This window comes from Burkholderia aenigmatica (assembly GCF_048627025.1).
Taxonomy (GTDB): Bacteria; Pseudomonadota; Gammaproteobacteria; order Burkholderiales; family Burkholderiaceae; genus Burkholderia; species Burkholderia aenigmatica.
Genome location: NZ_CP184469.1, coordinates 229965 through 286964, shown reverse-complemented (window position 1 = coordinate 286964; position 57000 = coordinate 229965). Strand labels below are relative to the sequence as shown.

At 66.8% G+C, this 57000-nt stretch carries 53 protein-coding genes and 1 pseudogene (2 of these 54 running past the window's edge); 25 read left to right on the top strand and 29 right to left on the bottom strand.

All coding sequences use genetic code 11. The features are described from left to right. The 4 genes from ACN8ZM_RS18285 to ACN8ZM_RS18270 form a co-directional block, all read right to left on the bottom strand. Positions 1–161: the start of an OmpW/AlkL family protein gene (locus ACN8ZM_RS18285; protein WP_043180517.1), read on the bottom strand. It extends 664 nt beyond the left edge of the window; the window shows 161 of its 825 coding nt (coding positions 1–161); it begins with the start codon at positions 159–161; its stop codon lies beyond the left edge, outside the window. 73 nt (positions 162–234) lie between these two features. Beyond that, positions 235–1488 (bottom strand): DUF2957 domain-containing protein, encoded by a 1254-nt coding sequence (locus ACN8ZM_RS18280; RefSeq protein ID WP_205822742.1) that lies wholly within the window; start codon positions 1486–1488, stop codon positions 235–237. A gap of 71 nt (positions 1489–1559) precedes the next feature. After that, positions 1560–3179, bottom strand: a complete 1620-nt coding sequence (locus ACN8ZM_RS18275) for a DUF2957 domain-containing protein (protein WP_301769263.1) — start codon at positions 3177–3179, stop codon at positions 1560–1562. A gap of 617 nt (positions 3180–3796) precedes the next feature. Beyond that, positions 3797–4093 carry a cupin domain-containing protein gene (locus ACN8ZM_RS18270; protein WP_420211965.1) on the bottom strand — a complete coding sequence of 99 codons (297 nt, stop codon included), beginning with the start codon at positions 4091–4093 and terminating at the stop codon, positions 3797–3799. 434 nt (positions 4094–4527) lie between these two features. Here ACN8ZM_RS18270 and ACN8ZM_RS18265 point away from each other — a divergent pair, with 434 nt between their 5' ends. The 4 genes from ACN8ZM_RS18265 (at position 4528) to ACN8ZM_RS18250 (ending at position 8717) form a co-directional block, all read left to right on the top strand. Beyond that, the gene (locus ACN8ZM_RS18265; RefSeq protein ID WP_043181413.1) at positions 4528–5475 is read left to right on the top strand and encodes an ABC transporter ATP-binding protein; all 948 of its coding nucleotides are present in this window, start codon (positions 4528–4530) and stop codon (positions 5473–5475) included. Positions 5476–5478: 3 nt separating this feature from the next. Continuing rightward, on the top strand, positions 5479–6240 hold the full coding sequence (locus ACN8ZM_RS18260) for an ABC transporter permease (protein ID WP_011354149.1): 762 nt from the start codon (positions 5479–5481) through the stop codon (positions 6238–6240). Positions 6241–6390: 150 nt separating this feature from the next. Then, complete coding sequence (locus ACN8ZM_RS18255; RefSeq protein ID WP_043180521.1) at positions 6391–7809, top strand: MFS transporter; 1419 nt, start codon at positions 6391–6393, stop codon at positions 7807–7809. Between the two features lie 206 nt (positions 7810–8015). After that, positions 8016–8717, top strand: coding sequence for an MBL fold metallo-hydrolase (locus ACN8ZM_RS18250; RefSeq protein WP_301769264.1), 702 nt, complete (start codon positions 8016–8018; stop codon positions 8715–8717). 124 nt (positions 8718–8841) lie between these two features. Here the strand turns inward: ACN8ZM_RS18250 and ACN8ZM_RS18245 are convergent, their stop codons facing one another. Together ACN8ZM_RS18245 and ACN8ZM_RS18240 are read right to left on the bottom strand one after the other, a co-directional pair. Further along, positions 8842–9072 carry a hypothetical protein gene (locus ACN8ZM_RS18245; protein ID WP_041493471.1) on the bottom strand — a complete coding sequence of 77 codons (231 nt, stop codon included), beginning with the start codon at positions 9070–9072 and terminating at the stop codon, positions 8842–8844. A 119-nt stretch (positions 9073–9191) separates the two neighbouring features. Then, positions 9192–10211 carry a GlxA family transcriptional regulator gene (locus ACN8ZM_RS18240; RefSeq protein WP_043180524.1) on the bottom strand — a complete coding sequence of 340 codons (1020 nt, stop codon included), beginning with the start codon at positions 10209–10211 and terminating at the stop codon, positions 9192–9194. Positions 10212–10517: 306 nt separating this feature from the next. On the opposite strand from ACN8ZM_RS18240, the gene ACN8ZM_RS18235 reads away from it, so the two are divergent. Both ACN8ZM_RS18235 and ACN8ZM_RS18230 read left to right on the top strand, forming a co-directional pair. Further along, the gene (locus ACN8ZM_RS18235; RefSeq protein WP_420211964.1) at positions 10518–11981 is read left to right on the top strand and encodes an aldehyde dehydrogenase family protein; all 1464 of its coding nucleotides are present in this window, start codon (positions 10518–10520) and stop codon (positions 11979–11981) included. Positions 11982–12005: 24 nt separating this feature from the next. Next, on the top strand, positions 12006–12755 hold the full coding sequence (locus ACN8ZM_RS18230) for a class II aldolase and adducin N-terminal domain-containing protein (RefSeq protein ID WP_420211963.1): 750 nt from the start codon (positions 12006–12008) through the stop codon (positions 12753–12755). 112 nt (positions 12756–12867) lie between these two features. Here the strand turns inward: ACN8ZM_RS18230 and ACN8ZM_RS18225 are convergent, their stop codons facing one another. The 5 genes from ACN8ZM_RS18225 to ACN8ZM_RS18205 all read right to left on the bottom strand — a co-directional run bounded on the left by ACN8ZM_RS18225 (position 12868) and on the right by ACN8ZM_RS18205 (position 18669). Continuing rightward, the gene (locus ACN8ZM_RS18225) at positions 12868–13641 is read right to left on the bottom strand and encodes an SDR family oxidoreductase (protein WP_420211962.1); all 774 of its coding nucleotides are present in this window, start codon (positions 13639–13641) and stop codon (positions 12868–12870) included. 107 nt (positions 13642–13748) lie between these two features. Next, positions 13749–14693, bottom strand: coding sequence for a choline ABC transporter substrate-binding protein (locus ACN8ZM_RS18220; RefSeq protein ID WP_089451973.1), 945 nt, complete (start codon positions 14691–14693; stop codon positions 13749–13751). A 30-nt stretch (positions 14694–14723) separates the two neighbouring features. Next, the gene (locus tag ACN8ZM_RS18215) at positions 14724–15707 is read right to left on the bottom strand and encodes a PDR/VanB family oxidoreductase (protein WP_420211961.1); all 984 of its coding nucleotides are present in this window, start codon (positions 15705–15707) and stop codon (positions 14724–14726) included. A gap of 5 nt (positions 15708–15712) precedes the next feature. Continuing rightward, entirely contained in the window at positions 15713–17398 is a 1686-nt protein-coding gene (locus ACN8ZM_RS18210) for a choline dehydrogenase (protein ID WP_420211960.1), read from the bottom strand. Positions 17399–17505: 107 nt separating this feature from the next. Then, entirely contained in the window at positions 17506–18669 is a 1164-nt protein-coding gene (locus ACN8ZM_RS18205; RefSeq protein ID WP_420211959.1) for an aromatic ring-hydroxylating oxygenase subunit alpha, read from the bottom strand. 286 nt (positions 18670–18955) lie between these two features. Between ACN8ZM_RS18205 and ACN8ZM_RS18200 the strand changes: the two genes are divergently transcribed. Continuing rightward, a complete protein-coding gene (locus tag ACN8ZM_RS18200; RefSeq protein ID WP_420212637.1) occupies positions 18956–19387 on the top strand; it encodes a YciI family protein in 432 nt (143 codons plus the stop codon). A gap of 68 nt (positions 19388–19455) precedes the next feature. On the opposite strand, the gene ACN8ZM_RS18195 is transcribed toward ACN8ZM_RS18200, so the two are convergent. After that, positions 19456–20052: a TetR/AcrR family transcriptional regulator gene (locus ACN8ZM_RS18195; RefSeq protein ID WP_420211958.1), complete on the bottom strand. Its 597-nt coding sequence runs from the start codon at positions 20050–20052 to the stop codon at positions 19456–19458. A gap of 180 nt (positions 20053–20232) precedes the next feature. On the opposite strand from ACN8ZM_RS18195, the gene ACN8ZM_RS18190 reads away from it, so the two are divergent. From ACN8ZM_RS18190 to ACN8ZM_RS18160, 7 genes are all read left to right on the top strand, one after another. Continuing rightward, positions 20233–21003 (top strand): alpha/beta hydrolase, encoded by a 771-nt coding sequence (locus ACN8ZM_RS18190; protein WP_420211957.1) that lies wholly within the window; start codon positions 20233–20235, stop codon positions 21001–21003. Positions 21004–21090: 87 nt separating this feature from the next. Next, on the top strand, positions 21091–21897 hold the full coding sequence (locus ACN8ZM_RS18185) for a DinB family protein (RefSeq protein WP_420211956.1): 807 nt from the start codon (positions 21091–21093) through the stop codon (positions 21895–21897). Continuing rightward, complete coding sequence (locus ACN8ZM_RS18180) at positions 21894–22634, top strand: alpha/beta fold hydrolase (protein ID WP_420211955.1); 741 nt, start codon at positions 21894–21896, stop codon at positions 22632–22634. Before ACN8ZM_RS18185 ends, ACN8ZM_RS18180 begins: the two co-directional genes overlap by 4 nt. A gap of 109 nt (positions 22635–22743) precedes the next feature. Further along, positions 22744–23616, top strand: a complete 873-nt coding sequence (locus ACN8ZM_RS18175; RefSeq protein WP_420211954.1) for an alpha/beta hydrolase — start codon at positions 22744–22746, stop codon at positions 23614–23616. Positions 23617–23698: 82 nt separating this feature from the next. Then, complete coding sequence (locus ACN8ZM_RS18170) at positions 23699–24592, top strand: LysR family transcriptional regulator (RefSeq protein ID WP_043180545.1); 894 nt, start codon at positions 23699–23701, stop codon at positions 24590–24592. A 132-nt stretch (positions 24593–24724) separates the two neighbouring features. After that, positions 24725–25051: a carboxymuconolactone decarboxylase family protein gene (locus tag ACN8ZM_RS18165; protein WP_420211953.1), complete on the top strand. Its 327-nt coding sequence runs from the start codon at positions 24725–24727 to the stop codon at positions 25049–25051. 55 nt (positions 25052–25106) lie between these two features. Then, positions 25107–26114, top strand: a complete 1008-nt coding sequence (locus ACN8ZM_RS18160) for an aldo/keto reductase (RefSeq protein ID WP_420211952.1) — start codon at positions 25107–25109, stop codon at positions 26112–26114. Between the two features lie 97 nt (positions 26115–26211). On the opposite strand, the gene ACN8ZM_RS18155 is transcribed toward ACN8ZM_RS18160, so the two are convergent. Beyond that, the gene (locus ACN8ZM_RS18155) at positions 26212–26445 is read right to left on the bottom strand and encodes a hypothetical protein (RefSeq protein ID WP_420211951.1); all 234 of its coding nucleotides are present in this window, start codon (positions 26443–26445) and stop codon (positions 26212–26214) included. Positions 26446–26652: 207 nt separating this feature from the next. Next, positions 26653–27552, bottom strand: coding sequence for a hypothetical protein (locus ACN8ZM_RS18150; protein WP_420211950.1), 900 nt, complete (start codon positions 27550–27552; stop codon positions 26653–26655). Between the two features lie 78 nt (positions 27553–27630). Here ACN8ZM_RS18150 and ACN8ZM_RS18145 point away from each other — a divergent pair, with 78 nt between their 5' ends. Further along, positions 27631–27969 (top strand): XRE family transcriptional regulator, encoded by a 339-nt coding sequence (locus tag ACN8ZM_RS18145; protein ID WP_420211949.1) that lies wholly within the window; start codon positions 27631–27633, stop codon positions 27967–27969. A gap of 235 nt (positions 27970–28204) precedes the next feature. Here the strand turns inward: ACN8ZM_RS18145 and ACN8ZM_RS18140 are convergent, their stop codons facing one another. Beyond that, positions 28205–29014 (bottom strand): hypothetical protein, encoded by an 810-nt coding sequence (locus ACN8ZM_RS18140; RefSeq protein WP_420211948.1) that lies wholly within the window; start codon positions 29012–29014, stop codon positions 28205–28207. 126 nt (positions 29015–29140) lie between these two features. Further along, on the bottom strand, positions 29141–29830 hold the full coding sequence (locus ACN8ZM_RS18135) for an alpha/beta fold hydrolase (RefSeq protein WP_420211947.1): 690 nt from the start codon (positions 29828–29830) through the stop codon (positions 29141–29143). 289 nt (positions 29831–30119) lie between these two features. On the opposite strand from ACN8ZM_RS18135, the gene ACN8ZM_RS18130 reads away from it, so the two are divergent. Then, complete coding sequence (locus tag ACN8ZM_RS18130) at positions 30120–31334, top strand: MFS transporter (RefSeq protein ID WP_420211946.1); 1215 nt, start codon at positions 30120–30122, stop codon at positions 31332–31334. A gap of 86 nt (positions 31335–31420) precedes the next feature. Beyond that, positions 31421–31501: pseudogene (locus tag ACN8ZM_RS18125) on the top strand (XRE family transcriptional regulator); the annotation flags it as partial. A gap of 62 nt (positions 31502–31563) precedes the next feature. On the opposite strand, the gene ACN8ZM_RS18120 reads toward ACN8ZM_RS18125, so the two are convergent. The 8 genes from ACN8ZM_RS18120 to ACN8ZM_RS18085 all read right to left on the bottom strand — a co-directional run bounded on the left by ACN8ZM_RS18120 (position 31564) and on the right by ACN8ZM_RS18085 (position 37750). Beyond that, on the bottom strand, positions 31564–31767 hold the full coding sequence (locus ACN8ZM_RS18120; protein ID WP_420211945.1) for an ExbD/TolR family protein: 204 nt from the start codon (positions 31765–31767) through the stop codon (positions 31564–31566). Beyond that, on the bottom strand, positions 31764–31955 hold the full coding sequence (locus ACN8ZM_RS18115) for a hypothetical protein (RefSeq protein WP_420211944.1): 192 nt from the start codon (positions 31953–31955) through the stop codon (positions 31764–31766). Before ACN8ZM_RS18115 ends, ACN8ZM_RS18120 begins: the two co-directional genes overlap by 4 nt. A 249-nt stretch (positions 31956–32204) precedes the next feature. Continuing rightward, the gene (pqqE, locus tag ACN8ZM_RS18110) at positions 32205–33341 is read right to left on the bottom strand and encodes a pyrroloquinoline quinone biosynthesis protein PqqE (protein WP_420211943.1); all 1137 of its coding nucleotides are present in this window, start codon (positions 33339–33341) and stop codon (positions 32205–32207) included. A 1-nt stretch (position 33342) separates the two neighbouring features. Next, complete coding sequence (pqqD, locus tag ACN8ZM_RS18105; RefSeq protein WP_420211942.1) at positions 33343–33624, bottom strand: pyrroloquinoline quinone biosynthesis peptide chaperone PqqD; 282 nt, start codon at positions 33622–33624, stop codon at positions 33343–33345. Further along, on the bottom strand, positions 33621–34340 hold the full coding sequence (gene pqqC, locus ACN8ZM_RS18100) for a pyrroloquinoline-quinone synthase PqqC (RefSeq protein WP_420211941.1): 720 nt from the start codon (positions 34338–34340) through the stop codon (positions 33621–33623). Before pqqC ends, pqqD begins: the two co-directional genes overlap by 4 nt. 2 nt (positions 34341–34342) lie before the next feature. Beyond that, positions 34343–35266, bottom strand: coding sequence for a pyrroloquinoline quinone biosynthesis protein PqqB (gene pqqB, locus ACN8ZM_RS18095; protein WP_420211940.1), 924 nt, complete (start codon positions 35264–35266; stop codon positions 34343–34345). 60 nt (positions 35267–35326) lie between these two features. Next, positions 35327–35401, bottom strand: coding sequence for a pyrroloquinoline quinone precursor peptide PqqA (gene pqqA, locus ACN8ZM_RS18090; protein ID WP_175021319.1), 75 nt, complete (start codon positions 35399–35401; stop codon positions 35327–35329). Positions 35402–35722: 321 nt separating this feature from the next. Then, on the bottom strand, positions 35723–37750 hold the full coding sequence (locus ACN8ZM_RS18085; protein ID WP_420211939.1) for a sigma-54-dependent Fis family transcriptional regulator: 2028 nt from the start codon (positions 37748–37750) through the stop codon (positions 35723–35725). A gap of 314 nt (positions 37751–38064) precedes the next feature. Here ACN8ZM_RS18085 and ACN8ZM_RS18080 point away from each other — a divergent pair, with 314 nt between their 5' ends. Beyond that, on the top strand, positions 38065–39081 hold the full coding sequence (locus ACN8ZM_RS18080; protein ID WP_420211938.1) for an alpha/beta fold hydrolase: 1017 nt from the start codon (positions 38065–38067) through the stop codon (positions 39079–39081). 70 nt (positions 39082–39151) lie between these two features. Here the strand turns inward: ACN8ZM_RS18080 and ACN8ZM_RS18075 are convergent, their stop codons facing one another. Continuing rightward, the gene (locus ACN8ZM_RS18075; RefSeq protein WP_420211937.1) at positions 39152–41497 is read right to left on the bottom strand and encodes a TonB-dependent receptor; all 2346 of its coding nucleotides are present in this window, start codon (positions 41495–41497) and stop codon (positions 39152–39154) included. Between the two features lie 414 nt (positions 41498–41911). On the opposite strand from ACN8ZM_RS18075, the gene ACN8ZM_RS18070 reads away from it, so the two are divergent. From ACN8ZM_RS18070 to ACN8ZM_RS18040, 7 genes are all read left to right on the top strand, one after another. Then, positions 41912–43633 carry a methanol/ethanol family PQQ-dependent dehydrogenase gene (locus ACN8ZM_RS18070; RefSeq protein ID WP_175021162.1) on the top strand — a complete coding sequence of 574 codons (1722 nt, stop codon included), beginning with the start codon at positions 41912–41914 and terminating at the stop codon, positions 43631–43633. Between the two features lie 80 nt (positions 43634–43713). Beyond that, a complete protein-coding gene (locus ACN8ZM_RS18065) occupies positions 43714–44922 on the top strand; it encodes a c-type cytochrome (RefSeq protein ID WP_420211936.1) in 1209 nt (402 codons plus the stop codon). A gap of 97 nt (positions 44923–45019) precedes the next feature. Beyond that, positions 45020–45334, top strand: a complete 315-nt coding sequence (locus tag ACN8ZM_RS18060; protein ID WP_301809892.1) for a high-potential iron-sulfur protein — start codon at positions 45020–45022, stop codon at positions 45332–45334. Next, positions 45318–47225 (top strand): sigma-70 family RNA polymerase sigma factor, encoded by a 1908-nt coding sequence (locus tag ACN8ZM_RS18055; protein WP_420211935.1) that lies wholly within the window; start codon positions 45318–45320, stop codon positions 47223–47225. Before ACN8ZM_RS18060 ends, ACN8ZM_RS18055 begins: the two co-directional genes overlap by 17 nt. A gap of 247 nt (positions 47226–47472) precedes the next feature. Then, entirely contained in the window at positions 47473–49455 is a 1983-nt protein-coding gene (gene acs, locus ACN8ZM_RS18050; protein ID WP_420211934.1) for an acetate--CoA ligase, read from the top strand. A 183-nt stretch (positions 49456–49638) separates the two neighbouring features. After that, positions 49639–50709 carry a porin gene (locus ACN8ZM_RS18045; protein ID WP_420211933.1) on the top strand — a complete coding sequence of 357 codons (1071 nt, stop codon included), beginning with the start codon at positions 49639–49641 and terminating at the stop codon, positions 50707–50709. Positions 50710–50917: 208 nt separating this feature from the next. After that, on the top strand, positions 50918–52324 hold the full coding sequence (locus tag ACN8ZM_RS18040) for a methyl-accepting chemotaxis protein (RefSeq protein ID WP_420211932.1): 1407 nt from the start codon (positions 50918–50920) through the stop codon (positions 52322–52324). A gap of 329 nt (positions 52325–52653) precedes the next feature. Here the strand turns inward: ACN8ZM_RS18040 and ACN8ZM_RS18035 are convergent, their stop codons facing one another. From ACN8ZM_RS18035 to ACN8ZM_RS18020, 4 genes are all read right to left on the bottom strand, one after another. Further along, the gene (locus ACN8ZM_RS18035; RefSeq protein ID WP_420211931.1) at positions 52654–53103 is read right to left on the bottom strand and encodes a hypothetical protein; all 450 of its coding nucleotides are present in this window, start codon (positions 53101–53103) and stop codon (positions 52654–52656) included. Between the two features lie 184 nt (positions 53104–53287). Continuing rightward, the gene (locus tag ACN8ZM_RS18030) at positions 53288–53644 is read right to left on the bottom strand and encodes a DUF6881 domain-containing protein (protein ID WP_420211930.1); all 357 of its coding nucleotides are present in this window, start codon (positions 53642–53644) and stop codon (positions 53288–53290) included. 77 nt (positions 53645–53721) lie between these two features. Next, entirely contained in the window at positions 53722–56136 is a 2415-nt protein-coding gene (gene pbpC, locus ACN8ZM_RS18025) for a penicillin-binding protein 1C (protein WP_420211929.1), read from the bottom strand. 54 nt (positions 56137–56190) lie between these two features. Further along, positions 56191–57000: the 3' portion of an MG2 domain-containing protein gene (locus tag ACN8ZM_RS18020; RefSeq protein ID WP_420211928.1), read on the bottom strand. 5187 nt of this gene lie beyond the right edge of the window; only the last 810 of its 5997 coding nucleotides appear in the window; the start codon falls outside the window, past its right edge — the gene reads right to left on this strand; it ends in the stop codon at positions 56191–56193.

The window sequence follows — 57000 nt, the reverse complement described above, 5'->3', positions numbered from 1 at the left end:
CCGTTGATCGGCATGCTCGCGAGATTCGTCGTCAGCCCGTTGGTCGAATCCTGCGGCATGATGTGCAGCCAGCCCAGCGTCGCGACGTTGTCGCCCGCCTGCTGGGCCGATGCGAGCGTCGACACGCCTGCGACGACACCCGCGACAATCAGCTTCTTCATGAAGTCTCCCCCTCATTCTGTCGGGGCGCCGCGCATCCACGCGCGGCGCCGCCGTGTCTCCATCCACATGCGGTCACTGCACGAACGCGCCGACCGTGAAGTACGGGTTGCTCGTATCGACCATGTCGAGGAACCCGAACACGCCGCCGGTGAACACGAACTTGCCGGTTGCCGGCCCCGACGCCGCGTCCGCATGCACGGTCGTCACGACGCCCGGCACCTTCTGCGTGTAGTCGAGGTTCAGCGCGCGTGTCAGCGCGGCCTGCGACGCGTTGAACGGATCGAGCAGCGTGGCCTGCGCACCGATGAGCGCGGTCGCACGGTAGTTGAACGCGCTGTCGACGCCCGTGTACTCGCCGTCCTGCGAGCCCTGCGTGATCGCCGTCTGCGGGCTCAGGAACGAGATGCCCGATTCGTCGTCCGCGCTCGGCGGGCCTTGCGTGAGGTCCGCGTTGGCGGCGCCGGTGCGGATGAAGATCGGCACGAGCTGGTTGCGCAGCTTGCCGACGATCAGGATCCCTTTGCCGGCCTTCGCCGGATCGAGCGCGGCGAGCGTCGGCGGAATCTGCGGCTGGTAGTTGAGCGACTGGAACGCCGGCGCATCCGGGCGCAGCGTGAACGGCTGGTTCACGGTTGCGCTCGACGCAAGCGGCTGCCCGCCGTTCTTCTTGCCGAAGTTGTCGGTTTCCGTATAGCTGCCGTCCGCGTTGATCGTCACCTTCTGGTCGAGCGCCACCGGCTGGAAGTTCTGCGACGGCACCTGGTGATAGCCGAGCTGGTTGTACGTGCCGGCGATCTTCGTCAGGTCGGTTTCCAGCGACGAGAAGCTGATGAACGGGTAGTACGGGAATGTCGTCTTCGGGATCTTGCCGACGCCGATCACGCCGTCGAACTGGATCGTCGCGCCGGGGATCGCGCCGCCCAGCACGCCTTCGCCGAGGAACAGCCGCGCCGGCCGGCTCGGGTCGAGACTCGCGTTCTGCATCCGGAACGTGCACTGGTTCAGCTTCACCGTCGGCAGCCCCGTTTCGTCGGCCAGCGTGCCGTCAACCACGTTGGCGGGGGCCGTATCGCGGGTCGGCTGCACGGTGCCCGCGGCGGTCGGCACCGGCGATGCGAGGTAGGTCATCCGGTACGTCATCTTCGTCGTGTCGAGCTGCACCTTCACGAGCTCACCCGACCCCGACCCACCGATGAACACCGTGTTGTAGTCGATCGTCTGCGGGCACAGCCGGACCACCGGCGCAGGCGGCGGGTCGCCGTCTCCGCCGCACGCGGCCAGCACGGGCGCGAGCGACGCCGCGGCCATCCATTGCTTCAAATTCATAGGAATCCTCTTGAAATTCGATTCGCCGGCGGCGACGCATGCGCCGCCGGTGTGACGTGTTCAATGCAGGGTCACTGGACGAACGCGCCGACCGTGAAGAACGGATTGACCTTGTTGTTGTTGACGACCATCGCGTAGACGTTGCCGGCCGTCACGAGCCAGCCGGTGTCGCCCTTGCTGAAGATCGCCACGTTGCCGTTCGCGCCCTTCGCGTTGAAGTCCTGCGTGGCCGTGACCTTGATCTTGCCGGGCGTGGCCTGCGTATAGTCGAGCGCGAACTGCGAGGTGACCGACGACGTCTGCGGGTCGATGAACGCCGCGGTATTGCCCTGGAACAGCGTGGACGTATAGTTCGCGGCCATCGTCGACACGGCAGTGCCGTCGTTACAGGTTCCTGCTTCCGTCAGGAAGGTGCCATTGACGAACTTGCCAGGCAGATCCGGGTGCGGCACGTTCGGATTGAAGCTCGGGCCTGGCGACGGGATGAAGCTCGCCGTGCCGGGAGACGTCACGAGGCCGCATGCGGATGCGCTGGTCGCGCCGATGTAACCGCCCTTCAGCGAATTGGCGGCAATCGCGGTGGCTGACGACAGCATCGAGATCCCGACTTCGGCATCGGCGACCGACGCGAGCGGATTGGCCGGATCGACATACGTATAGCCGACACGAATCACGACCGGTATCCGCACGCCGTTCAGCTTGCCGACGATCATGATGCCTTTGGCCTGGCTCGACACAAGGAGGATGATCGTCCCCCCCTGCCCCTGCCCCGCGATCGGATACGAAACCACGCCAAACGCATTCGGCAGCCCGTTGCTCACGAACACGTTGTCGGCCGACCCGTCCGCATTCTTGCGCAGCGCCCAGGGGGTCCCGGTCGTCTGGCACGAGTAGTCGCTGCCTTGCGTGATCGTGCATGAACCGTCCGCATTGAGCGTCTGGTTCCAGTTGACGACGTCCGGCTCCCAGCCGATTGGCCCCGGCGCGCTCTGCCCGCCCCCGCCGATCGGCGACAGATGGATGCCGACCTCGTTGTAATTGCCCGCGACCTTCGAAAAGTCGGTTTCCGTTTCGATGAAGCCGATGAACGGATAGAAATCGAACGTCCGCGACGGCACGTAGCCGATGGGCGTGGGGCCCCCGAGGTCGATCCCCTTGTACGCAATCGTCGCCCCCGGAATCCCGCCACCCACCACACCATTGCCGACGAACAGCATCGGCGGATCCGCACGGTTGATCGTCACCGCATACGCGCCGTCGCTCGTCGCGCCGCTGTCGAGCACGAACGCGCAGCGGTTCTGCTCGGCGGTCGGGAGGGTGGTCGGATGATGGAATGCGCCGCTGATCGTCAGACCCGCACGCGTATTGTTGACCTGCCCTGCCGACGTCGGCACCGACGATTCGAGGAACTGCATCTGATAGGTGAGCTTCGTCGTGTCGAATTTCACCTTCACGTACTCGCCGCTACCCGCGCCGCCCGTGTAGGTCGTCGTGTAATCGAGCGCGTCCGGACACAGCTTCGTCACGACAGGCGGCGTCGTTTCAGCGCCGCTCGGCCCGCATGCGCTCCCCGAGCACTGCGGCACGGTGATCGGCCCCGGATCGTCGCCGCCGCCGCAACCGGCGACGAACGGCAAAACGACGACCGCGCATGACAGGATCGCTTTCCGCCATTCAGGAATGCAAATCATCAACCCCTCCTTTTCAGGTACGACAAGTCTCGTCCGGACAGGCTGCATGGCCCGCCGGTTGGTATCGCGCCGCCGCACGAACGCGCAGCGCATGACGGTGTGCGCAAGGCGGCCGCGATGCCGGTCAGGCAAATGCGGCACACGCCGCGGCGGCAGACAAGCGCGCTCCCGCAGCGCCGTCATGCGGCACGGCGCCGTCGGAACGATCGAAACGGGAAGTGGTTCGCCGCTACACGGCGAAATGACAACGCAGGAACGCGACCTGCATCGCGCCTGCATTCAGCGAAAAAACGGGAAACGGCAGTCCGACTGGCCCCGCGGATAGGCGTCTCATGAATTGGTCTCCGTACGTACGCTTGATTCGTTATCGTGATGCGTCGTTTGTGGAAACTATGATCGGACGATACCCACAAGTAAATGGATGCAGAGTTCCAAACGACCGAAACCGCGCAATCCTAGTGCGTGCAGGGGATTTGACAGTTTTTCAAACAGCCTTCGATTTATTTGCTCAGACAAATACCGGCCCCATCCAGCGCGCGTTTGAACAACGCCGCCCAACCCGCGCCCGGCCTTGCTGGCCGGCCCGCGACGGGCCGTATCGATGCTGCGGCGCAACCTTACACGTCGATGATCGCGAGCGTGCCGTGGCTGCCCGGCAGCACCGCGTGAAGCGTGCCGGCGAGCGCGAGGTACATCTGCCCGGCCTCGACGACGACCGTCTCGCCCGCGACCTCGAGCATCATCCGGCCGTCCAGCACCAGCAGCCCCTCGTTGTAGTCGTGCACTTCCGCTTCGTAAGCCTGCGCATCCATGCGCAGCACCTTGATCCTGGCCGGCCCGACCTCACCGACGATCGTGGATGTCCACGCGACGGCCTGCGCAGCCGCCACGGATTTGAAATCGATCAAAGACATGCGCCCCGCTCCATGAACGATGAAAGGAACGCATTATCGCGAGCGCCGCGCATGCCGTCCCGGTACGGCGCGACGGCGTTCGGGCGGCACAGTCGGCCTGCCAGCCGTGCCGCCGCCGCGCCGGAATGCAATCGCCGCCCGCTTCGCCGAAAACGGCACAAATTGTTCACCTATCGCAAATAAAGCAGTGTTTTATTAAGCAATGTCGCGGCAATTCGCGCAAATCAGACACCGGCAACGCGCGCCCTTTCCACGAGAATGCATTTCCATCTATCGATTGCTAATATGGCGATCCCGCGATCCCGCACCACAACGCCGTTCGACATGACGCCCGTTCGCCATGCCGTCCCCGGTCCCGGCCGCTTCGCAGCGGCGGCGGCACCGGGCACGCGCGGCGCATGCCGTCACGCCGGCCGGCCGTGCCATCCGTGAGCATGCAACCGATCCTTTCCGTCTCCGACCTCTCCAAGACTTACGCGTCCGGCTTCCAGGCGCTGAAGCACGTGACCCTCGACATCCGCCCCGGCGAGATCTTCGCGTTGCTCGGGCCGAACGGCGCCGGCAAGACGACGCTGATCGGCTCGATCTGCGGCATCGTCACGCCGACCGAAGGCCGCGTGACGGTCGGCGGCCACGACATCCGCGATCAATACCGTGCGGCCCGCGAAATGATCGGCCTCGTGCCGCAGGAACTGACGACCGACGCGTTCGAGACCGTCTGGGCGACCGTGTCGTTCAGCCGCGGCCTGTTCGGCAAGGCGCCCGATCCCGCCCATATCGAGAAGACGCTGAAGGCGCTGTCGCTGTGGGACAAGCGCGACAACAAGCTGATGACGCTGTCGGGCGGCATGAAGCGCCGCGTGATGATCGCGAAGGCGCTATCGCACGAGCCGCGCATCCTGTTCCTCGACGAACCGACGGCCGGCGTCGACGTCGAGCTGCGCCGCGACATGTGGAAGCTCGTCGATTCGCTGCGCGAGAGCGGCGTGACGATCCTGCTGACCACGCACTACATCGAGGAAGCCGAGGAAATGGCCGACCGGATCGGCATCATCCTCGGCGGCGAGCTCGTGCTCGTCGAGGAGAAGCGCGAGCTGATGCGCAAGCTCGGCAAGAAGCAGCTCACCGTGCAGCTCGAGCAGCCGCTGGCGGACGTGCCGCCCGCGCTCGCGCCGTTCGGGCTCGAACGCGCGGACGACGGCGCCGCGCTCGTCTACACGTACGACTCGCAGCGCGACGACGCGAGCATCGCGACGCTGATCAACGCGCTCGGCTCGGCCGGCATCGGCTTCCGCGACCTGCATACGACGCAGAGCTCGCTCGAGGACATTTTCGTCAGCCTGATCGACAACCGCCGCAACGGCGTGCAGCAAGGAGCCTGACCCATGAATCTGCATGGAATCCGCGCGATCTACCGCGCAGAAATGGCCCGCACGCGCCGCACGCTGATGCAGAGCATCATCGCGCCGGTGATCTCGACGTCGCTGTACTTCGTGGTGTTCGGCTCCGCGATCGGCTCGCGCATCAGCGACGTGAACGGCATCGGCTACGGCTCGTTCATCGTGCCGGGGCTCGTGATGCTGTCGCTGCTGTCGCAGAGCATCTCGAACGCATCGTTCGGCATCTACTTCCCGCGCTTCACGGGCACGATCTACGAGATCCTGTCCGCGCCCGTGTCGTACTGGGAGATCGTGATCGCGTATGTGGGCGCGGCCGCGTCGAAGTCGATCCTGCTCGGCGTGATCATCCTCGCGACGGCCGGCCTGTTCGTGCCGCTGCACATCCTGCACCCGTTCTGGATGGTGCTGTTCCTCGTGCTGACGGCGATCACGTTCAGCCTGTTCGGCTTCGTGATCGGTATCTGGGCCGACAGCTTCGAGAAGCTGCAGCTCGTGCCGCTGCTGATCATCACGCCGCTCACGTTCCTCGGCGGCAGCTTCTATTCGGTCGACATGCTGCCGCCCGCATGGCGCGTCGTCACGCTGTTCAACCCGATCGTCTACCTGGTCAGCGGCTTCCGCTGGTCGTTCTACGGGATCGCCGACGTGCACGTGGGCGTCAGCCTCGGCGCGACGTCGCTGTTCCTCGTGATCCTGCTGGCGATCGTCGCGTGGATGTTCCGCACCGGCTACAAGCTGAAGAATTGAAGCCGCACGCGCCGCCGCCGATGACGCATTTGGGCAAGCAGGCGGCGCTTTTCCTCTGATGCGGCAGTTTGTGGTCGCGTCTACTGAATACCGAAGCATCGGGGCCTTGGAGCATGCGCTGCGAGGCCCCTTTTCATTTCAGAGGACGCCATGCCCGCCGCCACCGCTCCCGCCTCCGCCGCCGCCCGGCTCGAACGCCTGCCGTTCTCCGGCTATCACAAGCGGATCTTCTTCATCATCGCGATCGCGTTCTTCTTCGACTCGGTCGACCTCGGCACGATGACCTTCGTGCTCGGCTCGATCCGCAAGGAGTTCGGGCTGTCGACCGCGGCCGCCGGCCTCGTCGCGAGCGCGAGCTTCTTCGGGATGGTGCTCGGCGCGGCCGTCGCCGGCCTGCTCGCCGACCGCTTCGGCCGCCGGCCCGTGTTCCAGTGGAGCATGGTGCTGTGGGGCGCCGCGTCCTACCTGTGCTCGACCGCGCAGAGCGTCGACGCGCTGATCGTCTACCGCGTGCTGCTCGGGATCGGGATGGGCATGGAATTCCCGGTCGCGCAAACCTTGCTGTCCGAATTCGTGCCGACCGAGAAGCGCGGCCGCCTGATCGCGCTGATGGACGGCTTCTGGCCGCTCGGCTTCATCACGGCCGGCATCGTCGCGTATTTCGTGCTGCCGCAGTTCGGCTGGCGCACGGTGTTCGCGCTGCTCGCGATTCCCGCCGTGTTCGTGCTCGTCGTGCGCCGCATCGTGCCGGAATCGCCGCGCTGGCTCGAGCATGCGGGCCGGCACACGGAAGCCGACACGGTGATGCACACGATCGAGGCGAAGGTGATGCGCTCGGCCGGCGTCACGACGCTGCCGCCGCCGTCGCGGCTCGCCGAGCCGGTCGCCGCCCGCGGGCGCGGCGCGCTGCGCGAGATCTGGAGCGGCGCGTACCGCCGCCGCACGGTGATGGTGTGGCTGCTGTGGTTCTTCGCGCTGCTCGGCTTCTACGGCCTCACGTCGTGGCTCGGCGCGCTGCTGCAGCAGGCCGGCTTCGAAGTCACGAAATCGGTGTTCTACACGGTGCTGATCTCGCTCGGCGGCGTGCCGGGCTTCCTGTGCGCCGCGTGGCTGGTCGAAAGCTGGGGGCGCAAGCCGACCTGCATCGCGTCGCTGCTCGGCGGCGGCGTGATGGCCTACGCATACGGCCAAAGTGCGCTGTACGGCGGCAGCACGACGCTGCTGATCGTCACGGGCCTCGCGATGCAGTTCTTCCTGTTCGGGATGTGGGCCGCGCTGTACACGTATACGCCCGAACTGTACGGCACCGGCGCGCGCGCGACGGGCTCGGGCTTCGCGTCGGCGATCGGGCGCGTCGGCTCGTTGATCGGGCCTTACGTGGTCGGTGTCGTACTGCCGGTGTTCGGCCAGGGCGGCGTGTTCACGCTCGGCGCGCTGTCGTTCGTCGCGGCCGCGTTCGCCGTGTGGACGCTCGGGATCGAGACGAAGGGCCTCGCGCTGGAACAGCTCGCGGCGGGCGACGAAACGGGCGGCAGCGGCCAGTACGCGGCGGCGGACAAGATCTCCTGAGCGCCGCATCAGCCTGGGTGTTCATGACGGCCGGGACGGCGTTCAGCGCTGCTCCCGGCCGGCTGCTGCGTGAACTGACAGGATTCGCGGCCGGACCGACACTGCTAGACTGAGTCGAGGCACTGGGTCGCGCGCCTGCCCGGCGCATCGCGGCGATCGCGCGATGGTGGTGTCCGGCCCCCACTGCCCGCGCAAGGATCGCATCGATGGACAACGCCCGTATCGAAGAAATCCGCAGCGGCCTGTTTCGCGCAACGACCTATATCGACAAGCTGAAGCTCGGCTTCAGCCAGTTCTTCGTCCGCTCGCCGAACGGCGACGTCGTCTGCATCGAAACGGGCACGCGTTCCAATTTTCCGCAACTGACCGCGAGCCTCGCGACCGTCGGCATCACGCCGTCGAGGGTGAGCAGCGTGATCGTTCCGCATTTCGAAGTCGACGAGATGGGCGCCCTGCCCGACTTCCTCGCGGCCAATCCGGCGCTCGTCGCGTATGCGCATCCGATCTGCACGCATGGGCTGGCCGATATCTTCGGGGTGCGCGCGAAGCCGCTGAAGGACGGCGAGCCGACGACGATTTCCGGTGTCGACGTCGTGCCGATCTTCACGAAGCATGTCCATCAGTGGGATGCACTGGTCGTGTATCTGCCGGCGTATAAGGCGCTGCTGTCGTCGGACATCCTGATGCGCTTCGGCGACGAAGCGACGGACGACCCGCTGCCGGCGATTCTCGATTCGATCCGGCGTTCGGACTACCTGCCGTCGCTCGCCCACCTGGCGAGTGCGCTGCGCCGGATCGAGGCGCTCGATCTCGACGTGATCCTGCCGATGCACGGCCCGGCCATCACGCACGACATTCCGCGCGTGCTCGCCGGCGCGATCGCGCATTGCGAGGCGGCGGCCGCGTAGCGGGAAAAAGCCGGCAAAAACCACCGCGCGCGGGCCGGTTCGCCCGCGCGGCATCCAATCGATATCGACAGGAAAAGCCGTTTGCGCGCCCGCCACGCGGCCGCGCAAACGACGATGGCGCGGCCTAGGCGCCGGTGACGACGAACTCTTCCGCCGCCTTGCGCTGGATCGCGGCCATCTTCGCGAGTTCGCGCTTGCTGCGCGGCTCGCTGGACGCGACGCCCGTCGCCTGCTTCGCCTTCGCACCCAGCGGGTAGAAAGCGAACGACGCGCCGGCCGGGGCATCCGGCTCGGCGCGCAGGCGTTTGTTCAGGATCTTCAAGTACTTTTTCTTCGAGACTTCCTTGGCTGCCATGGCACCCTCCCGCGTGAACGTGGTGCGGTCAGGATACCAGCTTTGGCCGTGGACCCGGAACGGCGTTTGCGCCCCAATCCCGCGCGCCGCCGGAACGGGCCCGCCCGGCAGCACGCGCGTCAGGCCGCCGGCGCCCGGTGACGCATCACCGGCGCCGCCCACGATTGCGACCGGTCGCGGCTCGGCGGGCATCCGAACCGCGACTTGTACACGCGCGAAAAATGCTCGATCGATTCGAAGCCCGTCGCCGCGGCCACCTGCGATACGCTCAGCTCCGTCTGCTGAAGCAACTGATGCGCGGTCGCCACCCTCAGGCTCAGGTAGTACTGCAAGGGTGCGGTCGCCATATGCCGCTTGAAGTGACGCTCGAGCTGCCGCTTCGACAGCCCGACCGCCTGCGCAAGCGATTCGCACGACATCGGCTCCGCCATCGACTCGCGCATCAGCCTGACGGCCTTCGCCACCGTCGTGCTCGTCGAGGCCGGCGCGGCCTCGCCCTCCGCGAGCTGCAGCGCGTCCGCGCCGCGCAGCTTCGCATGCAGCAGGTGACGGGCGATCTCCCCGGCGAGCTCGGCGCCCTCCGACCGGCCGATCCATTCGAGCATCATGTCGATGATCGCCGTGCCGCCCGCGCAGGTGATGACGCGCGGCTCGATCGTGTAGAGCCGTGTGGTGGCGCCGACCTTCGGATAAGCCTCCTGGAAGCCTTCGACGTTGTCCCAGTGCACGGCCGACGGACGGCCCTGCAGCAAGCCGGCCGCCGCAAGCAGTTCGGTGCCCGTCTCGATGCCGCCGATCTGCGTGCCGAAGGCCATCTGGTTCTGCAGCCAGGTCTTCACGCCGCGATGCTTCGCGTGACGTTGCGCGTCGAAACTCGCGATCACGAAGATCGTCGTGAACCCGCCGCGCGCATCGCCGATCGGCCGCGTCGGCGTCCACATGCCGTTCGTGGCATCCACGGGTTCGCCGTCGACCGACAGGACGGTCCACTCGTAACGCACGCGCTGGGCCAGCCAGTTCGCGAGCGACATGGCCTCGATCACGAGCGCGAGCCCGAGGTGGGAGAACTGAGGCATCACCAGCAGCCCCACCCGATGCGGCGCGGGTACCGCCGCCGCTTGCATGTTCCGTGAAGTCATCGCGATACCGATCAGGGCCGGGCCGGCCGATTGAGCGAGGGTGCGCGGGCGCGGCCCTCGCGAACCATTACTCTGCCGCGCGCGACGGGCCAGAACTTGATGAAAAGCGACATCGTCATGTCGCTTTGTGCCGGCTTTCCGTCGCCCCGTTCCGTCCCGGCCGGATCGGCCCGTCATGGCCGTGCACGCGCGTCGCACGCCGTCGCATTCGATCAAGTGAGCGGCTCGCGCCGACCTTATATTCAGCTCGCGTTCCGCTCCGCACGGGCGGGGCACGCCGATCTTCCGACTCCGTGGAACCAGCACATGCACATCAAACAGCTCTACATCGACGGCGCCTGGCAACCCGCCGCCGCAGGCGGGCAGCGCGCCATCGTCGATCCTGCCACCGGCGAAACGATCGCACGGGCCGCCTACGGCTCGGCCGCCGACGCCGGGCACGCGATTCGCGCGGCGCGCACTGCCTTCGACGCGGGCGAGTGGCCGCACCTGCCCGCCGAAGCACGGGCGGCCTGTCTGCGCCGCCTCGCGAACGCGCTGCGTGACGAAGCGCCCGCACTCGCCCGCATCGAAACCGCGAACACCGGCAAGACGCTCGCCGAATCGTCGTCCGACGTGCACGACGCCGCGGCGGCATTCGACTACTTCGCGAGCCTCGCCGTTACCGAGACGGGCAGCATGAATGCGGCGAAGCCGCACGTGCTCAGCGTCACGCTGCGCGAGCCGGTCGGTGTCTGCGGTCTCATCACGCCGTGGAACTACCCGCTGCTGCAGGCGGCATGGAAGCTCGCCCCGGCCCTGGTGGCCGGCAATACGGTCGTCGTCAAGCCGGCGTCGCTGACGCCGCTGTCGACGCATCGGCTGGTGGAACTCGCGCATGACGCGGGCCTGCCTCGTGGCGTCCTCAATCTCGTGACGGGCGGCGCCGACGTGGGCGACGCGCTCGCGGCGAGCCCGCAGGTCGACCTGATTTCCCTGACCGGCAGCAACGCCGCCGGCGCCAGCGTGATGCGCGCGGCCGCGGGCAATTTCAAGCGCGTGTCGCTGGAACTCGGCGGCAAGAATCCGAACCTCGTGTTCGCCGACGCCGATTTCGACACGGCGCTCGATTACGCGCTGAACGCGGCCTTCTTCAACGCCGGCCAGATGTGCTCGGCTGGCTCGCGGCTACTGGTCGAACGCACGCTGCACGATGCGTTCGTCGATGCGCTTGCCGCGCGCATCGCGGCCATCCGCGTCGGTCGCGGTGACGACGATGCCACCCGGATGGGCCCGGTGATTTCCGCGCAGCAACGCGACCGCGTGCTCTCGCTGATCGGCGAGGCCGCCCGCGACGGCGCGCGCATCGTGTGCGGCGGCCGCGTACCGGCAGGCGACGCGTTCGCAACCGGCTTCTGGGTCGAACCGACGCTGATCGCGAACGTCCGGACGACGATGACGATCGCGCGCGAGGAAGTGTTCGGCCCGGTGCTGACCGTCGAGGCGTTCGACGGCGAAGACGAGGCCGTGGCCCTGGCCAACGACACGCCGTTCGGGCTCGCGGGCGCGGTCTGGACCCGCGACTTCGCGCGGGCGAACCGGGTCATGCGCCGGCTGCGGGCGGCGACGGTCTGGATCAACGACTACAACGTCACGCTGCCGGGCGCGCCGTGGGGCGGCTACAAGGCCAGCGGCATCGGCCGCGAACTGTCGCGCAGCGGCCTCGACGAATACACGGAACTCAAGCACGCGTACCTCAACTTCGAAGCCAGCCCGCAACGCTGGTTCTGATCCCTCTCGCAACGGGAGCCCGACATGCTCACAGCCACGCAACCCGATCAGGCGCATCGCGCGGCCCGCGCGGACCTCGCCTGCGCGTTCCGCTGGACCGCGCGCCTCGGCATGCACGAATCGATCGCCAACCATTTCAGCGCCGCCGTCTCCGACGACAACCGGCAATTTCTGATCAATCCGCGTGGGCGCCATTTCTCGCGGATCCGTGCGAGCGAACTGCTGCTCGTGAATGCCGACGACCCGGAGACGGTCCGGCGCGACAACGCGCCCGACATCACCGCGTGGGCGCTTCACTCGGAAATCCACAAGCGCCACCGGCACGCGCGCTGCGTGCTGCACGTGCATTCGACGTACGCGACCGTGCTGTCGTGCCTCGCGCAGCCCGCGCTCCCGCCGCTCGACCAGAACTGCATGCGCTTCTTCGAGCGGGTCGCGATCGACACCGGCTTCGACGGCATGGGGCTCGGCGACGAGGCGTGCCGCGTCGCCGACGCGCTCGGCGACAAGCCCGTGCTGCTGATGGGCCAGCACGGCGTGATCGTCGTCGCGTCGTCGGTCGCACAGGCGTTCGACGATCTGTACTACTTCGAGCGGGCGTGCGCGACGTATGTGACCGCGCTGCAAACCGGCCAGCCGCTGCGGTTCGCGACCGACGCCGTCGCGCGTAAAACCATGCTGCAGTGGCGCGACGACTATGCGGGGTTCGCGGAGCAGCATCTGGCGGAGCTCCGCGCCATTCTCGACGACGAAGCGCCGTCGTACGCGTGGTAGCCGGACGGCGCGGCCCGGCAGGGCTGCGCCGCGCCGGGCGAACGCGTGCATCGCCGGCATGCCGGGCGGCCGCGCAGCGCGACTCGCGACGCCGCGCTCGTCGCCACGCGCGCTACCGCGCAGTCAAGCCGCCATCCACGAGGATCGACGTGCCGGTGACAAAACTGCTTTCGTCCGAGGCCAGGAACAGCGCGACATCGGCGACCTGCTCCGGGGTCCCCATTCCGAGCGGCTGAACCTCGTCGAGCAGCGCGTCCATCGCGCCGCGCCCGCCGAGCGCGTCGATGAACGGCGTATTCATCGGGGTATCGATCCAGCCCGGACAGACGGCATTGGCGCGGATGCGATCCTTCGCGTGCTCGATCGCCGCGCAGCGGGTCAGCATCAGCACCCCGCCCTTCGATGCGCAATAGGCCGCATGAAGCGGTTCGCCGACGAAGCTGCTCGTGGAGCCGATATTGACGATCGACCCGCCGCCGGCGCGGATCAGCGCCGGAATCGCGTACTTGCAGCCGAGGAACACGCCCTTGAGGTTGACGTCCATGACGGCATCCCAGTCCGCTTCGGTGGTGTCGACGAGCGGGGCCTCGCGAATGACGCCCGCGTTGTTGCACATGACGTCGAGCCGGCCGAACCGGCGCTCCACGAAGTCGATCAGCGCCTCGGCCTGTTCCGCCGATCCGGCATCGGCCTGCCTGGCGACGATGACCCCGTCGCCGGCCAGGCGGCAGGTCTCGTCGAGCTGCGCGGTGTTGCGGCTCGTCGTCGCGACCACGCTGGCGCCTTCGTTCGCGAATCGCAGCGCGATGCTCCTGCCGATGCCGCTCGCGGCGCCCGTCACCACGGCGACTTTCCCGGCCAGCCGGCCGGTGCGGTTGTGGCTCATCGTCGTTTCTCCCGAAAAGGATCGAGCCGAGCATATCGCACCCGGCCCCCGGATGCACAGCGCTCACGCCGCCGCCGGTATGGCGGCGGCCGTTGCGTTCAGCCGGCTCAGTGAAGATTCAGCGCGGCCTGGAGGGCCGCCTGCGGATCGCGGCCGTCGACCGTCCTGACCCCGGCCAGCCACCCCTTCAGCACGTCGGGATGCTGCTGCAGCCACGCCTTCGCCGCGACTTCCGGCTGCTTGCCGCCGGCGATCGCCTTCATCACCTGATTCTCCATCTCGGTCGTGAACTGCAGGTTGGCAACCAGCCGCGCGACGTTCGGGCAGCGCGCCGCATAATCGGGCGACGTCATCGTATAGACCTTCGCCTCCCCGTAGTTCGGGCCGAACAGGTTGTCGCCACCGGCGAGGTAGCGCATGTTGAAGTCGAGGTTCATCGGATGCGGCTCCCAGCCGAGAAAGACGACCCACGCATGATCGCGGATCGCGCGCCGCACCTCGACCAGCATGCCGGCCTCGCTCGATTCGACCAGCTTGAACTTGCCGAGGCCGAACTGGTTGCCCGCGATCGCCTTGTGAATCAGTTCGTTGCCGTCGTTCCCCGGCTCGATCCCGTAGATCCGGTATTGCAGCCGGTCGGCGAACTTCGCGATGTCGTCGAACGAACGCAGTCCGGCGTCGTACGCGTAGGCCGGTACCGCGAGCGTGTACTTCGCGCCGACGAGATTCGGGCGGTCCAGCACCTTCACGGCCCCGCTCTTCACGAACGGCGCGCTCGTGGCGTCCATCGACGGCCGCCAGTCGCCGAGGTAGACGTCGATCTGACGTGCCTTGAGCCCCGCCAGCGCGATCGGAATCGAGGCCATCGTCTTGGTCGGCTGGTAGCCGAGGCTCGACAGCACGGTCGACGCGAGCGCGGTCGTCGCGGCAATGTCGGTCCAGCCGATGTCGGCAAACCGCACCGCGCGGCAGGTCGCCGCTTCCTGCGCGGCGGCCTGGCCCGTACAGACGGCAGCCAGTGCGATGCACCCGAGCGTGTTTCTGACGTTCATCGTGACTTCTCCTGAGAAATTGAAGGATGACTAAAGATCGAGAACGAGACGCGAGGATTTCGCGCGTGACACACAGATGTAGATCAGGTTGTTCGCACGCCGCTCGGCGTCCGTCTGCAGGCAGTCGCGGTGCTCCGCCTCGCCGTCGAGCAACGTGACCGCGCAGGTGCCGCACACGCCTTCACCACACACCGAATCGATGGCGATCCGCTCGTCGCGCAGCACATCGAGGATCGACCGGCCCGCCGGCACCGCGACACGGCGGCCGGTGCGGGCCAGCTCCACTTCGAATGCCTGCGCGCCCGCTTCCGGCTCGCGCAGCACCGCGGCGCCGCCGAACCGCTCGAAGCGCACCGCGCCGGCCGGCCAGTCACGCGCCGCTTCGAGCACGCCGTCGATCAGGCGGCCCGGCCCGCAGACATACACCTGTGCGCCGGCGCGCGGCACGCCCAGCAGCGTGCGCAGGTCCGCTTCGCCGTGCTGTTCGCTGCAATGCAGGCGGGTGTTCTCCCGCAGCGGGCCGCGTTCGATCGCGTCGCGCAGCGCCATGCGCTCGCGCGAGCGCGCCAGGTACAGCAGCGTGAACGACTTGCCGAGCGCATCGAGCCGCCGCGCCATCGGCAGAATCGGCGTGATGCCGATCCCGCCGGCGATCAGCACGTACTCGCTCGCGTGCTCGTCGAGCGCGAAGTGATTCCGGGGCGTGCTCACGTCGAGCGTATCGCCCGGCGCGAGCCGTTCGACGAGATACGCGGACCCGCCGCGCGAGCGCGGCTCGCGCAGCACCGCGATCCGGTAGGTCGAACCGTCGGCCGCGCGTTCGACGATCGAGTAATGGCGCACGGTGCCGTCCGGCAGGCGGACTTCGACATGTGCGCCGGGTTCGGCGGCGGGCAGCGCCGCACCGTCGGCTGCCGCCAGCACGATGCCGCGGATCTCGGGCGTCAGCATGACCGCATCGACCACGACTGCGGCGATGCGATCGCCGGGCGGGAACGGGATGATCGGTGCCATCGCGTTCACCGCTGGCAGGTGCGCCAGTCGGGCTGTGCCCAGACCGGCGCCGCCGACGGCGGGAGCGGCGCGCGCCCCAGCACGAGATCGCTGCCCTTCTCGCCGATCATCACGGTCGGCGCATTGGTATTGCCGCTGACGATCGTCGGCATCACCGACGCGTCGATCACGCGCAACCGTTCGATGCCATGCACGCGCAGGTCGGGGCCGACCACCGCCTCCGGATCGTCCGCCGGGCCCATCTTGCAGGTGCCCGCCGCGTGATAGCCCGTTTCGGTGATGTCGCGCGCCCACGCATCGAGCGCGGCATCGTCGGTCTTGCCCGCGCCCGGCGACAGTTCGTCGCCGCACAGCGCGCGGAACGACGGCTGCGCGAGGATCTCCCTGACGAGCCGCACGCCCGCGCGCATATCGGCCCGATCGCGCTCCGTCTTCAGGTAGTTGAACAGGATCCGCGGCGGGATGCGCGCGTCGCCGGACGCCAGCGTCACCGCGCCGAGGCTGGTCGGGCGCATCAGGTCGATGTGCACCTGGAACGCGTGCGCGCGCACGCTCTCGACGCTGCCCGGCTGCACGGCGAGCGGCATGAAGGTCAGTTGCAGGTCCGGATGCTCGACGCCCGCGCGCGAGCGAATGAACGCCCCCGCCTCGAAATGGTTGCTCGCGGCGATCCCGGCGCGGTTCGCGAACCATTTCGCGCCGGTCCACCATTTGCGCGGGGCGACCGTCCACGGGTAGATCGAGACGGGTTTGCGGCACAGATACTGCACCACCGTATCCGGATGATCGGACAGCCGGCGCCCGACGCCCGGCAGGTCGTGCCGCGCACGCACGCCGAGGCCTTCCAGCTCGTTCGCCGGCCCGATGCCGGACAGCAGCAGCAACTGCGGCGTATTGATCGCGCCACCGCAGAGCAGCACTTCGGCGCTCGCGCGAACCTGCCGCGTTTCGCCGTTGCACGCGTACTCGATGCCGGTCGCGCGCTTGCCGTCGAACAGCACGCGCAGCACGAGCGCGCCGGTCACGACCGTGACGTTGCCGCGCACGAGCGCCTCCGCGAGATAGCCGCGCGCGGTACTCCAGCGCGACCCGCCCCACGTCGTGCGATCGACACGACCGAAGCCTTCCTGGCGAAAGCCGTTCACGTCGTCGGTGTGCGCATAGCCCGCATCGACACCGGACGCGATGAACGCGCTGGCGAGCGGCGTGTCGGTCCGGCCCGCCGTGACGTGCAGATGGCCGCTGTCGCCGTGATAGGGATCCGCGCCGAGCTCGTGCCGCTCCGCGCGGATGAAATACGGCAACACCTCGCGATAGCTCCAGCCGGTGCAGCCCTGCGCCGACCAGCCGTCATAGTCGCGGGCGTGACCGCGGATATAGACCATCCCGTTGATCGACGACGATCCGCCCAGCACGCGCCCGCGCGGCGTCGCGATGCGCCGCCGGTTCAGGAACGGTTCGGGTTCCGATTGATATTGCCAGTTGAAGCGGTTGCCGCCCACCACGATACCCATCGCGGACGGCATGTCGATCGACCAGTGCCGATTCGTCGGGCCGGCCTCGAGCAGCAGCACCCTGACGCCCGGATCCTGCCCGAGCCGGTTGACCAGCACGCAGCCGGCCGATCCCGCGCCGACGATCACGTAGTCGTAGTCGCGACGCACGGCGTCGATTCCCTGTGGTTTCTTCATCGCTTGCATGCAGTTGATCGAGATCATGGAACACGAGTGCGCGAAACGGCGTCGCCGTCCGGGCGCCGGAAGCGGAACGGGGTGTGGGGAGCGGCGCTCCCCGCCGGCTACACGCCGTGGATGCCGTCGTGCACGAGCGTATGGAAGTGGTGCACCAGATGCTCGCTTTCGTTGCTGCGCTGCGCATCGATCACGTAGCGGCCCTGGTTGTAGCCCACCGAATGCAGCCCCTTCTGCACCGAGATGTTCAGGCGGATGTCTTCCGGGCCGAGATCGGTGTTCATCCAGTCCATGCACGCCTTGGTCACCGCAGGCACCGCGTCGTGCGTCGAGTAGTAGCCGAAGCGCAGCAGCGTCTTCTCCGGTTCCAGCGGGATGATCAGGAACGTGGCGAGGAAATCCGAGTACGGGAACGTATAGAACGTGTTGTGCGGCCAGATGCCGATGTTGAAGAAGCACTCGTCGGGATTCTTGTCGCCGAGCGGTACGCCGTAGGCAGCAGTCGCGTCGCGGTTGGCCGGCGCGATGTAGGTCCACCACTTGTCGTGCTGCGTGAGCCGGTAGCCGGCGAAATCGATCAGGCCGGCCAGTTCGACGTGATGCGGGCCCGACAGCGAGAAGTGATAGCCCTCGATCGAGTTGTCCATGATGACCTTCCAGTTCGCCGGCACGATCACGTCCTTCTCCTCGATCAGCCGGTATGCGTCCAGCTTCGGGAACACGCGTTTCATCTCCGTGTCGGCGCCGGGGAACAGGTCGCGCATCGACGGCGCATCGGGATCGAGATTGAAGTAGTAGAAGCCGCCGAGTTCCTCGATGCGCACCTTCGGGATGTTGTGAGCCGCGAGGTCGAAGTCTTCGACGCGATCGGTACGCGGCGCGCCGCGCAGGCTGCCGTCCGCGCCGTAGCACCACGAGTGGTACGCGCAGCGGAACAGGCCCTTCTGCTCGCCGCGCCGTGCTTCCACAAGGCGATTGCCGCGATGCTGGCACACGTTGTGGAACGCATGGACCTGGCCGTCGCGGCCGCACGCGGCGATCACGCTCTGGTCGAACACGTCGGTCATCACGAATTGCCCCGGGGTGCTCAGCTCCGAGGTGTGTCCGATCACATGCCAGGCCGACATGAAAATGCGATCGCGCTCGGCCGCGAATACCGCGTCGTCATAGAAATAGCGCGACGGCAGCGTCAGCGCGCGTTCCGGCCGTTGCTGCTTCCAGCGGTCGGCGGTGACGATGTCTTGCTTCTTCACAACGGAGATCGGTTGCATGGGCGGGGTTCCTGTTTCTGTCGTTCGTCGAAGGAGCGGCGGCCCGGTCTGCTGGCCGTCCGCCTTGAAGCGAACTTTATGGGGCCCCGCCGGCCCGCACTTGATGGTTCGCGACGTCGCGATGTCGCCGCCGCCGTCGGGCGATCCGTCGCGATTCAACGGCACGGATATTTTTTTTCGTGATGTCGATTTCGTCGCCGCCCGCCCGTCGTATCGTTGCAAGCCCGAGCAGGCCGCGTTGCACGGCCGGCAAGCCCCTCACCCATTCACCGAAGGAGAAACGACCATGCGCGTCCTGGTAATCGTCAAGGCCACCACCGATTCCGAATCCGGTCGGATGCCCGACCCCGAAATGATCGCCGCGATGGGCCGGTTCAACGAAGAACTGGCGCAAGCCGGCATCCTGCTCGCCGCCGACGGGCTGCACCCGAGCATGCGCGGCAAGCGCGTGCACTTCGCCGGCAAGAACCGCACCGTCATCGACGGCCCGTTCGCCGAGACGAAGGAGCTCGTCGCCGGCTTCTGGCTGTGGCAGGTGAAATCGATGGAAGAAGCGGTTGAATGGGTGAAGCGCTGCCCGAACCCGATGCCCGGCGACTCCGACATCGAGATCCGCCCGCTGTTCGAGGCCGAGGACTTCAGCCCGGCCTTCACGGACGCGTTGCAGGAGCAAAAGGCGCGGCAGAGCGCGCAAGCCGAGTCCGGGAAGCACGCATAAGCCGGGCGGCGTCCGACGGTCTCGCATGACCGCCGGGCGCCGCCCCTACCCGCTGACGCGTGCGCGGCTCACGCGCGTTTGCGCGGCACCGCGAGCCGCTCGACCGCGCCGCCGGTCACATCCCTGAACATCCCGGCATTGCCGTACGCCCGCGCGGCCAGCATCGCGCCGTAGACCAGCGAGACGAACGTCGCGGCCTCGGTCGGCACCGACACGCCCGGCTGCACGACGCCGTCCTTTACCCCGGCCTCGAGCACACGCACCAGCCACGCGGCGAGGTCGTCGAAATGCGCCCTCACTGCCTTCGCGACTTCGTCAGGCAGCGCCGGCAGCTCCGCGCCGAGCATGCCGGCCACGCAGAACGGCGCGCTGTCGTCCACGATGCAGCGTTCCCAGTAGCCGATGTACGCGCGCATCTGCACCAGCGCATCGGCGCCGCTCGCGTCGAGCAGCGACATATCGGCATCGAAATTCGCCTGCGATTGCTGCAGCACGGCGACCGCCAGATCCGCCTTGGTCGGGAAATGGTGATGAATGCTCGCCTTCCGGATGTCGATCGCGTCGGCGATGTCCGCATAGCTGAACCCGCTGTAGCCGCGCCGCATGATCAGTTGCCGCCCGGCTTCGAGAATGCGGCCCGCCGTACTGTCCCCCGTTATCGTCATATTTGCCTACCATCTAGTCGGATGAAAACTTGAATAGTTTACCGCCGCGAGATACTGTTTTCTAGCCGTGCTTTCTCCTTGAAGTTGAAACTACCTACTAGTAGGATGTCTACATCGACGGAACAAAACGACTGTCGATACCCGACGGTTCCTCACCTGCCTTTCTTCTGGAGAATGAAAATGACGCGCTCGTCCCAACTCCGCCGCATCGCTGCCGCACTTGCCGTGTCCGCCGCCGCTTTCGGCTCGCATGCGGCCGTCGCCGCCCCCGTCAAGAACGTCGTGCTGGTTCACGGCTACTTCGCCGACGGCTCGGGCTGGCAAGCGGTTTCGAACATCCTGACGCGCGACGGCTACAAGGTTTCCGTCGTTCAACAGCCGGAAACGTCATTCGACGACGACGTGAAGGCAACCCGGCGTGTCGTCGACGCGCAGGACGGCCCAAGCATCCTCGTCGGCCACAGCTACGGCGGCGCGGTGATCACCGAAGCCGGTAACGACGACAAGGTCGCGGGCCTCGTCTATGTGGCCGCGTTCCAGCCCGACACCGGCGAAAGCCCGCTCGACCTGACCAAGAAGACGCCGCCCGCCACCCAGGCGATCAAGGCCACGCAGGACGGCTACCTGTATTTCGACCCGGCGTCGTTCCACGCGGATTTCGCAGCCGACGTGCCGGCCGCCGAAGCGAAATTCATGGCGATCTCGCAAGTCACGCCGGCCGCGCAGTCGTTCGGCGTGCCGATCACGCACGCCGCATGGCGCACCAAGCCGAGCTGGGCCGTGGTCGCCACCGCCGACCGCGCGATCAACCCCGAGCTCGAACGCTTCATGACGCAACGCGCCGGCAGCAAGACGATCGAACTCAAGTCGAGCCACGTCGCCTACATCTCGCATCCCGCCGAAGTCGCGAAGCTGATCGAACAGGCGGCCAAGGACGCCGGCAAGCAGTGACGCAACGCATTGCCCGATTCCGCCCGTTGACACTGCCTGGCAAGTAACGTAACGTTTTGACACGTTACTCGCCGAGATCCTTCCGTCATGCATTCCCGCTTCGACCGCTTTCGCACCACGCCGCTCGGCACCCAGCTCGAAGCACTGATCGTGCAACCCGGGCACTACGTCGAATTCGCCGCGCTGTCGCGCGTGGGCGTCGCCGCGATCGGCGCGATCCAGCACGAGATCGCACTGAAATTCCCCGAAATCGAAACCGACACGACGGCCCGTCAGTTCTGCGGCGCGATGGTCGCGGAAGTCATGCGTCGTCACGGCCACGACGTCGTGCAGGCACGCGGGCGGCTCGGCGGCACGCTGTTCAGCTATGGCGCGGTGTTCAGTGCGTATCCGCAGTTGCTGCCGTTCGCCGACGTCGTCGCCGCGCTGGCCCGCCTGCCCGATCGGCTCGCCGCGTATGCGGCGCACGTGCCAGCCGCGCTGTGGGCACGCCGCCCCGACGGCACGGGCTTCTCGCTGGTCGAGCATGCGTGCCACCTGCGCGATCTCGACGTGGTGTTTGCCGAACGCATCGACGCCGTTCGCACGCTCGAATTGCCGGTGATCGCGTCCGTCGACGGCACCGTGCTCGCCGCGCAACGCGACTATCTCGCCCAGCCGCTTGACGCCGCCGTCTCGGCCTTCCGCACGGGGCGCGCCACACTGCGCGCAACCGCGGCCGCGCTCGATCCCGCCCAACTCGCACGCTGCGGGTTGCGCGACGGCATCCGCCGCATGTCGCTTGAGGAACTCGTGCGCGAGCTGCTCGACCACGACCGCACGCACGTGCTCGAACTCGACGAACTGCTCGCCGAACTCGAATTGCCACCCCTTCCTTCCGCGCCCGCCGCATGAACTCGCCCACGCCCGTCGTCTTCATTCACGGTTTCATCGGCACGCTCGACGTACGCGGGTGGAACGGCCCGCACCTCGCCCCCGACCTGCTCGGCTACGGCGCGCATCGCGCGGTACCGTTCGATGCGATCACGCTCGCCGCGCAGGTCGAGCATGTCCGCGATACCGTCGATACGCACTTCGGCGCGCAGCCGGTTGATGTCGTCGGCCACTCGGTCGGCGGCGCAATCGCGATGCTGTTCGCGCATGCGCATCCCGAACGCGTGCGGCGGATCGTCAACGTCGAAGGCAACTTCACGCTCGACGATGCGTTCTGGTCGGCATCGGTCGGCCGCATGACGCCCTCCGAAGCCGATGCGATGCTCGACGGCCTGCGTGCCGATCCGCAAGGCTGGCTGCGCGGCGCGATCGACGCGCCGTCGCCGGGCCTGCTCGACGACGCCCGCCGCTGGCTCGCGCATCAGCCCGCATCGACGCTGCGCGCGATGGGTCGCTCGGTCGTCGCGACGACCCGCGAACCCGGCTACCTGCAGCAGCTCGCCCAGGTATTCGAGCGTCACCCGGTCTGGCTGGTCGCCGGCGAACGCTCGCGCGCCGGCTGGCACGTGCCCGACTGGGCGCTCGCGCGCTGCGCCGGCTTCGATACGATCGAAGGCTGCGGGCACCTGATCCCGGCCGAACGGCCCGATGCGTTTCGCACGGCGGTCGAGCGCATCGTGTATGCAGCGCCTGCCTGACAACCCGTAGGATTCGCCGAAATATGGTTGAAAGGCGCGGTTGCTAGAGTCGCCCGAACAGGGTTTTCCGGCGCCCGGCGCCGGACGGGGTCGACACATGCGAGGATCGATGTACCTGGCACGCGCCTTCTGGCTGCTTCTGCTGCTCGCCATTTCAGGCCCTGCTCTCGCATTCCACACGCGGGTCGTCGCGATTCCCAGCGCCGCGATGAACGAGACGCTCAAGGCCACCGTCGTACTGCCCGACGCTTATGCGCGCGGCAGCCGCGACGGCGACCGCTATCCGGTCGTCTATCTGCTGCACGGTTCCGGCGGCGACCATACCGACTGGACGTCGAACACCCACATCGCCGCGCTGGCCGACCGTTACCACGTGATCCTCGTGATGCCCGACGGCGGGCACGAGAGCTGGTACATCGACAGCCCGTTCGACTCGGGCAGCCGCTACGAGACCTTCATCGGCGACGAAGTCGTGTCGTACGTCGATTCGCACTTCCGCACGATCGCGACACAGCACGCCCGCGCGATCACCGGGCTCAGCATGGGCGGCTTCGGCGCGCTGCGCATCGCGCTCGACCGGCCCGACACGTTCGGCGCGGTCGGCAGCATCAGCGGCGCGGTCGATCCGCGCTGCTGCGAGGACGAGCCCGGCATCGACCACGTGTTCGGCGACCCCGGCCGCCATCCGTCGTTCTGGAACCGCAACGTGATCGTCGCCAGCGCGTTCGTGCGCGCGCATCTCGACCTGACGATCGATTGCGGCCGCGACGACGCGTTCGTCGGCTCGAACCGCGCGCTGCACGAACGGCTTGTCGCGCTCGGCGTGCCGCACGATTACGCGGAGCGGCCAGGCGGTCATACGTGGGACTACTGGGCGAATGCGATCCGCTACCAGATGCGGTTCTTCGCGACGTCGTTCCAGCATGGCGGCTATGCGTACCATCCGGCGCCCCATGCGCCGGGCATGACGCGCGCGGGTTGACGCGCGCCGCATCGCTGCGTCGCAACGCGGCCCGGTGAACCCGGTGGTACGATGCGCTGGCATCGACCACCCGACACCTTCCATGCCGCGCGACAACTTTGCGGACCTCCTCGCCTTCATCGCCGTCGCGCGCGAGCGCAGTTTCACGCGTGCGGCCGCGCAGCTCGGCGTCTCGCAATCCGCGCTCAGCCATACGATCCGCTCGCTCGAAACGCGCCTAGGCGTGCGGCTGCTGACGCGCACGACACGCAGCGTCGCGCCGACCGAAGCCGGCGAGCGCCTGCTGCGCAACCTCGCGCCACGCTTCGACGAAATCGAGGCCGAACTGACGGCGCTCGCGGAACTGCGCGACCAGCCCGCGGGCACGGTGCGCATCAACGCGACCGACTTCGTGATCCGCACGCTGCTGTGGCCGAAGCTCGCGCCGATCCTGCGCGACTATCGCGACCTGAAGGTCGAGTTCGTGAACGACTACGGGCTGTCCGACATCGTCGCGGAGCGCTTCGACGTCGGCGTGCGGCTCGGCGACCAGGTGGCGAAGGACATGATCGCCGTGCGTATCTCCGCCGACATGAAAATGGCGATCGTCGGCGCACCCGCATATTTCGCGGAACGCGCGCGCCCGGTGTCACCACAGGATCTGGTCGCGCACGACTGCATCAACCTGCGCCTGCCGACGCACGGCGCGCTGTACGCGTGGGAGCTCGCGCGCGGCGACGACATGCTGCAGGTGCGCGTCGACGGGCAGGTCACGTTCAACGGCACCTACGAAACGCTCGACGCGGCGCTCGCGGGCTACGGGCTCGCCTACGTGCCCGCCGAACTCGCGGCGCCGCATGTCGCCGCCGGCCGCCTCGACAGCGTGCTCGACGACTGGTGCCCGACGTTCCCCGGTCACCACCTGTACTACGCGAGCCGGCGGCAATCGTCGCGCGCGCTCGCGGTGATCGTCGACGCGCTGCGCTATCGGGCATGAGCCGACGGCGCGCGGCTCTTGCGTCGCGATTCATGAATCCGGTCGATAAGTGCATGCGCATTGCCGGGGTTTATCGATAGACGCCACGGTGGCTACCATCGTCGGTGTTCCCTACCTTCCCCGGAGCCCTCGATGTCCGAACCGACTTCCGCCGCACGCAAAGCGTTCGGCGCCATCGCCCCCGCCCTCGCCGACTACACCGACAACGTGCTGTTCGGCGACGTCTGGCAGCGCCCCGGCCTGTCGCCGCGCGATCGCAGCCTCGTCACGGTCGCGAGCCTCGTGTCGCTGTATCGCATCAACGAACTGCCGTTCCACCTGAAGAAAGCGCTCGACAACGGCCTCACGCGCGACGAGCTGATCGAAGCGATCACGCACCTCGCGTTCTACTCGGGCTGGCCGACCGCCAGCTCGGCGCTGACGATCGCGCAGCGCGTGTTCGACGAAGCCGGCGTATAAGCGAGCGCGGCGTCCCCTCACTCAACCGGCGGGCATGCGCCCGCATGGAGCCTCCATGGATTACCGCTATCTCGGGCGCAGTGCGCTCAAGGTGTCGCCGCTGTGTCTCGGCGCCATGATGTTCGGCGGCGAGACCGACGAAGCGACCTCGACGCGCATCATCGACAAGGCGTTCGACCAGGGCGTCAACTTCATCGACACGGCCGACGTCTATCACGCCGGCCGCTCGGAAGAAGTCGTCGGCCGCGCGATTGCGCCGCGTCGCGACAGCTGGGTCGTCGCGACGAAATTCGGCTATCCGGCCGGGCCGGACGCCGGCCCGAACCGGCAGGGCCAGTCGCGCAAATGGATCGTCGAATCGGTCGACGCGAGCCTGAAGCGGCTCGGCACCGACTACATCGACATTCTCTACTTCCATCGCACCTTGACCGATGCGCCGCTCGACGAAGGCATGCGCACGATCGCCGACCTGATCCGGCAAGGCAAGGTGCGCTACTTCGGGCTGTCGAACTTCAAGGGCTGGCGCATCGCCGAGATCGTGCGGCTCGCGGACCAGCTCGGCATCGATCGCCCGGTCGCGAGCGAACCGCTGTACAACCTCGTCGATCGCACGGCCGAAGTCGAACAGCTGCCGGCCGCCGCGCATTACGGGATCGGCGTCGTGCCGTACAGCCCGCTCGCGCGCGGCGTGCTGACCGGCAAATACGCGGTGGATGCGCAGCCACCCGCCGATTCGCGCGCGGGCCGCGGCGACCGGCGCATCCAGCAAACGGAATGGCGGCCCGAATCGTTGCACATCGCGCAGCAAGTGGCCGCGCATGCGGCCGCTCGCGGCACGACATCGGTTGCGTTCGCGCTCGCGTGGGTCATGAAGAACCGCATCGTCAGCTCGACGATCGCGGGGCCGCGCACCGAAGCGCACTGGGACAGCTACATCGATGCGCTGACGCTCGAACTCGGCCCGGACGACGAACGGTTCGTCGATGCGCTCGTGCCGCCCGGGCATGCATCGACGCACGGCTATACCGATCCCGGTTATCCGGTCGAAGGCCGCAAGGTCTGAAGTCGGAACGGAATGATTGAATGACATGCCGGGCGCGATGCCCGGCAAGATGATGAACGCGCGTCGCCCGACGCGCGAACCCGGGGTAGCGCCGGGATCAGTTGTCGTGCGCTGTTGTGCCGGCGCTGACGACGCGATCGAAGAATTCCTGTGCAAGCGCCAGTTCGTCGAGTGCGCGATCGAGACGCGACATCGCGCGTGCGTATTCGGCTGACGAACCGTCGTCGTCGCTTTCGCCGCGCACGGCGCGAAAGGCCTGATCGACGTTGCGCGTGGCTTCGACGAAGCGTTGCGCGGCCCGGGCTTCCTGCGAACAGATGTGGGTCGACATCGACACTCCTCCCTCAGGGTTGCAGTGTGAAGCACGCCGACGCTCAGTGTGCGTGGTGCGCATGTCGGCGGCGTGAACCACGACCCGTCGAGTGTCGACGCATCGGCCGCCGCGCAGCGCGCTTCGTGCCGATTGTCCCTCTGCGCTCGCCGCTCCGCTATGGCGAGATTGCAACAAATTCTTGCGCGATCCGCGGCGCGCGATGCGTCACGCGCGCCCGATACGCGGATGCGACAGGCCCGCGAACGCGGCCGCCTCGCCCGGCGACAGGTCGAACAAGTCGCCCGTGAGATCGCGCGGATGCTCGGCTGCCGGCCGATTGCGCAAGCGCGCCGCATGCGTGGGCGCAACATACGCAGCCGCCGTTTCGATCGGCGGCACGTCGAACAGATCACGCGTGACGCCGCGCTCGGCGTCGGTCGGCGAACGGCCGCGCAAGCGCGCGACGAGCTCGACGAAGCGATCGAAATCGCCTGCGCGCGTGGCCTTGTTCACTTCCGCGAGATCGCGCGCCTTCAGCACGCACGGCTGCGCGAGCCGCACGAAATACGGTGCTTCGAGCTCGACCGACAGCGCGAGCGGATAGCTCTTGCCCGTCTGCTCCTTCGCGCGCCCGACGCAATCGACCACGGCCGCACCCTGTGCGGCGCCGAGCGGCTGGCCGGTGCTCACGCTGCGCAGGTGATCGGGAAACACGCGCAATTGCGTGCCGACCGTCAGCGCGGTGGATGATGCGCACACGAGCGCGTAGTGCTGTTCGCGACGCCGGCCCGACGGCAAGGTCGCGCGGCTGGCGATGAACGTATGCGGCGGCAACGGCCGCACCTGCCCGCTTGCATCGACCCATGCATTCCACAACAGCATGTCTTTCCGCTCGCCTGCGCGCGGGCGCGACGCGACCGGCGAAAACAGCGCGAGCAGCGAGCCCGTGCGATGCGCGGCGACCTGTGCGCTGCTGCCGAGCGGCTGGTTGATGCCCCACAGAAAACGCCCGCCCCCGAGCCGGCGCTCCCATTCCTTGCGGAGCACGACGGTCGGCAGTTCCTCGCCGGACTCGGTACCGATCTTGGTCCAGCAGAACGTGGGTGGGAGGTGTTTCAGTGTCATCAACTTTCTCGGGATGCAGCCTCGCTGGTGACAGCAAGCCCATTCAACAGCCGTAACTGTATAGGTATAATGCATCGCATGGAAGCCCCGGACCAAGATTTTCCCGTTCAAGACCTGTTGCGCCGCCTGACGGCAGATACACGCTCGTCCAGCGAAATAGCGCGACTCTCCGGGGTCAGCCAGCCGACCGTTTCGCGCCTGAGGCTGTCGAACGGGCACCGGCTGCGCCGCAGCGCGCCATTCAATAAGCTATGCAGTTTCTATGGTGTCGATACCGGGTCATCGCGCCGCCAGTACAACGACCTGCTGCGCGACGCGATCGTCGACGCGTGGGATGGGTCGGACGAGCACGGGCGCGCGCTGCTGGTCGTGATCCAGGGGTTGAAGGGGTTGCAGGCGAAGGCGGATGATGGGTGATCGTGCGGGTGGGGCGGCGCCCGCGGCTACGGCAAGCAACGGAAGAGAAGAAGAGAAGGCGCGTCGGAGATTCCAATGGATGTTGCTTGACGCCCCGCAAGAGACGCGCAGCATTCCTGAAAGCCGCCATTCGGCCGAACCCTGTGTTGGCTTCGATGTGCGGCATCAGCAATCGAGGCAGGCTGAATCGGTGCTGCCATCTCGGCCTGCAAACCAGGCAAGTTGCGCCCTCTTGTCAATCGAGATACTTGCCGAAATACTGCTTCACGGCAGCTTCGTTGTATTTGTCCTCGCCGCGCCAGTGCTCCACGAAATGCCAATCGTGCCTTCCTCGCGAGGGCCTGTCGAAAGACGATGGTCTCAGAATATCAACGCAAGCCAGAATTTCCATCAACACGTCGCGCTCGCTTTTCGACGATTTGATGACCGGCGCCAGGCTGTCCCTCAGCGCACTCGGGTAGTCGTCTGGCTGACTATGAGCGATTACTGACAGCATCGATTTGAGAATGTCGATGTCGGCCTGCGTGGGCTCCGAAATTTCTTCGCGCAGGAATTGCTGCAAATCGAACAAGGTATAGATCCGGTCGCCGAGACGCACACCTCCCCATTTGATGCGCTCGAAATTCAGTACGTTCAAATCCACATCTTCATACTCCAGGGATCCATCGCAGACGCCGCAGCGATAAGAGGTGTGTGTGATGACACCGTTCGTGTACCCGTGTCCGCTCACCTTCGGCACGTATCCATGCGGCGGCGACAATCGTTGCGCACACACGAAAGAAGCCAGCGCCGAACGCCACTCCAGCCGCCGCGTCGAGAGGCTGCTTAAAAATGCCCTGGCTACGGCATCCTGCGCAACCTTGGGCAGAATGTCCTTGATTGCCGCAATACTCTGGTCGTGCGTCAGCGTGACGGGAGAAAACATCACGCCGTGTTCCTTTGCATAGGCAAAATCGGCTTCGCTGATGTTCCTGTTCTTTCTGTCTACCCATCCATTGCTGCTCCAATAGGTTCTGACCAGGATGTTTCTTGCCTTCTTATCCATTAGATGCCTCATAAGTGGACTGCATGGATCAGCAACGGCTGACTAGATCGTTCTCGTCGTGATGACCGCAACTGGCCGAATGCAGCCCCGCGCAATCTGCGCATGTGACCCGTTCCCGCGCACGATTCACCCCAGCACCGACTCCCTCAACCACTCACGCGCGATCGCCGTGCATTGCGAAGGCCGCTCCAGAGTCGGGAAATGACCGCATCCGTCGATCGCCTCGAATCGGGCATGCGGCATCAGGCTGGCGATGCGCTGGCCAACGTCGACGGGCACGAAGCGATCCGCAGCCCCCCAGATGAGCAACGCAGGAACCTGACTCGACGCCAGCGTCGACCAATGATCCGAGCGCGTCAGCGTGGCATCGGATTGTCGCGCAAACTGCTCCGCTCCGGCATCGCGGGCCATCTGCACGAACGCAGCCCGTGACCCGCCGTCGTGCGCCGGAATCGCCTGCTCGGCGAACTCCGCAATCACCCGCTCGTGCTCTCCGGCGCGAATTCGCCGGCTGGTGGCACGAACAGCGTCCGGATCCGGATGAGCGCCAGGCTGACAATTCATCAGCCAGAGTCCGCGAACGCGATCCGGCGCTCTCGCGAGCACTTCCATCGCGAGACATCCGCCATATGCCGTGCCGGCAAGAATGAACGCACCGCTTGTCGATGCCAGGAGCTGCTCGGCACTCTCCGCAAAGGTTGCATGCGCGAGTATCTTCACGGTCGGCGAAGCAAGATCCTTCAGCGCGTCGATCTGGTCGGCATACAGGCGGCCGTCGCACGGCATCGCGGGTAGAAATATGAGCGGTAGCAACATCGGAATGATTCAAGCAGGTAGTTGATCGCGTTTCGAAACCATCCAACGTAATCTCAATCGACTTCAAGTTTATGAGCCCAAGCTCATCAGCGACGGCCGGAACTGTGCAGAAGAAAATCGGCGTCACTGTACATTTCATCCCGCTTCCACCTAAAACACAATGCCCGTCAGGCTCGGGATCATAAAATCCGGAAGGGCCTTCTGTATGCCATATGCGGGTATAAGACGATCAAAGAAATCCGGCCCGCTCGAGGCATCACGGCGGCGATAAAAACTGGACGCCAACGCCATGAACACCTCCGCTGACCCGCTTCCGTCGTCGCTCGCCGCTGCCACGTTCGTTCCATTCCTCATCGCGAGCGTCGCGCTTGCCGCCGCCTACGGCGCCAGCTTTCTCCTCTCCGAGCATTTGCGTCAGAGCGGCCTGGATTCGTCGATGGCCGGCGCCGTGATCTCGACCGGCATCCTGACCATGATCGTCAGTTCTCTTGTCGCCGGATGGGTAGCACAACGAATCGGCCTGATGTCGACCATCGTGGCCGCCGCTGCCGTCATGGCCCTTTCCATGCTCGCGTTCAGCCTGGCAGCGCACGATTTGAGGATCGCATTCATCGGCGGCCTGCTTCTGGGAATGGGATGGTCGGCTTTTTACATACTCGCGCCACTTCAAATCATTCATCACCTCAGGCCCTCCGCGCGGATCAAATACCTGACCTTGCTGTCCGGCGGTCAAATGATCGGGCTGGGTCTCGCATCACCGATCGGCCATTTCGTCGCCAGCCGCTCCGGTTCTTACGCCATCGTCTACGCAGGCCTGGCGTGTCTCTGCGTGATTGCCGCCATCGCATTTTCGATTGTCCGAAAGCGGGCGGAACGCCTACCCCACCCGCCCGCAGATGCAACCGGCCTGACCGCCGCGCGGGTTGCCGAGATACTGCGCCATGCCACCCGGCTGCCGATCATCATGATCGGACTCGCCGCATGTGTCTTTTCCGCGTTGTCGAATTTTCAGGCGATCTATGCGGAGTCGCGACACCTGTCGCCCGATCTCTTTTTCGTGACATTCACGTTGACGACCGTCTTCTGCCGATTCACGCTGGCGCAGACGATCAGCCGATTGCCGGTCCGAAAGCTCGCCTTCACGCTGTTCGCGATGACGCTCGTGGCGCTGGTCATTTTTGTGTCCAATCCGGGCAGCGAAGTCCTGTACGTGATCGGCTCGTTCATCTTCGCGATCGGCTACGGACTCAGCTACTCCACCTTGAACGGCATGGCGGTCAATCTCGCCAGCGAAAAGGGATTGTCCGCATCAGCAAGCTCGCAAGTCTTCACGATCGCCTACTTCACGGGCCTGTTCGGGTTTCCGTACGTAGCGGGCGTATTGGTGACCCACGGCGGGGTGAACTGGATGATCGTCGCAACGATCGCCGTCGTCGTCATCAACTTGCTGATGCTCACTCGCACGGGTCTTCGCCGCGAAAACGCGCAGATCGCGGCACGCTGACCGCGAATGCGCGCTACGGATACAGATACAGCGCCTATTGCTCCAACCCGACCGCCAGCGGCCGCTGGTCGCTACGCCCGCGATATGGGTCGGACGAGCACGGGCGCGCGCTGCTGGTTGTCATCCAGGGGTTGAAGGGGCTGCAGGCGAAGGCGGATGATGGGTAACGTCGCGGCCGGGCGGCGCCGTCAGGTCGCGTCGTGCGGCCGCAGCAGCGGAGCGCCGCGCGCTAGCGGCCGAGTGCGTGATCGGTGACGAAACCGACCTTCGCAAGGCCGGCTGCCCGTGCCGCCGACAGCAACTTCGCAACGCTGTCGTAACAGGCCGCGCGATCGGCCGACCGGCGCACTTCCGGTCGGGACGCGGCGCGCGCCGCCGCGGCAAGACGCACCTGCCGTTCGGCACCGGACACCGGATGCGCGCCCCGGCTCACGCCGCCGCGTGTGTCTGCGTGGCGCCGGACGCCGCATCGTGATGCACCACCTCGCGCCGCTCGACCGCCGTCGCGAACGGCACCGGCCGCAGCGACGCAAGTGCATCATGTGCGCGCTGCCGGGCTCGAACCGGTGCGACCGGTTCGCATGCGAACGGTACGAATACGCCCGCAGGCAGCACACTCATGACAGCCACGGCCGATGCCACGCGCATGCCGCGGCAACCGGGACGACCGCGGACGTAACGGCAGGTCCCGCCCGTCCCTCGCGCATCGAAGGCAGCCGTGCTCAACACGCCCTCTATCCGGTGTTCTATCACCGCCGCCCGGACGCGACACGTCGCCGCCATGAAGAGGACTGCGTATCGAATGCCACGATCTTCATCGCTTTGCCCTGCCCCGCGCCTTCCCGTCGTCGTCTTCACCGCACTCCGTCATCAGTCGCTCGCTGTCCCGCATCGCGCAAGCGAATTCTCCCGGCTGCGAAACACCATCGGCTGTTCGTCGCGCGGCTCGCGACGTCGCGCGAATTGCACGGTCTGCTCGACCTGGCCGTGGTGCGGGGACTTCTCGCACACCGGATCAGCCGCCTTCGGATCGCCGGCCAGCAGATAGGCCTGGCACCGGCAACCGCCGTGATCCGCATGCCGCTCGTCGCATGTGCGACACGGCTCGCGCATCCAGTCGTCGCCGCGAAACGCGTTGAATGCGTCGCTGTCGTACCAGATTTCCCGCAGCGACCGGTCGCGCACGTTCGGCAGCGTGAGTCCGGGCAGCGACCGCGCGGCATGACACGGCAGCGCTGTGCCGTCCGGCGCAACGCCCAGGAACACCGAGCCCCAGCCATTCATGCATGCCTTCGGGCGCCGCTCGAAATAGTCGGGCACGACGAACAGGATCTTGCAGCGCTCGCCCACCAGCTTGCGATAGCGATTGACCGTTTCCTCGGCCTCGCGCACCTGCTCGACGGTCGGCATCAACTGGTCTCGGTTCAGCATCGCCCAGCCGTAGTACTGCGTGTTCGCGAGCTCCAGGTAATCGGCACCCAGGTCGAGCGCCATCTCGATGATCTGTCCCACGTGCGGCAGGTTGTAGCGATGCAGCACGCAGTTGAGCACCATCGGGTAGCCGTGCGCCTTGATCAGCCGCGCAACGCTGCGCTTCAGCTCGAACGTGCGGGTGCTGCTCAGGAAATCGTTCAGCTCGCGCGTCGAATCCTGCAGCGACAGCTGGATGTGATCGAGCCCGGCCGCCTTGAGCCGCTCGATGCGCGCAATGTTCAGCCCGATGCCCGACGTGATCAGGTTCGTATAGAAGCCCAGCCCGCGCGCATGCGCGACGAGCGTCTCGAGGTCGCCGCGTTGCAGCGGTTCGCCGCCCGAGAAGCCGATCTGCGCGGCGCCGAGCGCGCGCGCATCGTTGATGACCGCGCGCCACGCATCGGTATCGAGTTCCGCGCCGTGCGCCGCGAAGTCGACGGGGTTGTAGCAGAACGCGCAGTGCAGCGGGCAACGGTACGTGAGTTCCGCGAGCAGCCACAGCGGCGCGGACGGACGGGACGTGTCGGGAACCATATCAGTCGAGCCAGCCGCGCAGTCGCGCATGATCGAGGAAACGGTAGACGTCGGTCGCGAGGTCCGATTGGCTGAACAGGTGCTCGAGTTCGCCAATGATGTCGTCCAGTTCGCGCGTGCCGTCGCAGCGCGCGAGAATCTCGCCCGCACTCGGGTTGAGCTTGACCATTCCCTCCGGATAGAGGAGCACGTACGCATCCTGGGCCGCCTCCCATTGCAGGCGGTACATGCCACTGAGACAGGGGCGCAGCGGTACGCCGCTAGCGGCTTCGATCGCGTTCATAGGGGGTAGGCCTTTTCGACGGCGTCGAGCATCGACCACAGAATGTCGAGCTTGAATTGCAGAATGCCGAGCGCGCGCTGCTGCGCTTCCGGTGTCGTGAAATGCTGCAGCGTCACGGCGAGACCATGCTCGACGTCGCGCTGCGCGAGCGGGACGCGGCTGCGGAAGTAATGCAGCCCGGCCGGCTCTATCCACGGGTAATGCGACGGCCAGCCCGCGAGGCGGTCGAGATGGATTTGCGGCGCGAACATCTCGGTCAGCGACGAGCACACGGCTTCCTGCCATGGCGCGCGCCGCGCGAAGTTCACGTAGGCGTCCACCGCGAAACGCACGCCGGGCAACACGTGTTCGAGCGACCACAGTTCGGCGCGCGCGAGACCGCATGCCTCGCCGAGCCGTACCCACGCCTCGATGCCGCCTTCGTTGTCGCCCTGCCCGTCGTGATCGACCAGCCGCTGAATCCAGCGGCGGCGCGTGTCACGGTCGGGGCAGTTCGACAGGATCGCCGCATCCTTGAGCGGAATGTTGATCTGGTAGTAGAAGCGGTTTGCCACCCAGCCGCGGATCTGCGCGGGCGAACAGGCGCCACTGTTGAGCCGTCGGTTGAACGGATGATGGATGTGATAGCGCGATTCGAGCGCACGCAGGCGCGCCTCGAATTCGGTCGCGATCCAGGGTGTTGTGTGCAACGCCGTAGCGGGAATCGGTGCGTTCATCGTCAGACCTGGAATTGCATTCCGTCGTGTGCGACGTCGATGCCGTGCGCACGCAGGAGCGCGTGCTCGACGGAATGCGGATCGAGAATCGGGTTCGTGTTGTTGATGTGCGTGAGCACCTTGCGCGTACGTGCGGGCAGCGTGTCGAGCCAGTCGATCATGCCGGGCCGCCCGTGTTCCGCGCACTGCGCGAGATGCCCCATATCGGCCGCGTGCTTGCCCGACAGGCCGAGATCGATCATTTCAGTCCCGGTCCAGAACGTGCCGTCCACCAGCACGAGATCGGCGCCGTCCATGGCCGCACGTACGTCGTCGGTGACTGCCGCGAGCCCTGGCGCATAGAACGCGCGGCGGCCGCTCGCGACATCTTCGATCGACAGCGCGACGTTGTCCCCGGGTGCGGCCGACGCGCGCCGCGGCGAATAAGGCGGCGCCTTGCTGTCGACGGAAATCGCGGTGAAACGGATCCCGCGCGCCGCCGGCACCTCGAACGGCTCGCCGAGCGTGATCGTGTGAGCGGCGACGCCGCAGTAATGACCCAGCAGCGGCACGAGCGGCAAGCCGGTCGACAAGTCGTCGAGCACGGGTGCGCTCGCGTAAAGCGGCAACGGCGTCGATCGCTCGCGCAGCATCAGCAGGCCCGTCACGTGATCGATCTGCGCATCGCACAGCACGACGGCAGCGATGCCGCTGTCGCGGATCGCGCGCGCCGGTTGCAGGTCCGGATCCGCGCGCAACTGCGAAAGAATGTCGGGTGACGCATTGACGAGGATCCAGTCGATGCCGTCGTCGCTGACCGCGATCGACGACTGTGTGCGCGGCAGCACGTGGCCGCTTCCGCTGCGCGCACGGCGACAGTTCGCGCAATTGCAGTTCCATTGCGGCAGGCCGCCGCCGGCTCCCGAGCCGAGTATCTTGATCTTCATGGGCGTCAGTTCCCGAGGCCGCCCGCGCCGACACGGCGAAACGGGCGGCACGCGCGGCGATCAGCGGTTGGCGATGTACATCGTGATTTCGAAGCCGAAGCGCAGGTCGGTGTAAGTCGGTGTCGTCCACTGCATGATGTGTCTCCTGATTGAGTTGATGAGTTGCCTGGTGAGTCGAACAACCGCGGAAATCGGGCGGTCGGTTCCTCTTCAGCAAGGAGCGTGCCGAAACCGGACGTTGGCCGCCCGGCGGCGGCAACCGGCCGTCATTCGGGCATCGGGATGAGATTCTTACGAATAGCCGACACGATTCATACGGATAGGGCCCGCCGCCCCGGCGCCAGGATGCGCGGGGGGAGCAACAGGTGTTGAATCGTTGAACACCGGTGTTGCAACTTGGCACACCGGCTGTGACAGGGCGCGCTGCGCGCCGGCCGCGATCCCGCGTCCTGCGCGTCAGCTTTCGTCCGACGGGTGGCGCTCCGCGTCGGCGGCCGGCATCTTCCGGTAGATCGTGTTGCGCGAGACGCCGAGCGCGCGCGCCGCGGCGGACACGTTTCCGCCATGACGGGCGAGCGCGGCGGCGATCGCAGACGCGGCAACGTCCTGCAGGCGCGCGTCGGCCGGCGGGAACGCGTCCACGACGGACGATCCGGCAGACGGATCGTGCACGGCCTGCGCAACCTGGGCGGCCTGCGCGTCGCCGCGGCGCAGGTCGTCGAAGAAGTCGTCCGGCAGGTGCTCGCGCCGGATTTCACCATCGTCGTCGACCATTGCCGCCGCCGTGCGCAACAGGTTGCCGAGCTGGCGAAAGTTGCCGGGCCACATGCAGCGCACGAACAGCGCCATCACGTCAGGCGCGACGGACAGCGGCGGTCGGTCCGGCCCCGCGAACGCCTCCCGTTGCAGCATCTTTTGCACGACCACCGCGATATCCGTGCGGTCGCGCAACGGCGGCAGGCGCACCACGAGGCCATTCAGCCGGTAGTAGAGATCCTCGCGAAAGCGGTTCTGCGCAATCATGTCGCGCAAATCGCGATGCGTCGCGCAGATGATCGCGATGTCCACGGCGATCGTCTTCGTCGAACCGAGCGGGTTGACGAGGCGCTCCTGCAGCACGCGCAGCAGCCGCACCTGCAGCGGATACGGCATGTCGCCGATCTCGTCGAGGAACAACGTGCCGCCGTTCGCCTGCAGCAGCTTGCCGATCGCCCCCTTGCGACGTGCGCCGGTGAATGCGCCTTCCTCGTAGCCGAACAGCTCGGACTCGATCAGCGCCTCCGGGATCGACGCGCAGTTGACCGCGACAAACGGCGCGTCTCGCCGCGGCGAGTCGTTGTGGATCGCCTGTGCGAGCAGTTCCTTGCCGGTGCCGGTCTCGCCGGTGATCAGGATCGGAATGTCCTTGCCGATCACCTTGCGCACCTTCGCGATCACGCATGCGACCTGCGAATCGCCGGTGTCGAGATAGTTGAGCCGCGACAGGCCGGCCGACGTGCCCGCCGCCGGCGCAGGCACCGCATTCGCGCGCGCGGTTGGCCCGAGCGCATCGTGGACGTCCGTTGGCCTGCTGCCTTCGGCGAGCGTCGCTCGCCGGAAGTGCACGCGCGCGCAAACCACCGCGCCGTTGCCGAGATTCAGCGTCAGGTGCCGGTCGGTGCTCGCGCGCATGCGGTCGATCAGCTGCGCGCTCGTAATGTCGAACAGCGACGACAGCGTGTGGGCACGCAGCGCGGCGAGCGGCATCCCGAGCTGGAACTGCGCGCTGCGATTGGCCGACAGGAAGCGACCGTCGGCGGTAAACGCGACGATCCCCTCCATCAGCGTGCCGAGGAACTCCGGGCGACCATGGAACGATACCTGCAGCGTCTCCTGAAAGGTCGTCGTAAACAGGTGATTCTCGATCATCTGCACCGACATCTTCGCGAGCGCCATCGTGTGCTGGTGATAGCTGCGGTGGTCGCCGGTCACGTCGAGCACGCCGATCGCGTCGCCGTACGGATCGAGGATCGGCACGCTCGAACAGGTCAGGAAACGGTTCGCGGCCAGGAAGTGCTGGTCGCCATGGACGACCATCGGGCACAGTTCGGCAAGTGCCGTACCGATCGCATTGGTGCCCTGCCGGTTCTCGGCCCAGTTTGCGCCCGGGCGCAGCGCCACCTTCTCCGCGCGGCGCAGAAAATCATCGTCGCCGATCGAATGCAGGATCAGCCCTTCCGCGTCGGTCAACACGATCATGCTCGCCGTGTTGACGATCTGCTCGTGCAGCGTTTCCATCACCGGCATCGCATGCACGCACAGTACCCGGCTCTGCTCGCGCTTGAGCACCAGCGCCGAGCTCGGCAGCACGTCGTAGTCGGGCTGTGCCGATACCTGCAGGCCAAAGGTCTCCGATCGCTCGTGGGCCTTCTGGATCGACGGCGCAGGCCAGCCGGCGGGATGCGCGGCCCGTGATCCGGCCGCCTGCTCCATGTCATCGCGCATTGTCTCCTCCGGGGGATCCTTCCGGTCATTTGCCGGACTCTTTGCCGTCATTGCAAGCAAGCATCGGGCCACGCCGGCGTCACGCCCGAATTGAAAGCAGGACGTAATACGCGATTCGGGCGCGACCGTGCGGGCCGGGTCACGCGACGGGCCGGCTTCGTGATACCGCGATTTCCGGACGCGTGACTACCCGTGTGAATCCCGATCATCGCGGCTGGCCCGTTTCTGGCTTTGTCGCAGATCACCCCCTGCGACCGCCCGGGCACCCGCACGGCCGCGTGACGGTTACCCCGATCCCAGCGAGCCCCATCGACATGACACACCGCCCGATTCGATCCACGCCGCCGCCCGCGATGCGGACCTTGCCCGACCCGCCGGCGTCGCCGGCCGCGCCCGCTGCCCACCGCCTGCGGCGCGATGGGCAATCGATCGCGTTCGCCGTGGCCGGCGCCGCGCACGGCCACCCGGTCGTCGTGCTGCACGGCGGGCCCGGCAGCGGCAGCCAGGCCGGCATCCTGCGGCTGTTCGACCTGACGCGCGTGCGCGTCGTGCTGGTCGATCAGCGCGGCGCGGGGGCATCTGCACCGCGCGGCGGTACGCGTCACAACAGCACCGCGCGGCTGATCGGCGATCTGGAGGCAGTGCGCCATCAACTCGGCGTTGCGCGCTGGGGCGTCGTCGGTGGATCGTGGGGCGCCGCGCTCGCTCTCGCCTATGCGGGCACGCATTCCGCGCGGGTGACCGGCGTCGTACTGCGCGGCCTGTTCCTGACGTCGCCGCGCGAAGTCCGCCGGCTGTTCATCACGTCGCGCACGCGCGCGCCGCGCGAATGGCGGCGCCTGCATGCAGCAGCCGGCGGCGGCCAGCCGGAGCGACTGCTGTCGTGCTGCGCGCGGCGGCTGCGCCGCGGCGCGAGCGCAGCACGGCAGCGCGCAGTGGCGCTCGCGTGGCACGCGTACGAAGACGCCGTCCTCGCATCGGCGCAGACACGCCGCTCGCCCGCGCGGGCGATCCGCTCGGAGAAGACGGTCGGCAGACTGATCGACAAATACCGGATCCAGGCGCATTACCTGCAGCACGGTTGCTGGCTCGGCGAGCGCAGCGTGTTCGCGCTCGCGCGCCGGGCGGCACAGGCCGGTGTGCCGCTGTTCGCCGTGCACGGGATACACGATCCCGTTTGCCCGGCCGGCAACGCCGCCCGCCTCGCGCGTGCCGTACCCGAGGTCGAGATCGAACGCGTGCATGCCGGACATCTGGCAGGCGACCCGGCGTTGGCACGCAGCGTCGCACGCGCCGTGACTGCGATGTTCGCTACTGTCCCCTGTCCGTGACGGCTCATGCCGGGCGCAACCCAGCGCCTGCTCACGTCATGACGCGACAACAGGCGCGACCGCGTCACGCTCAATCCCATGCATAGCGCACACCGACCCACGCACCGCGCGGTGCACCCGGCCCGACGAACTGTTCGCTTACCGGACTGGTGCCGTCGAACGTGTGGTTCGGTCCGTTGAAGAAGTTCTGGCCGAGCGCGCCGAAGCTCGCGTAGCGTTTATCGAACAGATTCGTCACGCTCGCGAACACCTCGAACCGTTTCGTGATCCGGTAGCGCATGTCGAGATCGACGAGCACGTAGCCCGCGATCCTGCCGTTCACGTCCTGGTTGTTCTCGTCGCCGCGCGCGTACACGCCGCTGCGCCACGTGACGTTCGCGCCGATATCCCATGCGTGCGTCGCTGCGTAGTCGAGCCTCAGCTTCACCGTGTGCGCGGGAATGCCCGGAATGCGGTCGCCCGGCTTGACCTTCACGTTGCCGTCCGCGTCGGCCGCCGAATTCGCCGGGCTGTGTTCGGTCCACGACGAACGGTAGGTCGCATCGACATAGCTGTACGACAAGCCGACAGCGAGCGGGCCAAGCCGCGTGCGACCCGCAAGTTCGAGACCCTGCCGCCGCGTATCGCCGACATTGCGGAAATAGCCCTGCGCGCTTGCCGGACTGCTGATGAACTGGATGTCGTCGGTCAGTGTCGTGCGGTAGGCCGCGGCGCTCCAGGTCGTCGCCGCGCCGACGCGGCCGCGCAAGCCGGCTTCGAACGTCTTCGAGATCACCGGCCTGAGTGCCGGATCAGCGACGAAGTCGTTCGGCAGCGAACACGGTGCGGATGGGTCCGCGCAGGCCAGCTCGATCGCGGTCGGAGAGCGCATCCCTTCGTTGTACGCCGCATACGCGGTGAAGCCCGCGACCGGGTTCCAGTTGAGCCCGACCGCAGGGTTGAAGCGCGAGAACGTATGGTTGCCGTCGAGCAGCGGCTGCACACCGCTCTCGTCACCAATCTGCGCTTTCGACCAGTCATAGCGGCCCGACAGCGTCAGCGTCCAGTGCGGCGTCAGCGACAATGCGTCGCTCAGGTATACGCCGAGGTTCGCGTTGCGCGTTTTCGCGCGGGTCTGCTGGACGAAATCGCCGACGCCGACCGCCGCGCGGGTGTCGGTGAAGTACGCGTCCTGCGACGACGCGACGTAGCTCGAGTTCGCGATATCGACCGCGCCGCCCGCGATCAGACGGTTGGCCATCCCGCCGAGCTTGCCGAGCAGCGTGAGCTGCACGCTGCCGCCATAACTGTCGGTGACGATCGTCGATTGCGCATTGCTGCCCTGTACCGTGTCGACTACACCATCTTCGCCTGCGGATCCATAGTCCGTATTGTTGTTGCTGCTCGTATTGGCGTTTCTCAGGTGCCGGTAGTACGCGTTGCCGCTCAGCTCGACGTTTTCACCGAAAAACCGGTCGCCCGACAGCGTCAGGTACCCGGCGCTGTTGCGGTTCAGATCCGGATACGTGTACGCCTGCTTCGGATTACCAAGGAATGATCGCGGAATCGTCTGGGTGCCGTATAGCGTGTTGTCCGCGCCGCCGCCGGCGATCGACAGCGTCGTGTCCGCATCGACGTAGCGCAGCTTGCCGAACGCCTGCCGCACGCGGCTCGCGTTATGGTCCGCCCAGCCGCCGTCGTTCGCGACGTTAGCGGTTGCATAGTAGTCGAGGTTCGAGCCGATCGTCCCGCCCTGCTCGATGCCGACGGTCTTGCGTCCCCACGAGCCGCCCGACACCTCCGCTTCTCCGCCCGGGCTCGACTTGCCGTTCTTCGTCGTGATCGCGAGTGCGCCGCCGAGCGTATTGCGCCCGTAGACAGGATTGGATCCGGGAATCAGTTGCACCCGATCGATCGCCTGCTCGGGCAGGATGTCCCAGTTCACGACGTCGCCGAACGGCTCGTTCACGCGCACGCCGTCGACGAACACCGACATCCCCTGCGGCGTGCCCAGCAGCGGCGACGCCGTGAAACCACGATAGTTGACGTCCGTCTGGTACGGGTTGCCCTGCGCCTCCGAGATCGTCACGCTCTGCAGGTTCGCGGCGAAGAAGTCGGTCAGCGTCGCACGATGCTGTCGGTCGAGTTCCGCGCCACGCACCGTCTGTACGTTCCCCGGCACCTCCGACAGCGGCGTGCCGATTCCGAGCAGCGGCGTCGTACCGACGACGACGATCGCAGGCAACATGACGGCCGACGTTTGCGGCACGATGACCGCGGCCGGTGGCACGGCGCCGTCCGCCTGCTGCTGCGCATGCGCGCCACCGGGCGGCAAGCCGACCAGCGCGAGCGTGCCGAGGGCCGTACCGACGCGTCGTACCCGCCGGCCGCCTCGCATCGCACAGCGCCACCCGGATGCATATGGCCTCCTGATCATTTCCTTTGTCTCCGCGCTTGTATTCCGCCGGCTCATGCAATGCACCGCACGGCGATATGGTGTCGAGAAGCGCACGTGCGAGAACTGTGCCAGCGCTGCCTGCGCCGCGCCCCGATTCCCGGCGGCGCGGAAGCGCGCGACGGCCCGCCTGTCCCGCGGACTGCACCACCTGTCATGTTTGGCAACACTTCATGCGCGGTGGTGTACCTGAATGCAACACCTTCGTGGATGCCATGGCGCGACGCGTCCGACAGCGCATCACGCGCAGTACGCCGGTGTGCCACGCCGCGCCAGCTTCGCGCCGCGATGGCATGCGACTTGCGTAACCGGCAGTGCACTCGGCCCGGAATCCCAACCGTGCCGGCGCGACGAACCGTTCGCGGCGGTGCGATCACAATGACTCAGGAGACAACCATGAAGAAACTCTCGGCTTCAGCGAGCCGGCTGGCGACGATCGGAATCGCGGTGGCGGCCGCCGTCGCGCTGAACCCCGGCCTCGTGGAAGCGGCCGCGGACTACCCGGCCGTGACCTACCAGCGGCTGACCGACGCACACACCGATCCGGGCTGGCTGACCTACTACCGCACCTACGACGGCCGCTCGCATTCGCCGCTCAAGCAGATCGACACGTCGAACGCGAAGGATCTCAAGCAGGTGTGGGCCTACAAGTTCCCCGCCGACCTGAAGCAGGGCTTCGAGGCCACGCCGATCGTCAACGGCGACTATCTGTTCGTGACGACGCCGAAGGACAACGTCTACGCATTCGATGCCAAGACGGGCAAGCAGCTGTGGAAATACGAGCCGAAGCTCGGCGCCGCGTCGTTCAAGACCGCGTGCTGCGACGTCGTGAATCGCGGCGTCGCGCTGTACGGCAAGAACGTCTATGTCGCGATGCTGAGTGGCGAAGTCGCCGCGCTCGACGCGCAGACCGGCAATCTCGTGTGGAAGAAGCAGATGTTCGAGCCGGGCCTCGGCTACGCGTTCTCGCTTGCACCGCTCGCGATCGACGGTGCGATCGTCGTCGGCACGTCCGGCGGCGAATACGGTATTCGCGGCTACATCGCCGCGCTGAATCCGGAGAACGGCTCCGAAGTCTGGAAACGCTACACGATCCCCGCTTCCGGAGAAAAGGGCGCGGAAACCTGGCCCGACGGCATGCAGAGCCATGGCGGTGGCGCGGCCTGGCTCACCGGCACGTACGACGCCGCGTCCCGCACGCTTTACTGGGGTGTCGGCAACCCGGGCCCGTGGCTCGCGGCGCTGCGTCCCGGCGACAACCTGTATTCCGACTCGCTGCTCGCGCTCGATGCGAAGAACGGCAATCTGAAGTGGCACTACCAGTACACGAACAACGATACGTGGGACTACGACGGCGTGAACGCGGCTGTCCTCGCGGACATCAAGTACAAAGGCAAAGACTACGACGCGATCATCCACGCGGACCGAAACGGCTTCTTCCACGCGATCGACCGCACGACCGGCAAATTGATTTATGCGACGCCGTTCGTGAAGGCGTTGTCAGTCACCGGTTACACGGCCGACGGCAAGCCGATCCAGGACGAATCGAAGTTCCCGAAGGCCGGCACGACGATTGAAACGTGCCCGAGCTTCCTCGGCGGCAAGAACTGGTGGTCGATCTCGTACGACCAGGAACGCAACATCGCGGTCGTGCCGGCGCTGCATGCGTGCATGAGCCTCACCGGCAAGTCGGTCAGCTACATGGAAGGCCTGCCGTATCTCGGCGAAGGCTTCGAGATCAAGCCCGAACCGGGCAGCGAGGGCTACGGCGAACTGACGGCAATCGACGTCAACACCGGCAAGAAGCTGTGGAGCCACTGGTCGAAGAAGCCCTGGAACGGCGGCGTCGCGACCACCGCGAGCGGTCTCGCGTTCAGCGGCTCGCTCGACGGCCACCTGTATGCGTTCGACACGGCAACCGGCAAGGTGCTCTGGGAGAGCCCGCAACTCGCGAGCGGCATCATTTCCCAGCCGTCGGTGTATGAGGTCGACGGCAAGGAATATGTCGCCGTGCTCGCCGGCTATGGTGGCGCGAACCCGATCTGGGGAGGCCCGATGGCCGACATCGCCAAGGACGTTCCGCGCGGCGGCACGCTCTACGTGTTCGCGCTCGACTGAACAGGCATCAGGCCCGCGTCGCGCCCGCATGCGCCCGATGGGGGCGCGACGCCCTACCCGCTTCAACCGGACACACGATCATGAATACTCGTCTCACTTCCATTACCGTTGCCAGTCTGCTCGCCGTGGGCGTGGCGCTGACACCGGCAGCCGCGTCGGCCGGCGTGCGCATTTGCACGCTGCCCGGCAGCCCGACCACGGCGCTCGACCGATCCGTTGCGCGCGAAGTCTTCCGCACCGCAGGCATCGCCGCCACGTTCAACAGGCGTGGCGTCGACGACGATGGCGGCGACGACGGCATCTCCGCCAGCGAGTTGAAGAAATCGCTCGAACGCGACTGCGATGTGATCGCGGGTTTTCCGCGTTCGGAAATCGCCGATGCGTCGGGATCCAGAATGACGTTCTCGCAGGGCTATCTGCGCTCCGGATACGTCAGCGTGTCGTTGCGCGACGCGCAGGCCTCGTCCGGTGCAAAGGAAACGATCGCGGCCACGTACGGCAGCCCGTCTCAGCTGATCGCCGCACAGCAGCCGAACGCCCGCTTCGACCTCGAAAATACGAGCGAGAAAACGATCGGCGCGGTCGCCGCGGGCCGTGCCCAGCGTGCGATCGTCTGGTATCCGAGCGTCGTCGCATACGAGCATGCGCACCCGCACCAACGGTTCCAGGTTGCGGCGACTTCGTCGCCGTACTCCAACTGGCAACTGTCGTTCGCATTCGGCCCGGGCAAGGACGCATTGCAAAAGCGCATCGACGCAACGTTGTCTCGAATGAACGGCGATGGCCGCCTCGCCTCGCTCACGCGCGCCTGGGCGCTTCCGGACACCGTCACGCAAGCCGCCGCTGCGCGTGCAACCGGCCGGTTTCTCGACGGCGCGGTCGCATCCGCACAACAGGGCCCGGCAAAGAGCGGTTTCGTGAAGGTTTCAGCCAGCGAAGGCGACGGCATACCGTCGTTCGACCAGGCACAGGTACAGCATGGCAAGAAGATCTATGCCGACGCCTGCGCGAAATGTCACGGCGACCAGCTCGAAGGCAATACCGCCCCTGCATTGAGCGGAGAAGCCTTCGCCCCGGAGGGCAAGTCGCACATCACGGTCGGCGGCATCTTCCAGTACCTGTCGAACAACATGCCGGCCGATCGCCCCGGCAAGATGACGGCACAGGAATACGAGGATGTGATGGCATTCCTGCTTTACTCGAATGGCTACGATGCGTCGAAGCACAAGCTGACCGCCGATATCGCCACCGCGTCGAAGGCGCCGCTCATCGCCGGACCGCGCAAGTAACTTTCCCGCCCGCTTTCGTTTCGACCGCCCCCGCACCGGGAAGCATGCCCGGCGCGCGGGTCGGACTTCATCTTTTCATTTCACGCCGGATAACGCCATGACCTCCCCCAATCGCAGAACCTTCCTCGTCCACGCGGCCAGCCTGTGCGCCACGCTCGCGGCCGGCACCCGCGCATTCGCGGCCGCACCGCCCGTCGACGAAAACGACGCGGCCGCGAAGACGCTCGGCTACCGCGCAAAGGCCACAACCGTCGACGCGGGCAAGTTCCCGAAGTACCAGGCCGGCCAGACCTGTTCGAACTGCCGGTTCTACAAGGCCGCCGCAGGCGAATCCTCCGGCACGTGTCCGATGTTCGCGGGCAAGGTGGTTGCCGCCGAAGGCTGGTGCAACGTCTATGCAAAGCTTGCTTGATCCCGGCCCCGCGCGCGGACGCGACAGCGCACCGCGTCGCGGCACGGACACCGACCGCGCGGTGCATCTGCATGCGCTGATCGCGCTGAGCATCGATCGCGGATACGTGACGCACGGCGAAATCGCCGACGCGTTACCCGACGATGCCGCCGACGACGCGGATGTGGACGCGGCCGCGTCGATGCTCCGCGAGCTCGGTATCGAGGTACGCGAGCATGCCGGCTCGCGTACCGCGTGGACGCTCGACCGTCATTTTGCGCAGGCGCCGGAAGTCGCGTTACCGCTCGCCGACGCCTCGACGCCGCTCGCGGCCGACGATCTGCTCCTGGGCCGCACCAACGATCCGGTCCGGCTCTATCTGCGGGACCTGAGCGCGACGCCGCTCCTCGAACGCGACGAGGAGATCGCGCTCGCGCTCCATCTGGAGCGCGGGCGGGCGGCATGCATCGACGCGTTGAGCCGGGATCCGACTGCGCTCGCCGGCATCGCGGCGATGGCGGACGACGTCCGCGCCGGCAAGGTCGCGGCATCGGTCTACGTGACGGGGTTCGCCGACGATGCGGAATCGCTCGCCCAAGCGCCCGCGATGCTGCCCCACGATTCGCCCGGGAACGACGCGGCGCCCGATCCGACCATGGCGTCGCCGGCGCCGGAAGGCAGCACGGACCTCTCGCCGGACAGCCCGGCGTGGCGCGATGCGGTCGCCGAATCGCTCGCGCGCGCCGGTGCGCTCGCACCGGCGATGCGACTCGCATTGAGCGTCGACGGGTTCGCCTCGGCCGGTTATCGCGCGCTGATTCGCGAGGCTGCCGCGTTGACCGGCAGGATCCGCTTCACCTCCCGCGCAATCGAGCGTATCGGTCATGCGATCGGCGAACGCGCCACCCAGGCACGCCAGATCGAAAAACGGCTCGTCGCTACCCTGGCCGCGTCGGGCATGCGTACCGGATCCACGCGCCGCGACCTCTTCGCACCGTGCGACGACGCGCGCGCATGGCTGCACGAATGCATCGCCGCACATCCGGAATGCGCCGCTGCCCTCGCCCGCCACGTGCCGGCACTGATCGAAGCCCGTCTCGCACTCGCCCGTCTCGCCGGCCAGTCGCCCCTGCCGCTCGACATCGCGGTCGCGCTCGATGCACGGCTGTCGCGGATCGACCGCGCGATGCAACCCGCGAGAACGAAGCTGTTCCGGAGCAATCTTCGGCTCGTCGTATCGGTCGCCAAACGGTATCCCGATCGCGGCCTGCCATTCCTCGATCTGATCCAGGAGGGCAATATCGGCCTGTTGAAGGCCGTCGATCGCTACGATCACCGGCGCGGCTTCAAGTTCTCGACCTATGCAACCTGGTGGGTCCGGCAGGCCATCACGCATGCGCTCGCCGATCAGGGCCGCACGATACGCGTGCCCGCGCATACGGTCGACTCGCTCAACAAGCTCTCGCGGCTCGCGCGAACGCACCGGCAACGAACCGGCGATGTCGCCGACGCGCCCGCACTCTCCACGCAGATGCAGTTGCCCGTCGACAAGATACGCGAACTGATGAGCATCGTGCGCGAGCCCGTCTCCGCGGACTCGCCCATTTCGCCCGATCACGACCTCACGTTGTGCGACGTCACGATCGACCCCGATGCGCCAACCCCGGAAGCATCCGCGAGCGCCGGCCAGCTTCGTACCGCGGTGGCGACGCTGATCGACAGCCTGCCCGCACGCGAAGCGTGGATTCTGCGTCTGAGGTACGGCATCGATGTCGAAAGCGAGTATTCGCTGCGTGAGATCGGCCGGCAACTGAACTTGTCGGCCGAACGCGTTCGCCAGATAGAGGTGTCGGCGCTCGAACGAATCCGGCAATGCAGGCACGCACCGGCACTGCGATCGCTGCTCGCCTGACGCAACCGCCTCAGCCGCCTTTCGAGCCGAACGCCATCTGCTCAGGACTGCAACACACCGTGCTGCATTTCTGAACGCCCCGCCGCCTCGCGCTACCGTCCGCGACGCCGCCCGTTCGCACGGATCGATCGGCACGCGCCCGACTGCCGCGGCTGTCGCCGCATGCGTGCATCGAACCTCAATACTGGCATGCATGTTGCGTTTTCCCGAACGCCATCAGGCACCACAAGAACGCAAGGAGACACGTTTGTCTGCGATTGAATCGGTTCTTCACGAAACCCGCCAGTTTGCGCCGCCCGCGGCGCTCGAGCAGGCGGCGACCATTTCCGGCATGCCGGCCTACCGTGCGCTCGCCGCCGAAGCCGAAAGCGATTACGAAGGCTTCTGGGCGCGTCTCGCGCGCGAGGGCCTCGCGTGGCACAAGCCGTTCACGACAGTGCTCGACGAGTCGAACGCACCGTTCTACAAGTGGTTCGACGACGGCGAACTGAACGCGTCGTACAACTGTCTCGACCGCCACGTCGAAGCCGGCAACGGCGAGCGCGTCGCGGTGATCTTCGAAGCCGACGACGGGTCCGTCACGCGCGTCACCTATGCGGATCTCCTCGCACGCGTGTCGCGTTTCGCGAATGCACTGAAGAAGCGTGGGATCGGCAAGGGCGACCGCGTCGTCATCTATATCCCGATGTCGATCGAAGGCATCGTCGCGATGCAGGCCTGCGCGCGCATCGGCGCGACGCACTCGGTCGTGTTCGGCGGCTTCTCCGCGAAGTCGCTGAACGAGCGGCTCGTCGACGTCGGCGCGACCGCGCTCGTCACGGCCGACGAGCAGGCGCGCGGCGGCAAGACGCTGCCGCTGAAGAGCATCGCGGACGAAGCGATCGCGCTGGGCGGCTGCGAGGCCGTGAAGAGCGTGATCGTCTATCGCCGCACCGGCGGCAAGATCGACTGGCACGCCGAGCGCGATCTGTGGATGCACGAACTGACGGCCGGCGAATCCGACCAGTGCGAGCCGGAATGGGTCGGCGCCGAGCATCCGCTGTTCATCCTGTATACGTCGGGCTCGACCGGCAAGCCGAAGGGCGTGCAGCACAGCACGGGCGGCTACCTGCTGTGGGCCGCGCAGACGATGAAGTGGACCTTCGACTGGAAGCCCACCGACGTGTTCTGGTGCACGGCCGACATCGGCTGGGTCACTGGCCACACGTACATCACGTACGGCCCGCTCGCCTGCGGCGGCACGCAGGTCGTGTTCGAAGGCGTGCCGACCTACCCGGACGCCGGCCGCTTCTGGAAGATGATCGGCGACCACAAGGTCACCGTGTTCTACACCGCGCCGACCGCGATCCGCTCGCTGATCAAGGCGGCCGAGGCCGACGACAAGGTGCATCCGAAGAGCTATGACCTGTCGAGCCTGCGCATCATCGGCACGGTCGGCGAGCCGATCAATCCGGAAGCCTGGATGTGGTATCACAAGCACGTCGGCCAGGAGCGCTGCCCGATCGTCGACACGTGGTGGCAGACCGAGACGGGCGGCCACATGATCACGCCGCTGCCGGGCGCGACGCCGACCGTGCCCGGTTCGTGCACGCTGCCGCTGCCGGGCATCATGGCCGCGGTGGTCGACGAAACCGGCCAGGACGTGCCGAACGGGCAAGGCGGCATTCTCGTCGTCAAGCGCCCGTGGCCCGCGATGATCCGCACGATCTGGGGCGACCCGGAACGCTTCAAGAAGAGCTACTACCCCGAGGAACTCGGCGGGCGGCTGTATCTGGCCGGCGACGGCACCGTGCGCGACAAGGACACTGGCTACTTCACGATCATGGGCCGGATCGACGACGTGCTGAACGTGTCGGGCCACCGGCTCGGCACGATGGAAATCGAATCGGCACTGGTCTCGCACGAACTCGTGGCCGAGGCGGCCGTGGTCGGCCGTCCGGACGATACGACGGGCGAGGCGGTGGTTGCGTTCGTGGTGCTGAAGCGTTCGCGTCCGGAAGGCGAGGAAGCGGCGGCGCTTGCGAAGACGCTGCGCGACTGGGTCGGCAAGCAGATCGGGCCGATCGCGAAGCCGAAGGACATCCGCTTCGGCGACAACCTGCCGAAGACGCGCTCGGGCAAGATCATGCGGCGCCTGCTGCGCTCGCTCGCGAAGGGCGAGGCGATCACGCAGGATACGTCCACGCTCGAGAACCCGGCCATCCTCGAACAGTTGAACCGCTCGATGTGACACCACCCGCCGCGGCGGGCGTTCCGCATCGCCGCAGCGCCGGAGCGCGGCCGTATCCGGCCCGCGAGAAGCATCGCCGTGCGTTCCCCGACGGCACGGCATGCAGGCGGCTCGAATCGATTCCGTCGCCGCACTTTTAATTAGTTATACGTATTACAACACTCAACAAAACGGAGACAGACGATGAACGGAAGGACACGGATGATTTGCGCGGCACTGCTGGGCGCAGCGGCAAGCACGAGCAGCTTCGCTCAGAGCAGCATCACGCTGTACGGCGACCTCGACGCCGCATTGCTTTATACGAGCCGATCGCTCGACTCCGCAACCGGTGGCAACGCCGGACGCCAGTTCGCGCTGACCGACACCGGCATGACGCCGACCAATTTCGGCATGACGGGTACCGAATATCTCGGCGGCGGGTTGCATGCGAGATTCAAGCTGGAAAGCGGCTTCAACATCACGGACGGCGCGTTCGGCCACTCGAACGGCAACTTCTTCGGCCGCCAGGCGTGGGTCGGAATCGACGGCGGATTCGGCGAGACGAAGGTCGGCCTGCAGTTCTCGCCCTTCGTGCTCGCGGTGCTCGGATCGGATCCCCGCAATATCTCGCACTTCGGCGCCGCGCTGATCCCTTACGTCGACAACGTGCTCGTCACGGGCCTCTTCAACCCGAATGCGATTTCGTACACGAGCCCGACGATCGCCGGGCTGACAGGCAGCGCGATGTTCGGATTCGGCGGAAAAGCCGGGGATTTCCAGGCGGGACGCCAGTATTCCGGCAGCCTCACCTATACGAATGGCGCATTCATGCTCAACGCGGCGCTCTACGACGGCAACGGCGGCACGTCGCCGACGCCGGTTCCGAGCACGGTCGCATTCGTCGGCCGCACGATCGGCGCCGCCTACACATTCGGGCCGGTGACCGGCAAGGCGTCGTTCACGAGCTACAAGGTCGCCGGCTCGTTCAGCAACAACGTGTATAGCGCCGGTCTCGACTATCGCGTCACGCCGGCCCTCGACCTGAACACCGGCGCGTGGTACACGACCGACCGCAACGATTCGCACAATCATTCGCTGCTTGCCGCGATCGGTGCCGACTACAGCCTGTCGAAGCGAACCGGCCTGTATGCGCAGGTCGGCGTCGTCAACAACCACGGCGCGATGGATACGGGCCTCGGCATAACGGGCGGCGCGCTGTTCGGATTGCCGGGCACGACGGTCGGTGTCAATGCCGGCATCCACCACGTATTCTGACGCAGCCTGCGGACGGACGGCCGGCACACGGCCGTCCCCGCACGCCGCGAGCACGGGCAACGACGTGCTGTGCCCGGCGTCGCGCCGACCATCCAGCCTCGATGTTTACCCGACCTCAAGTCTGCAGCCGCGCTGCCGTCAAGTCAGGAGCGCACGCCCACTATCCGCCAGGAACCAGGCGGGTGCGCCCTCAAGGAGACCCAGCAACGTGAACCTTTTCGGAATCGGTCGCGGCCGCCGTTCATCACGCGCACTCGTCGGCGACATCGCCGAGCAGGCCGGCAGGCTCGGCATCGAGATCTGCGATGTGTCGGGGCACGTCGAGGAAGTCGCCGCCCGCGTCGCCCGGCAGGCGGAGGTCTGCCATACGCTGCGCGAATCGGCGGCCCTTACGTTGCGCGGCAACCACCGGATCGCCGAGGCCGCGCAGCAGGTGCGCAACGTCAGCGCCAACGCATCGAGCGCGGTCCGGCAGTCGCAGCAGACGATCGAGGCATCGCTCGCGGACATTCACGTCCTCGTCGAGGGCGTCACCGCGATCGGCAGCCAGATGGGTGCGCTACGCGACGCGCTCGATCACGTGCGGGCCGTGTCCGAGGAGATCTCCGTCATCGCTCGCCAGACCCACCTGCTTGCGCTGAACGCCGCGATCGAGGCCGCGCGCGCGGGCGAGTCGGGCCGCAGCTTCGCCGTCGTCGCAGCCGAGGTCAAGAACCTGTCCGCCAAGACCGGGCAGGCCACGGCCCAGATCGAAACGACCCTTGCGCGCCTCGCCGAGCAGACCGAACACCTGATCGCGGACGGAACCGACAACGCCGCGCGCGCGCACCGCGTACGCGAGGGCACGCGCACGATCGGCGAAGTCGTGCGCGCGACCGGGCACGCGATCACCGAGCTCGCCGGCGAAGCCGAACAGATCGCGTCGCTGACGGACGAGATCGAGACGCAGTGCCACCGCCTCGACGAACAGGTGGGCGAGATGGCGTCCGGTGTCGAAAACTCGAGCGACAACTTCTCACAGGCCAAGGATCGGCTCGGCAATCTGCTCTCCGTCTCCGAGACACTCATCGAACTCACGGCCGCGACCGGCATCGAGTCGCCCGACACGCGCCTGATCGAAGCCGCGCGGAACACCGCCGCCGCGATCAGCAAGCTCTTCGAGGAGGCGGTCAGCCGCGGCGACATCGCGCTCGACGCGCTCTTCGACGTTCACTACGAGCCGATTCCCGGCACCGACCCGCAGCAGTTCGTGACGCGCTTCACGGCCTTCACCGATCGCGTGCTGCCGGCCATCCAGGAGCCGGTGCTCGGGTTCGACGAGCGCATCGTCTATTGCGCCAGCTTCGACAGGCAGTGCTACCTGCCGACCCACAACCGGAAATTCTCGCTGCCCCAGCGCGCAGACGCCGCCTGGAACGCCGCGAATTGCCGGAACCGCCGGATCTACACCGACCGGACGGCGCGCACCTCCGTGTCGCATACCAAGCCGTTCCTGTTGCAGACCTACCGGCGCGATATGGGCAATGGTCAATTCGCGCTGATGAAGGACGTTTCCGCGCCGATCGTCGTCGGCGGACGACCATGGGGGGTCCTGAGAATCGGCTACAGCGTCTGAACCGGTGCGGGTGGGCCGCTACTGCTCCAACCACACCGCCAGCGGCGGCTGATCGCTACGCCCGTGATAGGGGTCGGACGCGCACGGGTGCGCGCTGCTGGTCGCGATCCAGGGGTTGAAGGGGCTGCAGGCGAAGGCGGATATGGGTGATGGAAGGCTGCCCGTGCGCCGCTGTGACTGGCATCGGGAAAGAGCACTGGAGATGGATGCGGGGATTTCTGTGGAGGTCGCCTGACGCCCCGCAGCAGTCCACCGGATTCGCCGGCAACGGCCACTCGCCACGAGGTCGTCAGGCAGATACGCCTGCCCGGCTGTCGCCAGCAAGCAATTCAGGTGTCGTAGTCGCCGCTGTCCCACGGCTCGAAGAAAGCCATATAGTTTCCTGGCTCCATGATGTATAGCGCCGTGTCGTCATCTTCGTCCCTGTCATCCGCCACGAGTCCAAACGTGACGCCGAAACGTTCGACAGAGAAAGGAGCGATCTCGATGCGACCGTACTGCACTTCGCCAAGCTCGGCCAGATACCGTTCGCAGCAGGCATTGCGTGCCGTCAGATCCATGGCGGCACGCGGACCAAAGGCTTCGATTCGCGCCTCTTGCAAGGTGCCTCCGGCATCGAACAGATAAAGCGCGACATATTCCGCGCCCGGTCGGTTCGAGGATTCGGGTACGAACGGCGTAGTCAAAAAGAACTGGCTGCCGCTAACCGTTCGGCCGACGTACTTCGCGCCGAACTCGTCATGATTGATTGCGATGCACTCCGGCGGTGTGGCCGTCATGATGAAAATTCCTGTTGCGGGTGACGAATGGCTCGGACTGCACGATTCCACCCAACCGCATCGTGCAGACACGCTTCCGATATGGCCGATCACGGCGGACGATCACGTCCGACGCTCTCGTTATCGATGGTCGGCGATCTACGCGTTGATGTCGAGCGACTGATTGCGGCCCAACGCCGCACACTCAGTCGACGCGATCGATACGTGTCACATGGCACGACCATAGCGCTTCGAAATCTTCCAACGTGATCTCTCTTGCATCGAATTCAGGATCGGCGTTGATCTCGACCAGCGGCGGTACCGGAACCGTTCCAAGCGCCGTTCCATGCGACGACCTCGCTTCGTCGGCAAATCCCACCCGGCCGTCGCGAAAGAATTCGAGCTTGCGCACCTCATGGCGATCCCGATCCAGCACCGAAACGAGTCGGACCGGCTCTGCCTCGAAAGCGTGCTTCCACGCGACGTCGATTGCAATCATTTCATTTCTCGCTGCACTGTTGTCGAACGATGGCGCCGGCCGAATGCCGACAGTCTGCCCCATGACCGCGGAAATCCACCCAGCACAACAGAGGTCGACGCAGTCACACGACAGCCACCCAGGTAACAGGCGCGCAACCGCTATTGCTCCAACCCCACCGCCAGCGGCCGCTGATCGCTGCGCCCGTGATCGTCGACCACGCGCACCGTATAACTGCCGGCCGTCCGCGGCTGCCAGAACAGCGCATCGCCCGGCGCACTGCGTCCGACAAATGCATCGTTGACGAACCAGTACAGCGCATGCGCGCTCGCATCGGCCGTCGCGTTGAACGCGATGCGCGTCTCCTCCGTGCTCCTCACCCGCATCGCATACGTACTGCCGCGCAGCGGCGACGTGATGCGCGGCGGATCACCCTCGACCTGCCCCGCGTCGCGGCAGTCCGCGTTCTGCGGCGGCCGCCGGCGCGGAATGCCGGCCTGCGCGAACACCTGCTGCAGATCCGACGGCCAGAACTCGAAGATCTCCGTATGCGTGCGCTTGCCGTCGTATGGCGGGCACGCAGCCTTCCCCGTCGCATCGTCGATCACGACCGGCCGGTGCACGGTGCTCACGCGAATCGGCGACGTGCCCGGAATGAACCACGTCCAGCCCTGCTGCGGACACCACTCGTTCGGCAAATCGCCGCTCGCGAGGCAGATCCGCACGCGCTTCAGCTTCGGCGGCAGCGCGCGCGGCGGCTCGACGAGCGTGCGCTCGGCATTCAGCGCATCGACGACCTGGAAGAACAGCGGCGCGGCCGCGTCGACGCCGACGAACGCCGTATTGGTCGAGTTGTCGAAATTGCCGACCCACACGACCAGCACGTATGGGCCGAACACGCCCGCCGTCCACGCATCGCGGAACGACCATGACGTCCCGGTCTTCCAGTAGACGGGCACGCTCGATGGCTGCGCGCCGCTCGTCTCGTCGGGGCGCAGGTGCTGGCGCAGCATGTCCATCGTCATGTAGCTCGCCTCGGCGCTCAACAGGCGCCGGCCGGGCAGCGCCGGTTCGTCCGCGCGCAGCCGCAGCGGCCGGAACTCGCCGCGATTCGCGAGCATCGCGTAAAGCGCCGCGAGATCCTGCATCGTCACTTCGCCGCCGCCGAGCACGAGCGCAAGCCCGTAGTGCTGCGCGCTCGCGAGCCGGCGCACGCCGGCGTCCTGCAGGAACCGGTACAGGTCCGGCGACTTGAGCTGCGACGCGACCCACACGGCCGGTACGTTGCGGCTGCGGTTCAGCGCATCGGTCGCGGTGATCGGCCCGAGGAAATGGCCGTCGAAATTCTCCGGTGCATACGGGCCGAACGCGGTCGGCACGTCGCGCAGCACGGTCTGCGGGTGCAGCACGCCCTGGTCGAAGCCGAGCGCATAGATGAACGGCTTGAGTGTCGAGCCCGGCGAACGCCGCGCGAGCGTGCCGTTCACCTGCCCGTCGATCGTGCGGTCGAAGAAGTTCGCCGAGCCGACGAGCGCCTTCACGCCCATGTCGCGCGTATCGACGAGGATCGCCGCCGCGTTGCGCACGCCGCGCGTATCGTTGCGCGCGACATAGCGTGCGATCTGCCGTTCGAGCGTGCGCTGCAGGTCGAGATCGAGCGTCGTCACGAGCCGCGCGCCGGCGTCGTGGTCGTCCGCCGCGCCGCCCGAGGTCGTGCGCCACGCGCTGCGTGCGGCGAGCGCCTGATCGACCGCATGCGGCGCGTCGAACGGCAGCGCGGACAGCGGCCGCATCGCAAGCGGCAACGCGAACAGCGGCTTGAGCGACGCATCGCCCGGATGCTTCGTCAGCCAGCGCGCATACAACCGGTTGCGCGACGCGGCCAGCGCGCGGTTGATCTCGTCCTGCCCGCCGCGCACGCGCCGCGCCGGGTCCTGCGGAATCACCGCGAGCGCGAGCGCCTCGGGCAGCGTCAGCGCATCGGGCATCCGGTCGAAATAGACGACGCTCGCGGTGCCCGCGCCTTCGACGTTGCGGCCGTACGGCGCATCGTTCAGATACGCTTCGAGGATCTGCCGTTTCGAATAGAAAAGTTCGAGCTGCACCGCGCGTGCGACCTGCTCGAGCTTGCCGGCCGGCGTGCGCGTGTTCAGCCGCCACAGCGAGCGCGCGAGCTGCATCGTCAGCGTCGAGCCACCCTGCGGATTGCCACCGCGCACGTACGTGATCCATGCGCCGCGCGCGAGCCCGTACGGGTTGAAACCGGGATGCCACCAGAACCAGCGGTCCTCGTGCAGCATCACGGCTTCGACGAGCTGCGGCGACATCCGGTCGAGCGGCACCCACAACCGGTAGCGGTCGTCCTTCGCGAGCGTCAGGCGCAGCAACCGGCCCTGCGCGTCCGTCACCGCAACCGACGACGGTTTCCAGTCGCGCAGCGGCGGATGCGGCCACAGCCGGCACGCGGCCAGCGCGCCGAACACGAGCAGCGCGCCGGCGATCCAGTTCTGCCAGCGATGCAACCAGTGGCCGGCGCCGTGCAGCGCGCGCCGGAGCACCGAAACGTCGTCAGTCACGCGCGGGCGCTCCTCGCCCCCGGCGCAGCAGGTCACGACGTGGCGTCCTCATCGTCATCGCACGCGCTCCACCGTCAGCGTCGTGCCGCCGGGCGCCTGCGCCTGCACGCGGCGGTCGTACATCGACTCGCCGTATGCCGGCGGCGCGATGAAGCGGCCCGCGTTGCTCGCCTTGATCCGGTAGACGAACTCGCGCACGTCGGTCGTCGCGGTGCCGTAGATCACCACGCGATCCTCGCGAACGTCCGCGAACTGCGGCTGCCACGTGGAACCCTTCACGCCGATCGGCGAACGCCACGGTGCATCGGCCACCGGTGCCGACGCGCCGCCATCGCCGTTGCTGTCGCCGTCCTGCGTGTCGGTCACGGGCGGCGGCGCGATCACCGGATCGAAGCCGCCCGGCAGCAGGTCGACGATTGCAACGTTGCCGACATTCGCCGAGCCCGTCGCACGGATCTTCAGGTGCACGTCGATCTCCTGGCCGAGCGTGATCTTGTCGAGCGGCCTGCCGTCCGTGTCGGTGTAGTCGCGCACGATCTCCAGCCCGTTCTTGATCGCCTTCGTCGACGTGCCGCGATCGTAGCCCGACTGGCTCGAGACCCACCACGCGGGCAGCGTGCTGCCGTTCACGAAGTCGACACGCGACGCACTGCCCGACCAAGTACCCGAGCGCACGAGGTTCGCCTGGATCGACGACACGTCCTTCGGTGCGGCACCCGCGCGCACCTCGTCGATCGCGAGCTGGTCGAGCTGGCCCGCACTCGACGCCGCATACGCATCGAGCGCGAGGATCGTCATCGCCGACGACAGCGTGTTGTAGCGGTTGTCGACGAGCGGCGCGGCGAGGTTGTCCATCGCGCGCGG

Bases quoted from the DNA above. Each gene is read 5' to 3' on its own strand.
- ACN8ZM_RS18280 (WP_205822742.1), bottom strand. From the start codon at position 1,488: ATGAATTTGAAGCAATGGATGGCCGCGGCGTCGCTCGCGCCCGTGCTG.
- ACN8ZM_RS18275 (WP_301769263.1), bottom strand. From the start codon at position 3,179: ATGATTTGCATTCCTGAATGGCGGAAAGCGATCCTGTCATGCGCGGTC.
- ACN8ZM_RS18270 (WP_420211965.1), bottom strand. From the start codon at position 4,093: ATGTCTTTGATCGATTTCAAATCCGTGGCGGCTGCGCAGGCCGTCGCG.
- ACN8ZM_RS18265 (WP_043181413.1), top strand. From the start codon at position 4,528: ATGCAACCGATCCTTTCCGTCTCCGACCTCTCCAAGACTTACGCGTCC.
- ACN8ZM_RS18260 (WP_011354149.1), top strand. From the start codon at position 5,479: ATGAATCTGCATGGAATCCGCGCGATCTACCGCGCAGAAATGGCCCGC.
- ACN8ZM_RS18255 (WP_043180521.1), top strand. From the start codon at position 6,391: ATGCCCGCCGCCACCGCTCCCGCCTCCGCCGCCGCCCGGCTCGAACGC.
- ACN8ZM_RS18250 (WP_301769264.1), top strand. From the start codon at position 8,016: ATGGACAACGCCCGTATCGAAGAAATCCGCAGCGGCCTGTTTCGCGCA.
- ACN8ZM_RS18245 (WP_041493471.1), bottom strand. From the start codon at position 9,072: ATGGCAGCCAAGGAAGTCTCGAAGAAAAAGTACTTGAAGATCCTGAAC.
- ACN8ZM_RS18240 (WP_043180524.1), bottom strand. From the start codon at position 10,211: ATGACTTCACGGAACATGCAAGCGGCGGCGGTACCCGCGCCGCATCGG.
- ACN8ZM_RS18235 (WP_420211964.1), top strand. From the start codon at position 10,518: ATGCACATCAAACAGCTCTACATCGACGGCGCCTGGCAACCCGCCGCC.
- ACN8ZM_RS18230 (WP_420211963.1), top strand. From the start codon at position 12,006: ATGCTCACAGCCACGCAACCCGATCAGGCGCATCGCGCGGCCCGCGCG.
- ACN8ZM_RS18225 (WP_420211962.1), bottom strand. From the start codon at position 13,641: ATGAGCCACAACCGCACCGGCCGGCTGGCCGGGAAAGTCGCCGTGGTG.
- ACN8ZM_RS18220 (WP_089451973.1), bottom strand. From the start codon at position 14,693: ATGAACGTCAGAAACACGCTCGGGTGCATCGCACTGGCTGCCGTCTGT.
- ACN8ZM_RS18215 (WP_420211961.1), bottom strand. From the start codon at position 15,707: ATGGCACCGATCATCCCGTTCCCGCCCGGCGATCGCATCGCCGCAGTC.
- ACN8ZM_RS18210 (WP_420211960.1), bottom strand. From the start codon at position 17,398: ATGAAGAAACCACAGGGAATCGACGCCGTGCGTCGCGACTACGACTAC.
- ACN8ZM_RS18205 (WP_420211959.1), bottom strand. From the start codon at position 18,669: ATGCAACCGATCTCCGTTGTGAAGAAGCAAGACATCGTCACCGCCGAC.
- ACN8ZM_RS18200 (WP_420212637.1), top strand. From the start codon at position 18,956: ATGCGCGTCCTGGTAATCGTCAAGGCCACCACCGATTCCGAATCCGGT.
- ACN8ZM_RS18195 (WP_420211958.1), bottom strand. From the start codon at position 20,052: ATGACGATAACGGGGGACAGTACGGCGGGCCGCATTCTCGAAGCCGGG.
- ACN8ZM_RS18190 (WP_420211957.1), top strand. From the start codon at position 20,233: ATGACGCGCTCGTCCCAACTCCGCCGCATCGCTGCCGCACTTGCCGTG.
- ACN8ZM_RS18185 (WP_420211956.1), top strand. From the start codon at position 21,091: ATGCATTCCCGCTTCGACCGCTTTCGCACCACGCCGCTCGGCACCCAG.
- ACN8ZM_RS18180 (WP_420211955.1), top strand. From the start codon at position 21,894: ATGAACTCGCCCACGCCCGTCGTCTTCATTCACGGTTTCATCGGCACG.
- ACN8ZM_RS18175 (WP_420211954.1), top strand. From the start codon at position 22,744: ATGTACCTGGCACGCGCCTTCTGGCTGCTTCTGCTGCTCGCCATTTCA.
- ACN8ZM_RS18170 (WP_043180545.1), top strand. From the start codon at position 23,699: ATGCCGCGCGACAACTTTGCGGACCTCCTCGCCTTCATCGCCGTCGCG.
- ACN8ZM_RS18165 (WP_420211953.1), top strand. From the start codon at position 24,725: ATGTCCGAACCGACTTCCGCCGCACGCAAAGCGTTCGGCGCCATCGCC.
- ACN8ZM_RS18160 (WP_420211952.1), top strand. From the start codon at position 25,107: ATGGATTACCGCTATCTCGGGCGCAGTGCGCTCAAGGTGTCGCCGCTG.
- ACN8ZM_RS18155 (WP_420211951.1), bottom strand. From the start codon at position 26,445: ATGTCGACCCACATCTGTTCGCAGGAAGCCCGGGCCGCGCAACGCTTC.
- ACN8ZM_RS18150 (WP_420211950.1), bottom strand. From the start codon at position 27,552: ATGACACTGAAACACCTCCCACCCACGTTCTGCTGGACCAAGATCGGT.
- ACN8ZM_RS18145 (WP_420211949.1), top strand. From the start codon at position 27,631: ATGGAAGCCCCGGACCAAGATTTTCCCGTTCAAGACCTGTTGCGCCGC.
- ACN8ZM_RS18140 (WP_420211948.1), bottom strand. From the start codon at position 29,014: ATGGATAAGAAGGCAAGAAACATCCTGGTCAGAACCTATTGGAGCAGC.
- ACN8ZM_RS18135 (WP_420211947.1), bottom strand. From the start codon at position 29,830: ATGTTGCTACCGCTCATATTTCTACCCGCGATGCCGTGCGACGGCCGC.
- ACN8ZM_RS18130 (WP_420211946.1), top strand. From the start codon at position 30,120: ATGAACACCTCCGCTGACCCGCTTCCGTCGTCGCTCGCCGCTGCCACG.
- ACN8ZM_RS18115 (WP_420211944.1), bottom strand. From the start codon at position 31,955: ATGAGTGTGCTGCCTGCGGGCGTATTCGTACCGTTCGCATGCGAACCG.
- pqqE (WP_420211943.1), bottom strand. From the start codon at position 33,341: ATGGTTCCCGACACGTCCCGTCCGTCCGCGCCGCTGTGGCTGCTCGCG.
- pqqD (WP_420211942.1), bottom strand. From the start codon at position 33,624: ATGAACGCGATCGAAGCCGCTAGCGGCGTACCGCTGCGCCCCTGTCTC.
- pqqC (WP_420211941.1), bottom strand. From the start codon at position 34,340: ATGAACGCACCGATTCCCGCTACGGCGTTGCACACAACACCCTGGATC.
- pqqB (WP_420211940.1), bottom strand. From the start codon at position 35,266: ATGAAGATCAAGATACTCGGCTCGGGAGCCGGCGGCGGCCTGCCGCAA.
- ACN8ZM_RS18085 (WP_420211939.1), bottom strand. From the start codon at position 37,750: ATGCGCGATGACATGGAGCAGGCGGCCGGATCACGGGCCGCGCATCCC.
- ACN8ZM_RS18080 (WP_420211938.1), top strand. From the start codon at position 38,065: ATGACACACCGCCCGATTCGATCCACGCCGCCGCCCGCGATGCGGACC.
- ACN8ZM_RS18075 (WP_420211937.1), bottom strand. From the start codon at position 41,497: ATGATCAGGAGGCCATATGCATCCGGGTGGCGCTGTGCGATGCGAGGC.
- ACN8ZM_RS18070 (WP_175021162.1), top strand. From the start codon at position 41,912: ATGAAGAAACTCTCGGCTTCAGCGAGCCGGCTGGCGACGATCGGAATC.
- ACN8ZM_RS18065 (WP_420211936.1), top strand. From the start codon at position 43,714: ATGAATACTCGTCTCACTTCCATTACCGTTGCCAGTCTGCTCGCCGTG.
- ACN8ZM_RS18060 (WP_301809892.1), top strand. From the start codon at position 45,020: ATGACCTCCCCCAATCGCAGAACCTTCCTCGTCCACGCGGCCAGCCTG.
- ACN8ZM_RS18055 (WP_420211935.1), top strand. From the start codon at position 45,318: ATGCAAAGCTTGCTTGATCCCGGCCCCGCGCGCGGACGCGACAGCGCA.
- ACN8ZM_RS18045 (WP_420211933.1), top strand. From the start codon at position 49,639: ATGAACGGAAGGACACGGATGATTTGCGCGGCACTGCTGGGCGCAGCG.
- ACN8ZM_RS18035 (WP_420211931.1), bottom strand. From the start codon at position 53,103: ATGACGGCCACACCGCCGGAGTGCATCGCAATCAATCATGACGAGTTC.
- ACN8ZM_RS18030 (WP_420211930.1), bottom strand. From the start codon at position 53,644: ATGGGGCAGACTGTCGGCATTCGGCCGGCGCCATCGTTCGACAACAGT.